Origin of the sequence: Haloquadratum walsbyi C23, assembly GCF_000237865.1 — an archaeon.
GTDB lineage: Archaea > Halobacteriota > Halobacteria > Halobacteriales > Haloferacaceae > Haloquadratum > Haloquadratum walsbyi.
In genome coordinates this window covers 2,992,870-3,049,725 of the sequence record NC_017459.1, presented here as the reverse complement: position 1 = coordinate 3,049,725, position 56,856 = coordinate 2,992,870, and the positions used below count along the sequence as shown (strand labels likewise).

The window sequence follows — 56,856 nt, the reverse complement described above, 5'->3', positions numbered from 1 at the left end:
ATTCGCATTCTTCCGTGTGGTCGATCACTCACCGGTGCACGGGCAGCGGATATCACCGCTCTTGAATCAGTACTTCAGCGTGTGGAGCATGCATATGGAGACATCGTTGTCGACTGCCCAGCGGGTCTTCGGGCTGATGCTGGTGTTCCACTCGCAGTCGCAGAGACATGTGTTATTATTGCATCACCTCGTGCGTATGCACTTGGAGACGCTGTCCGTGTCCGAGCACTTGCACGTGAGGTTAATACTGGAGTTATCAGTGTAATAATCAATCGAGCTGATGATAGTTCACCGACAGACGCTATTGCTGAAACGCTTGGTGCACCCACAGTGGGGGTCCCTGTTGATCCTCGAATCAAGCAGACGCTTGAGACGCTTCATCCACTCATCCAACGAGTTCCAACAGCACCTGCATCACGCGCTGTCCAGCGTGTTGTAAGCAAAATAAAACGTGTTGATATATAATAAAATATACTATCGTCGCAGCATAAATGTATCATTGTATGTGAGTGCCTATGATTGCTGATTCGGTAATATACGGTGTGTTACATTGCTGAGGGGACATCATATGACATAATCTAGTAATTTTAATTATCCACATCAGACGCTGATGAAAAGTCTACTTCATCAATGAATTGAAAGGGTACAACGACCGACACGTCAAAAAATATTGTCGTACCGCTAGTTACTATGAATAAAAGAGTTCTCGCCATGCGACATGGATAGCGACAGGATAGCGTCGATTCCGACTGAGGAATACACGCTGATCGTTTTTATGATCCGGGACTGACCGATCTTGGTCGATAGGCAGCATGGCGAGTTAATCGGCGATTCGCTGATATGCAGCCCAATATTGATTCCGTGTGCAGATTGTCAAGGCGACTGCCTCGGGGTTTGACCCCGAGTGAAGCCAACACCTCTAATTGACCCGTCATATGTAATCTGATTGGTGGTTAAATAATGACTGTGATGGTCAGCGCGTCTGACTGAGAGTCTCATCACACGGGCGGTCAGACACCACGCACCGTCCAACTCAGAGAGGAACGGAACGTTCCAAATCAATGTCGTCCGAGAAATGAATTCTCTCGTGATCACGAAAATCTTCGATTTTCGAACGATCTGTGGAGACCGGACCCGCTCTGAAACGGTCCTCTCAGTGAGAGTGGTTTTGTAAGTTCTGTCGACAAAGCAGGAAGCCTCGGAGCTTTGATGTTGATGTGACCCTGAGGCAGGTTTACAGCTTGCCATTTCTTCGTACTATTGAGACAGCTAGTGAAATTTGTGCAGAAATCTCAAAGTCGGTTGCGGTTGAGCCTGTGCTTGGTGGGCACAGAAACCTGAGTGGTTTGATGCTGAGCCAGAGACAATTGATATTGACCATCTCACACTACAATTTGAGAGGTGTCACCCAGAGTCATGATCCAGAGATCTTCCCACCATATCCTGAATCTCCTGCTGAAGTAATGAATCGGATTGGGAAGAAAACGCGTCAGCTCACCAAATCAATGTCTGACACAATTGTCCTCGTTGGACATGGTGTGATCAGCAGTGTCGTCGACGGGCTGATTGGCACGACTGCGGGTGCTAATGCACCGTTATGCGGGATAACACGAATCGATCGGGAGCAAAACAATGGGCTAGAAAGCACTGTGATAGTTGAAAAAGGCAATAATTGGCAGCTCAGATGCAGCGGTGATACAACACATCTTGATGCCTGAGTTATACAGAGTAAATAATTATTCTGTTGCCGGCAGCGTCACCTCACGGAGATCATGATATGTCGCACGTAGTGTGACCGGTGTGACATCCGCAATATCTGCTGCTGTCTGCTGTGTTAGTTCAAACCCAATGTCACGAGCAGCAGTATATAGACAAGCAGCGGCAACACCACTTGGATTTCGCCCAGCACCAATCCCTTGTGCTGTTATCATTGAGATGTATTCACAAGCGCGGCGCTCAATATCGGATGGAAGTTCTAATTCAGAGGCAAACCGGGGGAGATACTGTGCCGGATCAATCGGTCCAATTGGAAGTCCAAGTTCACGATTGAGTGCGGTGTACGCAGCACGTTGTTCGGCAGATGTCGCTTTTGCAATGTCAGTGATCTCTTCGATTGTCCGAGCAACCCCGGCAACTCGACAGGCAGCATACACACAAGCAGCAGCGAAGCCCTCAAGCGAACGACCTCTAAGTAAGTCCTCTGATTGTGCAGATCGAAACAGCGAACATGCATCATCTCGAATCTGCTTCGGGAGTGAAAGCGCGCCTGTGAGTCGTCGAATCTCAGTAAATGCATATACCTGGTTACGCTCACGTTTTGTTGAGATACGAGCGCGATTATGTTGACGACGGAGGCGAGCAAACTGCCGTCGTTTACGCCCAGTAAGACGAATTGAGCGACCAATTTCAGTTGAGAGCCCACGATCATGTCGGGACCGGGTCAGCGGTGCGCCAGTTCGCTTTGGATTTGTTGTGTCGTCCGCGAAGGACCGCCATTCAGGTCCATGGTCAATACGATATTCTGATAATACCAACCCACAGTCTCCACAAATAGTCTCCTCGCCCGTATTTTCAGGATGTCCGCCACACTCAGGACACGATACCGGTGTATCTGTTGTGAGAGAAATATCAGCAGTAGATTTACGCTTTGCTTCGGTCTTGATAACGGGTGCGTCACTCATTACATATACAACTCTGTCGGGAATCGATATTTAACAGTAGGGCAGATGACGCCGATTCGAGCCGGAATGCCGGTCTTAACTAACCGGTTACCGGTCAGTTCCAACTCTCAGAATTGATAATACGACGAACATATTATGTATCAGAGTGAGAACATCACAATCTATGGGATTGTCGGACATTGCCGCAGGGATTAAGTCAACAACAAAGCAGCAGACTCGCACGGTTGCAACAATCGATGATACCGATATCAGTTTGAGCGAGCGTCTTGGCGATCACGAATCAGAACTTCCCTGCACAGCAGTTGCCGCAACGACAGTTCTTGAGGCGTATGATGCTGGTGCTGGGATTGAAGCTGCTGCTACGACTGCAGGAATCGCACCTGTCACTGCTGCGAAGACACTTTATCGATGCGGTAAACCGGGTATTATGCCATTAGCTCCTACCGGACGACAGATACTCCACGATTGGCTTGCAGGGCAACTCTCTCGTGTTGACGCACTCGCGTTGACACAGACCGATGAACCGACGTTCGCACTCGCTACATATATTGAAACACATGAGATAATTGAACCAATTGCGGATGTCACTCGCCGCGATACAGCTAATTCCTTTTGTGATCATTCATCTGTCTCACAGCATGGAAAGTTCGCTGAAACAAGCAATGACGGCGGTAATCTGTGATAATCGACTAGTAGTGCTCATACACAAACACATACATATAATGCAAACATACACAGCTCAAAATTACCGTACTTATGAACTCACGCTAAGATTGTTGCTATCAAATCATAAAGAATATTATCTATTATTCACCAATTGCCCGACAGCACTGCCGGTAATCACAAAACAACCGACACTCACATTCACATGATATTCATTATATATTATTCTGATATTTTATTATATCCATCACATATTTTCCAATGTATTATCCTTGTTCTGTCATCGAACAGTGCTCATTCACAATCAGGTGTCGCCCTGCTACACGGGCTAAAATCAAGCGTCTTGTGTCAATTCAAAAAAAGATATGATACGCTTCTGCAGCTGATGAGACATATCGATAACCATCACACTCAGACAGGAACCGGACAGCAAAACCCAAGATTACTCCAGTCAGCTGATTATGCTCAAGTATATCATACAGCTCTGGTCCCTGAGACAAGACAAGTGCAGGCGCAACGATGACAGCAGCTCATCAACCAACTATCACTGCAGTTATTGGTGCGACCGGCGGGGCGGGAACGACACGCACAATCGTTGAGGTAGCAACAACACTCGCCCGGACTGGCGCAGATGTTGCTGTCTTCGATGCTGCAGTCGGGTCACAAGGGCTGTCAGACTATGTTAAGGGTCGTCTTGACCCAGATCTCACGACACTCCTTACAGATGCGGTCGATACTCCACTATCTGATGGACTTTACGCGCTTCCATGGAGTGATACAGTGCCAGGACGCCTTGCTGTCTGTCCTATTATGGCTCCATTTGAACGGCTTGCCCGCGCACAATCTGTCGCAGCTGCTAAGCAGTTTGAAACACGGACAAAAACCGCAGCAACACAGTTTGATACAGTTCTTGTTGATGTCCCACCAATTAGTGCAAACCTCGCGGTTGCAGCCGCGCATGTCGCTGACCATCGAATCGTGATGATGCCGGCAACAAACAGAGGGGTGACAGCACTCCAGCGAATGCATGACCGTCTTGCTGATCTGCAATTTGAGACCTCAATTACTGTCTCAACGTTTGGAAATAGCGATGAGGCTGAGATTGGTATTCCGACGCTTACCGGAAGTGACACCATGATACAGTCAGCGCCATATGATGCAAATAATGATACATACGCAACGTCAATTGCACATTTTGCTGCTGTAACCGCGGGAGAATCGATTGAGCAGATTGTGGATGACACGACTGATTTGCCAACCCGTCTCAAACAACGTTTCTTGGGATAGCTGTTGTTGACCCGATCTAGTGATCAGATTAAATTCGTTTCATCATATTTCATTGAATTGACGACGAATCCCAACAAAAGTTGGATATGACAACTCTCGTATTGTTAATATTCGCTTCTTGCTGTCAGATCTCTCATTTCATTACACCGCGTATATTAGTTATAAATCGGCTGTCGACTCGATATTCATCGCAATAGTGTCAAGCTCAGAATCACTCAACTCTGGACGTGCACCCGCAGTGGCATGGATTGGACCACCCCCGTCGTCATCGAATCGAGGAATAATATGAATGTGCACATGCGGGACTTCTTGACCTGCCGCAGATCCATTGTTAACACCAATAGTCGTTGCATCAGCGTCAACCGCAGTCTCAATAGTTGGTGTCAGCGATTGTACAGTTGCCCATAATTCGGTCGCAACGTCATCAGGAAGATCTCCGAGTTTGGTATATGCATCTCTTGGGATGACAAGCGTATGCCCGGGCGCGAGTGGATTCGCATCGAGAAACGCAACGATTGTTTCGGTTTCATGAACAATCCGAGCTGGAATGTCACCAGCAGCAATCTGTTCGAAAATTGTTGGATCCTCGCTCATATGTCATCATTTCACACGGCGATAGCAAGTAGGTTCGGGTTATCATATTGAGCTTGTCACATTGACATCCCTCTCGTCCTGAAGAGCGAGATTTTAGACGTGCAGCATGAGTAAGTATGTATTTGATGATCATACAACATGGGTCCCTTTAGGATTGAATCCTATCTCTTCTCAATATCAACTGCCTCAATAGCTGCTGCGACAGTTGGAGCGACTGATACGGCACTCACTTCGCGTTCGATTGTGTCGGTTCCAATAACCCGTTCAATACCGGCGCGTTCGAGTCTTGTTCGAGCACCTCGAGCCAGTAGGGGATGAATACATCCAATGTAAACCCGTGCTGCACCACCATCGTTAAGATGTCCAACAGCTGTGCTCATTGTCACTCCGGTAGCGATAATATCGTCAACAACAACGACATCCCGAGTTGATACATTCGTATCAGTTATATTCATATCAACATCGGTCCCAGAATGACGTGTCTTCTCAAAGTAATCAGTACTCCCAGTACCATATTCATCCCGGACAGCAGTGGCGAGTTCGATGGCACCAGCATCTGGAGCAATAAAGAGTGGTTCAGATAATCCAGATGGCAGTGATTCTGCAAGATGTGATGCTGCATCACAGATTGTCACATGTCCGTCAAAAAAATCAGCAACTGACCGCTCATGTGGGTTAATCAGAATAACCCGGTCAGTTGTTGGTGAAATCGCCCGAGCCATCGCGCGTGCGGAGACCGGATGCCCAGACTTGAACGCTCGATCCTGTCGTGTGTATCCCATGTACGGAATAACCGTAATAACCTCTGTAGCACCTGCTTCTATCACAGCATCCTGTAACTGCAACAGTTCTACCCATGTATCGTTTGTGTCAGTTGTCGCAACAATAATCGCTCTATCACCATCGAATTCAGGCACAGCAGCAAGTGTTTCGCCGTCGGGAAACTGGTCATACGTAACTGCAGCAAGAGGTTTATTCAGTTCTGTCGCGAGGGCTGAAGCGAGTGCTTGCGAAGAGCTTCCAGGAACAATCATATCCACTGTCTCTCAGTCCGTACTAAAACCCCTTTTCAAATGTTGGTTTCGGGTGATTCACCAATTATTATGCGACACAGCAATAGCACTAACACCTGTCACGCCAAGATTCCGATGCTGCCATTCAGCCTCTCTTCTGTGAGCTGGTTTTCTCTTAGTAGTCTCAGCAGTCTCAGTAGTGATATCAACGCATGCTGCAAGCGTTCCATCAGTCGTCACAGCATACGTTGTTGTGTGACTATGTGCAACAGCCATAATTGGCTCTGTGACCGGCAGATTCACTGACTTCCAGTGAGCACCCATATCAGGCACGAGTCCGGCTGTATTGCTTACATTACATGCATATAAACTGCCACCGCAGACAGCATGTGCCCGGACAATCCTATCAGAAGACCGCATGATATCGACGGATTCAGCCTGTTCGATTGATGGAATCTTTATCCATCCATTCGCAAGCACATAGAGTCCATCTGTCGTCGCCGCAACTGGCTCAGCGTCAATGTCATGCGCCGTGTCCAATCCAGCATATGAGATGATAGTGCCCGATGGCGCATCAGACGTTACCTGAAATACTCCCTCAGCGGTTGCGATGAGCGGCATATCGATTTCGTAAATAGTACTGCATGTATCAATAAATTTCCATGTAGAGAGTATCTCCGGTTGAGAGCCAAATATATCATCCGGTGACATTGTGAGGCGGTAGATATCCCCCGAGGTCTCTCCTGCAATGAGTGCAACCTTGTTTTGGGTGGTTGTTTCAAATCCAACAGCACTAACAGAGTCAATTCCATCACCAATATTATAAAATTGCAATTCATCCATACTAGCTTCGTCCCCAGCATCTTCGCGTCTCCGTCGATGATCGGCGAGAAGAACACCATCGTCGGTAGCCGCAGCAACATACGGTCCCGCGGTTGCAATGTCACGAACTGCTCCACGATACGCAAGACCGAATTCACCAACGACCGCGTCAGAAACAGTGACGCCGAGAACGCCTAATTCACTCCCGAGATAGACAGTTTCTGTGCCTACAGTGTTTGTATATACCCGTTTTTCATCAATTGTTGGCATGCAGCTATTTTCTTACAGCGTCAGTAAAAGCAGTTGGGAGGAATTGTAGCATTTACATGAACATGCCTTATTGCTGAATTATAGAGAACCAAGGAGAATACCTGCGACTTCAGGCCTGTCTTTTACCCATAAGTTCGTGGAGTCGTAACCGGACGTTTCAGACGCTTTCAGAGGTATTTTGAACACAAAAAATCGAAGCGAGAAGCGATTCAGGCAATGATATTGGCTGTAGGGGTTATAGAACGTCGGTAATCAACGCCACTACAATTGTTCCAAAGAGGTGTTGAAACTGTAGATACCGAGAATTTCAGTCGTGCTCGCCGATCCCGTTCCGCTAAAATACTGACTCGATTTGTGGGTAAGAGACAGGACTTCAGGCGCAGGATGAATCTGAGATAAGTTTTTAGAATCTACCGTTCGATTGCCAACCAGAAATCTCAGTCCATACGTTGAATTGGCAGGCAACCGTCCGATATGGTATGATTCAGGTCGGGGATAGAACGACTCCCAGTGAACTACCCCGCCCTGCTCGACCTGACGGCCTCGCTGAGGGTGGGGCTTCCTGCTTCTACGACGTTGTCAGACTGCGTCTGACAGCCCACCAGACGGAGTCTGGTGAACGCACTTTGCAGATACAGGTGTATCCACAGGGAGTGCAGTCTCCACAGGCGTTGACGAATCGCGGGGCGATTCGTTCGCACACCGGAACCAGAACTCGGAGATTTCTGGGGACGTTTCTGCGGAGTGTCCCACTCCTAGTTGCTCGACGGGGTGATTCCGTGGGACAACGCACGCTTTTTGTCGCGTTTGAACGCTATCCCTGTCCGTCAGCCTCGCACGGAGCAACTCGTTCCGAATGGAACGACGAGCGAATCGAAGCCGACAGGTCAGAACGCCCATCTTACTCTTTCCTCCGGCGTCCGACAACATAACTGCTTAGATAGGTCTGTGAGTCTGCCGACTCACAGTGTACAACCAGATGATGACGGCGCTGTATCTCCTCCCCTCCCTACTGCGCTCCTTGTCCGCTCGCGTGGACTGTGGTGCTCCTTGAGGGAGGGCTTAGCGCCTGTATTCAGCTAATCCGACAATGGCGGTCTGCCCGCCTCAAGCAATCAGATAATAGTCGGAACCAATTTGATGAACGGTCGGTTCAGATAAGTATAATGAACCGATGCAGATGCTGTGTCTGACTATGTGGAAACATCAGAAAAGTCACTCCGAGTCCGTCGAGGTCTACCGGATTCCCCGTGGCACAAACAATACTGGGAGTCCACATATGACCGAGGATACGAGTACCGGGGGCTGAGATGTGCCACCCCAGCAGTCTCACCCGCCTCAGACCGCGAGCATTCCGACGGATTCTCACCGATTAGATGCTTGGTGAGACTACAAACCTGAAATCTCCACCATTCACGCTCACGCTCAGGATTCCTCCGGGTGAACGCCGAAGAGTATGTCAAGTAGTGATATTGAGCGTAATAGCGTGGTCAATTCAATCTGTTAGTGTGAATCTGCGTCCAACAAATTACTTAATTTGGCGTGATTACGGCGCGCCCTTCAATTTCACCATGTTCAAGTTGTTCAGCAGCAGCATTGACAGAGCCAAGGTCATATCGACTCGTTCGCAGTTCAACATCGCCACGTTCAACCAATCGGACAAGTTCCTGCAGTTCAGTATACTGTCCGACAATCGTTCCACGATATGCAAATTCTGCGTCGACAAGTGCCTGCGATGGTTCATGAATATGTCCACCGTACCCGACAATATGATGATCGCCACCGGGAGCGATTACATCCGGAGCATAGCCTGTCGTTACATCAGCGCCAACAAAATCAATCACCTGTTCAGCACCATGACCATCAGTGAGATCGTCAATTGCTGCTGAAACATCTTCACTTGTGGGATCGACTGTATATCGTGCACCAAGATCAGCCGCAAGGTCACGAGCCGCTTCCTTTATATCAAGTGCAATGATATCTGCTGCACTCATTGCATCAAGACATTGTAGTCCGATATGCCCCAATCCGCCAACACCAATAACAATGGCTGGATCGCCTGGATTTAATTCATCGACAGCCTTCTTCACGGCGTGGTAAGCAGTAATTCCAGCATCGGCGTGTGGAGCAATATCAACAGGATCAACACCATCAGGAAGTGGTATAGCCGATCGCTCACTCGTGCGGAGATATTCTGCGAATCCCCCATCGGTCGTGAGACCAGGGAATGAGAGATTCTCACAGTACATGTCTTCGCCAAGACGACACTGTCGGCAGGTGCCACACGTCATTACGGGATGACAAATTATTGTATCGCCGACGCCGATAGTCTGCACTTCATCGCCAACAGCAATTACCTCACCCGTATTCTCATGTCCAAGTGTCATTGGGAGGTCTTGATCAACGTAGTCGGTCCACATCCCTTCGATAATATGATTATCTGTCTGACACCATCCAGCACCAGCAACTTCAACAATAATATCATCGGATCGTTCGACAGTTGGCCGATCAATACTATCGATGCTGAGCGCACTACCCATATCGTCTGTATAACTATGGAGTCTTGCTGCGTCCATCGTACCTATAGGTTGTGCGTATCTATAATAAATGTTCACGATAAAAAGTCATGAACATCTGCATACCACATATCATGATGATCGACGACACCGATACGTTCAGCAATCGCGGTTGCGAGGATATGCCAGCAACACTGTGTTGGATCTGTTGCATCAAGATTATACAAACTGTCTTTACACGTGCAGCCTCCGGCTTCAACGATATATTCATCATTATGTCCGACGACAACCGTGAAATCACGATATCGCTTCACACGCTCTTCTGATACCGCATCAATGGCACGAGCACCTCTATCTCCATGGTGTTTGATAATCGCATCAACGATTGTTGGTGTTAGTTGTTCTGTCGCGGCTAGTTCTCCTCGCCATGCAGCCTCGGTTTCATCACTGACACTACTTGAGACAACATGATGTGTACGAACATCTGAATTATCAGACACCTCACTTGACTCAGTATTCGTTGTCATTGTTGAACTCTTGGCTGTATCGCCTGATTCAGCATCCGTGGCTGTTGTATACTGTGTTGTGTCGTCCACGTCCTCATCTGACTCTATATTTTGATCACGCTCATTGCTATTGGCTTCGATCGCAACCCTATCTGCATCTGGATCCTTGTCCGCATCGACATTCACATCTGTATCGACACCAATTTCGACATCTCGATTGCACTGCGTGTGTGAAATGGTATCGTTATTGGCAGACACCGAGTCGGAATCGCAATCACCGTCGACCACGAGTGCACCACACTCTGCATAGTCAAAATCCCACCGATACATGAGTCTACAGGGTGAGTGGAGGGGGGGGGGAGAGGGGAGGGTGCCCTCACATTTAAATAAAGCTGATGATTCACATGGATTACATATCTGAAGTCTCATATGCAGTCTATCTGTGCTTACACATTGAAATAACTCAATTCACCCTCATGGAACATCGCGTTATTTTTTGATGATTGGTCATAATCCTACACAATGAATATTACTGAGGGCGTCGTCGAACTGACCGTCCCAGCAGCTCGTGATGGAGCTGACGCGGGAGTTGGTGATGACGTCTTCTATAACCCTACACAGGAACTCAATCGCGATATTACAGTTGCAGCACTCCGTGCATATCAAGAGCGCGAGCCACGCGCTGAGACGTATCTCGATGCAATGACCGCAAGTGGTGTTCGTGGTGTCCGAGCCGCAGCATCAGGGTACGATGTCACCTGTACGGATATTGACCCTGATGCAGTGGCTCTCGCACAGTCAAATCTCGAAAAAAATGATCTTGACGGACAAACACTACCCAGCGATGCAAACGCTGTGCTGCATCAATCTGGTCCGGAATCACCTCTTGGACCCGAAGCGATATTCGATGTTGTTGATTTGGATCCGTTCGGAACACCAATCCCATTCGCTGATGCAGCCTTCGCAAATGCCCGGAATCTTGTCTGTGTTACAGCGACAGATACTGCGCCATTGTGTGGCGCTCATCAGCAATCTGGCATTCGGACATACTCAACACTCCCACGAAATACTGAATATCACCCTGAAATGGGACTTCGAGTGTTATTATCCGCGCTTATCCGGACCGCAGCTCGCTATGATACAGCGGCTATTCCCATTCTTTCACATGTCACACGACATTATGTTCGAACGTATCTTGAACTTGATACTCGCGCAACGCGTGCAGATGAGTTGCTTTCAGACCTTGGGTATGTGTATCATTGCGAGGATTGTCTAACACGACAGCATGAGTTCGGTCATATCGCACACCCACCATCGATGTGTCATCACTGTGAGGGTAATCGAGTTATTACCGCTGGTCCATTATATCTGGGCTCAATTCGTGAACAGGGATTCACACGCCGCGTTCGAAATCACATTACAACAGAAATGGGAGAGATTAAACAAGCGGATTCAATCCTCAAAATGGTCGAAAATGAACTTGAGACACCAACGCATTATGACCAACATCGACTCTGTAAAAAATGGACTCGGTCAGCGATTGGCATGGATGAATTTATTGAGCAACTTCATACAGCAGGTTTTGACGCAACACGAACACATTACAGTGGAACGGCATTCAAGACAAATGCAACTATTGCAGAAATCCGTTCGGCGACGACTGACCCAGATGAACAGTAATCGACTATTGATAATTCAATTATGACGATGGCTTCCTCTCTGAGAGATAGTTGTGAACGGTATTTTTATTCGATAAATTTGAGGACAGACCGGCAAGTACAACATATGCCAGACCGACATGCAGACCAGACTAGATGATGAGTGCGGATGATGAGGAGTCACGTAATACAGACGAACCTGTTGGGGAACATGATAGAGACAACCACAGTGATGATGCAGATAACGCTGATCACACTGCTGAGGCTGCTGACACTCACTCAGACACGACAAGATCAAAAACGGATACACAAGCGCCAGATTCGACCATTTCGGATGATTCTATAATAAATCCAACAGCAAATCCCAACGAAACTGACACAACAGCCGACCCACAAAGTGCACCGGATATCGAGACGTTACAACGTGAAATTAAGACCCTTCGAGCCGATCTTGATGCATTTGAGGAGGAAGTCGAATCACGGACAGTTGACCGACCAACACTCAAAACAAATCTCGAACAATATATTCGAAAGCAACTTCGACGCGGCAAAGCCCGTGGATGGGGTCCATATCTTGTCTTATTGTATGGAACTGCAACGACGATTGCTGCATTTTATCTTTTAGATGATTTCTTTGCGCTAATTGCAATGATCATTATATATCTCTCGACACTTGGTCTCTATGTATTATTCGTCCTCTTTGGTGCTGGGCTTAATGCAGTCGATTCATCCCGGAATTTGCTTGATTGGATTCGATAATACAGAAATGATATCTTCTAGCGTGCTTAGCGTATTGGCTACGCGCGGAATCGGCGAGTTACGTGTTCTCAGCGATATTCCAGAGATAGTAGTGGCGGTCTTTCGGATATTGACGCACCTTGGGAGCCCATATACACTATTTGCTATGATATCAATATTATATCTCTTTGGTCGACGCGGACTTCTTGTTCGACGACGAGCAGCATTCATTCTTGCTATTGAGATTGCTGCAATCGCGATCACAGTTGGATTGAAGCATTTGTTCGCATTGCCCCGTCCACCAGTGTCATATCGCAGTGGGTTTGGCTTCCCAAGTGGACATGCAATCGGGACAACCGTATTTTGGGGCGCAGCAGCGTTGTTGACTGAACGCTGGCAGTGGTGGCGACGAGTTGCTCTTGCTGGTGGTGTGATTATTATTGTCGCTGCGTCTCGGGTTATTATTGGCGTGCACTATGTTGTCGATGTTTTTGCCGGGATCGCGGTTGGTGTTGCTCTATTAGCTCTTATTATTATGACCGTTGGGTCAGGACTTGAGATGGGTGGAAATATGAGCGCGCTTGTTCGACCAACGCATACGGATGTCACTGCAATGTTCGGAGTCGCCGCCATCCTCACAATCTCCTCTATCATGATTGCACCGAATGAGATTGCAGTTCTTCTTGGAACTGGTATGGCAGCAACAGGTGCTGCTATTTGGCACAAATATGGACGAACATTCGGTGCTATACGAGTTCCAATTACGTTACGAACTGTTATTATCGGCGGAATATGCATCACCATCGGATTCACTGCGTTGATAACCACCGTAATAATGAGCACTACGGTGTATGTAGCTCAATTTGGAACGATGATCAATCCCGTTTCTATTGCATCTTATGCCATCGCAACAGGCAGCCTTGCTGCGGTAATAATACTTGCTTCGCCGTCTATTACCGATCGAATCATATAATATAGTCTGAACCTCTCAGCGAAAGAATTTGATCGATTACCTATATGTGAACTATGGGTGGTTCTGACGTGAGAAAAGTTCGATTTATATAATCTGAATTAGTTTCTGAACGATGTGTTTGTGCTCCACCAGCTAATATGATAATTCAGTATGTCTCGAGGTATCTATCAAGTTCCCAATCAGAGACATCGACACGGAACTCATCGTATTCTTGTGTTTTTGCTTCAGCGAATTTATTATACACATGGTCCCCAAGAGCACCCTGAATAACTTCATCGGAGTCAAGTGCATCAATTGCCTCACCAAGGTTACCTGGGAGAGTATCAATTCCATATTCCATCCGAGTCTCTTCATCGAACTCATAAATATTCTCACGGATTGGATCAGGAGCCTCAAGCCCATCATCAATACCGTTCAATCCAGCAGTAATGATTGCTGCAAGTGCAAGGTACGGATTACATGATGGATCTGGTGAGCGAAGCTCAATCCGTGAGGCTGCTGGAACCCGCGCAGCCGGCTTTCGAATAAGGGCTGAACGATTGCGGTCAGACCACGCGACATACACTGGTGCCTCGTATCCAGGGACAAGACGTTTGTAGCTATTTACTGTTGGATTTGCAATAGCCGTGATAGCCGGTGCGTGCTCAAGAACTCCAGCAAGGAATGAATGAGCTGTCTCTGAGAGATTAAACTCATCACTCTCATCATGGAATGCGTTGTTTCCGTTCTCATCGAATAGTGAGATGTGCGTGTGCATTCCCGAGCCGTTGATCTTCGCGATTGGCTTTGGCATGAATGTCGCATGCAAGTCGTGTTGTGCTGCGATTGCGCGAACAACCGTCCGGAATGTCGCGATATTATCAGCGGTTGTGAGCGCACTCTCATATTCAAAGTTAATCTCGTACTGCCCTTCTGCAACCTCATGATGGCTTGCCTCAATATTGAAGTCCATCTCCTCAAGCCCATGAATAATCTCTCGACGAATATCTGATGCGAGATCTTTCGGTGCAAGATCAAAGTAACCACCTGCATCATTCGTCTTTGTCGTTGCCCGACCGTCCTCATCCTCTTCAAAGAGGAAGAATTCCGGCTCAGAAGATGTATTAATGGTGAACCCCATCTCATTCGCGCGCTCGATTGTTTCCTTCAAAACTGCACGTGGGTCACCTGCAAATGGCTCGCCCGTTGATGTATTAATCACATCACAAATCAGACGTGCTGATCGACCGCTGCGCCATGGAAGAACGGCGAATGTTGATGGGTCTGGTTTTAATCGCATATCGGATTCTTGAATCCGGACGAATCCTTCAATACTGGATCCATCAAAATAGATCCCATCTTTAAATGCTTTTTCTGCTCGCGAGACCGGGATTGCGACGTTTTTTACAGTCCCAAGTATGTCAGTAAATTGTAACCGAAGGAATTCAACATCTCCTTCTTCAATTTGATCGATGACACGCTGTGCTTCTGCTGAAAGTCCACCGTCAGTGGTTGCCGAATCAGACTTATTTTCGTCCGTCATATTTGTGTACAGTCAAAATCGAATACGCCCAGTATAAAGACGTTATCGCTTGGTGCAAATGCCCCAAGTTGGGCTAGTAACTGGATATTCGTAAAATTCTAATCCCCCCAAAGCGTCTATAGGTGTAATGACGTATGAAAATCTCGACGCAAAACTGATTAATGCATTACTTGGGGACGGTCGAGCTAGTCTTCGCAGTCTTGCTGAGGAACTTGATGTCTCTGTCACAACAGTCTCGAACCATCTTCGCGATCTTGAAAATGAAAGCGTCGTTGAAGGATACACCCCACGTGTGAATTATGATGCAATCGGCTATGATGTGACAGCAATCATTCAACTGAAAGTCGAAGGAAGTGCGCTTCCTAGTATCACAAATCGACTTGAAAAACAAAAACAAATGACAACTGTTTATGAAGTCACTGGTGATTATGATGTGATTGCTGTCGGGAAATTTCGTGATACCGATGGCATGAATGATCAAATCAAAGAGCTGCTCACGGATACCGACATTCGAGAGTCGAACACCAGTGTGGTACTCAACCCAGTTGCCGAAAATGAACAGTTTAATCTCACACTGACCGAGTGAATTGCCTCGGTAAAATTCTTCACCGTACTCTTCGAAATATAAGACTGTGCATCATATGATGAGCGTTTGAAACGCTCGATTTATTCTATATATATGTATATGAAATATCTGATAAAACACAGAATCACAGTTCTGCTGATTTCATGACAACTTATTCAACACCATGAGTACAGGCACGGTGCTTCGCTTAGTTTAAAACTCTTCTTCGAAAATAAACGTCCCATTGCGCTGGATAATCTCACCGTCGACTTCAATTGTTGAGTCTTCACTCATGTCGACGATCATATCAACGTGTTCGGCACTTTCATTTCGCTCATTATCTTCTCCGACTGTCTCTGCATACGCAGACCCGACAGCCATATGCACTGTGTCACCCATTTTTTCATCAAAAAGCATATTATAGCTAAATTGATCAATAGCACGATTCATTCCAATACCAAGTTCACCAAGATACCGCGCTCCCTCATCAGTCGCAAAGATTCCATCAAGAACCGTCTCATTCCGACCAGCACTGTAGGACTCAACATAACCTTCGTTGAATTGCACTCGAACATCTTCGATTTCACGACCTTGTCGATACAGTGGCATATCGAAATGAACTTCACCCTCAACAGAATGCTTGATTGGCGCAGTGAAGACTTCACCACCGGGAAGATTCTTTTCACCGTAGTCATTAAGCGCGGTATTTCCAGCGATACGCATCGTGACATCTGTGTTGGACCCTGATTGGATCCGAACCTCATCCGCATCAGCAAGAATATCAACTAATTGTGATTGATGCTCGCGTTGGGCGTTCCAGTCTAATCCAACTGCATCCCACACAAAGTTCTCATACGCCTCAGTGCTCATTCCAGCTAACTGTGCGTTGCCTGTGGTCGGATACTGTGTCAGACACCATGTCTTTGATAATCGTTCTTGAAGCACTGGCTGCATTGCTCGACGATATGCAGCGTTCGTCTCAGGATTGACATCAGCGGTCTCGGTCGCGTTTTCGTCACCGCGGATAGCAATATATGTATCCATTTCCTGATATAATGCAAGCAAGTGTGATGGCGTTTCGAAATCATCAGTATCGGTATAATTCTGCAAGAATGCGCGTGTTGCCCGAGAGTCATTTTGCAGTGACACTGGATGCGCACCTCGATTTGCACATTCCTCATAGAGTGCAATCACAAGGTCTGAGGCTGCTGCAGGTGCACCGATGACAACGCGGTCCCCACTGTCAATATCAGTTGAATGATCAATTACCGTCTGCGCGTGATCCCGAATACGCGGGTCCATATGAATATGTAGTACGTCAATGACAAACTCCTTTCGACACGAATACAATATACGCCAATATCTGCGTCTATCTAGTTGTGTTAACGGGTATATTTGCCTCAGCGTGCACATTGCATGTCATAGCATCTGATCTCAAATGATTCCAGTATAATTCTGTGGCATCCCAAAAGTACCTTATGTGTGATTTTGATACACATGATCAAACCGGTTGCTCTTATATTTATTTGAGTTAGATTGGGTATGCTTACCGTTATCTCCGATACGCACAGCACCGATGATCACCAACTATCAGGGCAAACGTATGAAGCGGTCCAAAACGCAGAGATGGTCGCGCACGCAGGTGACTTCATGTGTGAGTCCGTTTTAGATGCGCTCCAACGCGAGGCGACTCAGTTGGTTGGTGTCGCCGGTAATAATGATGATACTGGAATTCGTGAGCGATTACCAACAACACGACAGTTTACATTCGCAGGTGTGCAGTTTGTCATGACGCATACGAGACGCGGAGGACCAACGGCACTTTCATTACTCGGCCGTGAGCGAGATGCTGATGTCGTTATTTTCGGTCACAGTCACCGTCCGACGGTCATAGAATCTGAGGAATGTACACTCGTGAATCCTGGGAGCCATGCACAACCGCGTGGACACCGTGCAGCACACGCGGAATTCGACCCTCAGCCAACTGGAGAACTCAATGGTCGGCTCATCACAGTTGATGGAGATGTATTTGAATCATTCACAATCACGAACTGAACTCAACTCACAGCAATGCAACGCTGAGAGAAACCACTTGCTGACGCCCTCATTCATATGAACTGCGTAAACGAAAAACCGACTGTAAGCGTGAGCGAAAGAAATCATCTGCGTGCAACTTGGCTACCACCGGTCCATGAGACGATGAGGTGGTTCATATCAAATATCTCAAGCACCAAGAACAAAACCGATATTTTGTCTTCTTATTATTGAGCTCGTTATCATTGATACATCGATACCGTGACCGTCACTTCTACAGTCACTCACAGGTTCGCAATATTAAGCACGACAGCTGGAAGCCCAACGACCAGCAGACTTAGATGTCCAAGCAGCGCTACGTTGTCAGATAAATAACGACCCCGCAACGCCACCGAGATGTACAGATCACTCCCGAAGGATAGTTCCAATCGAATTTATCGGTTGAACAGGCGTAATCCCACGCTGTTTACAGTGTGTGCATACGCGCCGTCATATGGAGAATCTCCGAGCTTTTTCGATTCACACGGTGTGTTAGCTTGACAGTCTGTGAACCTGAAATTCCCGCGTCTTCAGACGTAGGAGGATGTCAAAGAACTATCTCGGAAACGAGCGTTGAGACACTCACCTTGCCCGTTGGTAGAAATATCATCTATGTCCTGCCTTCGACTTCGCTCAAAAGAGATAGAGAAGCGCACTCAGCGTGAGACCGCTCACTAGAAGCAAGCTAATTGAAACGACACCCACCGGCTTGATTCCTGATTCGCGGAGTTCACCGATATCGATACTCAGTCCTAACCCGGCGAATGCAACGAGAAATAACCAGTTCGACGCGTTATCGAGCGCAGTGATCTGTGTGTCCGAGAGAACTCCGGCACTCCCGAGGATCATGAGAACCACAAAGCCGATAATGAACTTCGGGAAACTCTCCCAGAGGTATCGCCACGTATGATCGACGGTTGCGTCTGTTGATCCGCGTCGACTGTAGTAAAGTACATAACCGATGACCACAACGCCGATAAACGCGTTCCGGGTGAGTTTGACTAGCACTGCCCATTCACCCGCGTTTCGCGAGTAAGCAAATCCGGCGGCGGTGACCGGTCCAGTGCTGAACATTGTTGTCCCTGCCCAGATGCCGAAGACAAAATCGGAAAGCCCGAGAAGATGACCGACGGTCGGATAGATAATAAGTGTAATAGCATCGAATAATAGGACTGTAGCAGCCGCGTACGCGATCTGTTGCTGATCAGGCTTGATGCTTCCAGCAACTGCAGCAACTGCTGAGACACCACAGATACCTGAGCCTGCTGCAAGCAGTGAGCCAATTTTCTCAGGGATATCAAAAAATTCACGTGCAAGCACTTCAACAACTAGCACGGTCGCACAGACAGCGACTCCAACGATTAAAAGCACCTGTAGTCCAGCATCGACAACCTGCTGAAAGGCAATCGTGACACCCATCAAAATAATTCCTACTTCCAACCAGAGGCTGTGTGTCTTGACTCCAGCAACTGCCCAATCGGGAATGCCGAGTGTGTTAGCCATGAATACACCCAGTCCGATAACAACGATGAGATGACTTCCTATCGGAATTATTGCAGTAATACCACGAGCAAGCAGACCGAGTGCAAAAAGAACCCCCAGTCCGGGAGCAAGGCGACGTAGTGCTTCCACCGTCACCACGGAATCAGGGCACCAGCGCTGACTGCAAGAACGAAAACTGTAGAGAGACACATAGCTTTCCAACCCTGTTCTAACGACATCCAATAGTCATAGAGTTGTTGCATCAAACCAACTGGATTTGCGATTGATTCACTGGATTCGGAACGTTCCTCAGCACTCATTATGATAGAAAGTCGTTGAAACCCATTTAATAATTCGTTTAGCATACGACAGGATTTCCAATATAAGAACTGGGTCAAAGGCGGAGTCTCGATATCGCTGTCCGCAAAAAATCGAATTGATATGGCGATAATTGAATGAATATACACTGTTCAGACCTCATATTTGACGACTTTACTCATCACTTCTAGAGAAACCCAAAGCTCAGCCGACGAACACATACCGCACCAGCGACTAAGCTCCCCATGGGACGCCGAATCTAGCGACAATCGAGCGGATGGACGATGATAACTGGGGGGATTGCTGTTGAACCTGCATCTGTCGGTGGTAACTTCGACTCACATCCAATGCGACTTCTGTCCATTCTGTCGGCGGTAGTAGATTGAAAATGCATATAGGTTGAATCAAACATGACTTGCTCGCGAAGACGTCGTTGAGGCATACTTGCTTGATAGAAATTCGAGGTGAGCTACTCCTGTTACTCGCCAGTTGACGCCGGATCCGTGATGACGAAGATTTAGCGCCTGCGAACTGCTAAGATATAGCGTCATTGCTTGATCAGTGAAACGCACCGCAGATCGACAGAAATCCGACTCAAAGCCAGCCGACCCTCTGAAACTGCATGAGTCTAATAAACTGAAATTTGATATAGCATTATACAGTTTATGAGTATGAATATAGGGAAGTTGAGGCTGGTCATCTCAATGCATGTGGGGTCCCGACGTAGTTCATAAATAGTAGAAAACGTAGTCTGGGATAGATAGATAGATGCCACGAATTACCGTCTCATATCCTGACGACCTCGACTTCCTGATCGAGGGTGTTGTCAAGGCTGGCGTGTTTGGAGGCAAGAGCGATGCGTTGCGCGAGTTCGTGCGCGAATATTTCGAGGACCACGAAAACGAGCGAATCGCAGCTGCGGTCACCCCTCCACGAACGCGAACGGATCTCACTCGGTGATGCTGCGAGACTTGCTGATGCCGATCGCTGGACGATGCGTGACATCCTCCATGAGCACGGCGTTGAAATTCGCCCGGGCTCGTTGACGAAGAAGACGCAGCCTACGAGGAAGAGGCAGCAAGCGAACTCGAATTCGATCATGAGGACTCGGACGACGAGGAGTCATCTGCGAAATGATAGGCGATGATGTTTTAGCGAGCCCGAACGCCCTGCGAGGAACGCGATTGATTGTGTCGACGAACTCAGACGGGAGTCTCACTGTCTGACCGCGGACGAGCCGACCGCACCGACTCCACAATGAGCACACACATCAAATCAGTGTTCGACCGTTCGCCCCTTCGACCCGCAGCCGCGCACTCGCGAAAATCATCCTGTGTCGGGGCTTGATGGTCGTAATTACTGTTCTCGCCGCTCTCCTCGTGACCGGAAGCGTCGGCGACGTTCATGAGTATGTAAATGTCCGTGATTGGGTAAGACCCCACCCAGGTGCGCGCGATCAGAACCGAAATCGAACAGCAGGTAATCGAACTCTTCGACGATCTGCCGACACAGGCGGAGCGTCGCGCGAACTACGTAATACATGACTGAGAGCACAGAATCCGAAACGCTGAGAATTGCCTTCGTCTGCGTGCAGAATGCAGGCCGGTCGCAGATGGTCTACTCGTTCGCACAGCGAGAAGTGGAACAGCGAGGACTCGAGGACGCAACCGAACTCATCACTGGCGGAACACGCCCTGCCGACCACGTCCACGACGAGGTCGTCCGAGCTATGCGCGTAGTCGGAATCGATCTCTCGGGGCGGACGCCACGGGAGATTACGTTCGAGGAAACCCAGGAGAGCGACTATGTCATCACGATGGGTTGTTCAGCCGATGACGTCTGTCCCGCAGGATGGGCTGGAGAAAGCCGCGATTGGAATCTCAACGACCCGGACGGGAAGTCGGCTGCTGAGGTCGGTCGCATCCGCAACGAGGTCGAACGACGCGTCACCGACCTCTTTGACGAAGTCGAACCCCAGCTCTGAGTACGTGAGCCGTCACGCAATCGAAGGAATTTATATCGTCACACACTCCCCTTTGTCGGTCGAGCCGGAACGCAGATAGCCGAACGACTATCTGCTGGAGTCATTGGAAAGCTCCTGAGTTTTAGGAATACGATTGGACGAAGAGAACGTTCAGCCCATAGCCGAGAATTGTCCCGGTGATAACGACAGTCGCGGCGTAGACAACGAAGAGTTTCCGACCGAAGAGTTTGTTGAGAAGAATCAGGTTCGGAATACCGACTCCTGCACCGACGACGAACGCGATGACGGTCCCAATCGGAACGCCTTGGTCGATGAGTGGGGCGGGATTTCGGACGAGGCGTGGTCGGGGTCGGGACTTGATGAATGAGCAACGATACCGAGATTCGGCGCAGTGATGTCGTTATCGTTCGACTCGATCCTGCCGAAGGGCACGAAATGCGGAAAACACGGTCTGCGGTAGTGGTCCAGAACAACATTGGGAACAGAAACTCTAATCCCACAACCGTCGCACTTGTGACGGGAACGTACCGGGACTATCCTTTTGAGGCACTCATGGAAGCGTCGGACTCACCGTTCGAGAAAGACTCCTCTGTGCGGCTTGATTAAATTCGAGTTGTCTCTGTTGAGAAGCGAATACATTCGGTGGCTAGCAATCTCGAAGACTCAACAATGGGTGAGATCGACGACGCGCTCAAATTGAGTCTCGGACTCGACTGATCGGGGAAACTCTTTGCGAGGAAATCAGCATCAGATTCGTACGCATTGAGACAGCCAGTTTCAACTACTGTGTTGATATTGAGTATAAACCATATGTCGATATATCTTTTCGATATAGGCGAAGCTGAGACTGTTATACACTTACAAAAGCACAAGAAGAAAGCTCCAATTTCATCAAAAATAAGATCATCCAGCGTCATCACATTGAGAGTGTATAAATATGAATTAATTCAGCCAGCAGAAACTATTTTATATTGTTTTTGAGAAGTCGCTCTCCGTACGCTGTTAGTCATACCGAGCATCTCGCAATACTTCCAGTAGCGTAGGTCAGTTAAATGATATGATAGTCCACATATATTATCATCGCAGACAGTATCGTAACATTTGATTATACTACCTCCACAGGTCATTGTCTGTCCTCAATACTGAGGTACACTTCGCCGTATTGACATGCTCATCACCCCTGTCGCATATATTTGATTATTTTGACGAACCAAGAATTAAAAGATATAATAATGACGAAGTGTCTTTAGAAACGGATTATTTATATCGTTGCGTCACACGAAAGCAGGCACGGATCAGAATCGTGAAATCAATTCAATATCAAGAAGCGTGAGTAATCCAAAATGTTTCAATTTATCAATAATTCTCAGTGTAGGGATTCACAAACAACTCATTTTGTGTTAGGTGACAACCACACGGGAGTGGCAATAGCCGAACGGCTACAGATGGACGGGCAGAGCGTTACAATGGTGAATGAGACTGATACCTCCGATACCGTCGCTGTAATTCAAGGCAGTCCAACGGATATTGAACTTCTCATCGAATCAGGACTAGGGACAGCAAAATCAGTAATCATTGGGACTCAATCAGATGCGCGGAACTTCCTCATTGCACAACTAGTCCGGGCTCACTTCGATGTCCCACAGATCACTGTGCTTGTGTACGACCCCGAGCGGCTCTCAGCAGTTGCTGAGGCTGGTCATGAACCACTTTGTGTGACGACTGTGGTATCCGAGACAGTCGTGGAGCATGTATGAAGAAGCTTGAACGTGATCTCGGGCTTTCATCAGTACTTGCAATAAGCGTCGGTGCGATGATTGGGAGTGGCGTTTTCATCTTGCCTGCCCTTGCTCTTGAAATCGCAGGTCCCGCAGTGATTGTTGCATACGCGCTTGCAGGTGTGCTTGTTGTACCGGCAGCCCTCTCAAAATCCGAGATGGCAACTGCAATGCCGGAGGCTGGAGGAACATACATATATATTGAGCGAGGAATGGGTCCGTTACTTGGTACTATTGCCGGTGTTGGTACATGGTTTTCGCTCTCATTCAAGGGAGCACTTGCCCTTGTCGGCGGTGTTCCATACTTACTCTTATTATTTGATCTTCCACTAAAGCCAGTTGCGCTGGGTCTCGCAGCAGTATTAATACTGATAAATATCGCTGGAGCAAAACAAACAGGGCGTTTACAGATTGTAATTGTCGTCATTATGCTTGCTGCCCTTGGTTGGTTCGCGGCCGGGAGCGCCTCTGAAGTTACCTCGGCTAACTATGCGAGTTTCTTTGCAGATGGAATTGGTGGGCTTCTGGCTGCAACTGGATTAGTCTTCGTCTCATATGCAGGTGTCACAAAAGTTGCTAGTGTTGCAGAGGAAGTTGAGAAGCCAGGTCGCAATATTCCTCTCGGTATTCTCGGTTCGCTCGCATTTACAACCGTTCTATACGTGGTAATCGTGACAGTATTGATTGGTGTAACAGATTTGACGAGTATCGCAGGATCGGTAACGCCGGTAGCGGTCGCCGCGGAGTCGACACTCGGGGAATTTGGTGTCATCATCGTCATTCTTGCAGCCATCCTCGCGCTAATTTCAACGGCTAATGCGGGAATTCTCTCTTCATCACGTTATCCATTCGCAATGAGCCGAGATAAACTCGCTCCGCCGTCTCTTTCGACGGTGAGTGAACGGTTTGGGACACCTGTATCCTCAATTACACTTACCGGGGCAGTATTACTGGTGCTGATCGCATTCGTTCCAATCCTTGATATCGCCAAACTCGCAAGCGCATTCCAAATCCTGGTGTTTGGGCTCATTAATCTAGCCGTTATTGCATTTCGTGAGGGCAGTACCGAATACAAGCCAGAGTTTACCTCACCACTCTATCCCTGGATGCAGATATTCGGTACCATCACTGGTTTGCTCCTGTTAACTCAGATGGGATCAGTTGCCATCGGAGGAGCGGTCGTGATCATTGTCGGGAGTATTGGCTGGTATCTACTTTATGTACGGTCACGGGTATCCCGGGAGGGAGCAGCGACAGATGCTGTCCGACGACGTGTCGGTGAAGACATACTCATAGAAACTGAATCGATGATAGACGATTCTCCACGCGAAGTGCTTGTTGCGCTCACGAAAAATCTCGATTCAGATCGGGAGCAGTCATTGATTAGTATTGCTGCCGACCTTGTTCGCCCTGACGATGGTCGTGTGGTCACTGTTCGGTTCGAGGAGGTGCCAGACCAGACCCCTCTGACCGAGAATATAGCAATGCAATCTTCATCAGATATCTCGTATGAGTCTCGGATTAACTCACTCTCAGCGAAATTTGATGTTGATATTGAAGCCGACGAAATCGTGAGCCATGACACAAAACACGCAGTCGTCAATTTTGCAGATAACCGTGGAGTGGACTCAATAGTAACTGAACATGAGCCACTACGGCTTCGCTCTCGAGTGCTTGACGACCCAATCGACTGGGTTGTTCGTCATTCACCATGTGATGTTCTTCTAGTAGATAATCTTGGATATAACCGTCCAGAGCAGGTCGTCCTCTCGGGAGGCGGTGGACCATATCCCCCGCCAGCGGTAAACGTCGCCGAAGCCATCGCTACTGCAAATAAAAGCGATATTTCGCTTTGGTATCCCGCTGATCCAAATGAGACGGATAAGTATAGACAGGCAATTAATGACTATCGGATTGCGCTCTCAGAGATGCTTCCTGTCTCAGTTCAGGTTGAATCTCCCAGAGCTGATGGCGGACGACCGTCCAATCCCGATGTAGTGGTGCGACGGGGCAATGTTGAGAGACTTCGATCTGTATTATCTAATGATACTCTAATTTTTCCGAGACCAGGATGTACAACAATAACCGTGTATCCACATAACGCGGGTCAGTCACGACTCATACGCTGGCTATTTGAGCGCCTTACATTTTAGACTCGTCTTTCAAGATCCTGTCAAGCGGAGCGATGTGGGAGGTTTATATCTTCATGCCCCAAAAGAATGTGCTGGTAGTAACATGCTTCCATTCTACCATTCACCGTTGATAGAGGACTCGCGGTTATGATCTGCTTATTGTACCCTGTTCGCCTGGTTGACAGGATGACTTGGATAAAAAAGATCCCGACACTGTCTTATTGAAGCAGGGAGGAGAGACTATCTCGGTCAGCACTCGATACGACGTAGAACTGATCAAAACGACGTTCGGAGCTATATCTGTGCTCTGAAGCCCGAAGTGTGAGCGCCCTAATCGCGTGATAAGCTCATATCATAACAGGGTAATCGCTGAGTAAATGATACAGAATTGCTATCCCTCATCAAGTCACAAGGTCTAAATGGATGGTATTCATATTTATTCATATTGTATATATGCATAAATAATATGTCATATATCAATAGCCTACCGATGATGCCCTGTGCTATCTCCAGTTGCAGGCGGGGTTGAGGTTTGATACTGCACTGGAGTGCCCTCAACAATTGGATCACTGAGGGTTATGATTGCATGACAGCATTTCCCCCTCCTTCTCATGATATCATGGGAAGGATTCTTTTCCCCTTTCATTTTGTTACATTGATTCGCTCAATATAACTTCATTGCCTCGTCGTATTGTAATTATGACCTCAAAACCAATTGCCTGGATGGTCATCGCTATTAGCTATAACTTATCCAAACAAAGCGAAAGTAACCAATGTTCAAATATACTTAATTACTGGTCACTATCAACTAATTATTAACTACTGAAAAGTCGCCGGTCAGCCCGTTCATGATTCATACCCATCACATCAACAAGTGGAGCGAATGAGTATATCGCATGAAGATCAACATCATGATATTCTGTACAGATAGTTTCGATAACCGGGAACAAATTAGAGAGCTGCGTTTGAATCGCTGTATGCCCAAACCGACCAAGTCGCTGCGCTGCCGCAAGTAATCCGGTGACTGTGCCATATGCACTCACTAATGCCGCTTCGCGGCATTCAAGACCGGATGCCTGACACACTACCCCAAGAACAACTGGGAGATATCCCGCAGTCCGACCGTCCTGATAATCTGCTATGTATTCAACTATTGACCCATCAGTCTCTGTATCCGTGTCGGCAAGCAAATTATCGTTGCTATCGTCAAGTAACTCAAGCAGCTTTCCACCAGCTTTTTTTGAACTCTCCCGAAACTCCACCGGCAGTGTTGCCGCTCCAAGCCGCTCATCAGCGGCTTGCATCTCGTTACAATCACCAGTCGTGGCTGCCCGATGAGCGTGTCCAAGTGCAACAATTTCTGCTGGACCGATTACACCATGGAGGTATCCTTCAATGAGATCACCGAGTTGTTCGGCGGTTTCAACACTACCTTCGTTGAGATACTGTTCGATACCATATGAGGCGGTGTATGTGCCGACCGGTAACATTGAATCTGCAAACCGCATTGCCGTGAGTAATGCTTTTGAATCAGTCATTATGTATCATCACCGAGTGAATCGGCTGATGTCGAGTCTGGGTCAGAGCTACTGTCCTGTGCATGGGTGTGAGTATGATTGTGATCTATGTTCGTATTGGTGCAGTCGGTCTGATTATGTTTATTATCGTGGTCATGATTATGTTCGTGATCGTGCCCGTCTTTATCGACGGTCATATTATGATCCGTTTGTTCGTGATTACCAGCGCTGTTGTGTGCGTTTGCACTTATGTTGTTGTCATCCTCAAGGAACCGTTTAGCGTCGACCGTCTCATAATACGTTGTTGCTTCATCGGGGATATACGATCCAAGTACCTCCTCAATAATCGCGTGATCAGCCTCAACTGGGATATAAATCGTTTTGTTATCGATAGCGATATTCCAGTGTTGATTTCCGATTCGATGTCCAAGTTTAAATGCCGTTGAGACTGCTACCTGCGAGCTTGAGAAGTCAATGACAAACGCGTCTCGAGGCTTAAACGCAACAATAACAGCACGACTAGTATTAAGTAGCAATATATCGCCAGCAGTGAGCTCTGGTTGGTCAACAAGAATACCCAAATCGGTTCCCGCGTCTGTTGTCACACGAATTCGTGAGCGTCTCCGTTCAGTATCATCAAGCACGACTGTCTCTAGTGTGTCAGCCTGCTCATGACCGGCGACTGCACTGGCAAGAGCAGGGTCGTCATTGACATTGCCGATAATGCCATCAATTCGCTTCATTAACGGTCTCCAAGTGGTGCGCCAACACCAAGCAATTCTCTGCGGGTTTCATCCCATGCAGCCTCAATTGCGGCTGTTACATCTGTACTCCGGTCACCAAGAACACGCACAGTAATACCGGCTTCATCCCGAAGGGTCGAGACACCAGCAGCACCCTCGTGATCGGTCAGTCGTTGATGAACCATTTCTGCGATTGCCTCAACATCAGCGCTCGGCGAGAAAACATATAAAGTGCCAATGACGGTATACTCGCCAATAGTTGCCAAATTACGAGGATCACGTTGAGCAGGTTGGAGATTGACAGCATCAGCACAGATAAGACGCTGTTCAACCCTCGCATCGGTGCGACTGTGATAATGATCGAAACTGAATGGCTCATGTGCGGAGAGCCCATCGGGGACAAACACATCGCCAACAATCACAGTTGCATCCGGAGCCATCTCAACAGTTGTTGTCTGCAGACATCGAGCATCCTCATTGAGAATCGTTGGTTCGGGCAGATATTCAAGATATGCTCCTGATTCAGCAATCAACGTTGCCTCGAGATGTGCATAACTGGCTTTCATTGTCTGTACTTTTGACGCACTTTGATTTGTTATGTGTGCGTGTGCATCTGGACGTGCTGTGACAGTGAGGCTATGACGGTCGCCTTGGGTAATTGCACCAGTTGGGTCCTGCAAACAGACTGTTATCAACTCGTCAACTGGATCGCTGTCAAGCGTCCCTGAAAGATGATACGGCACCCGGAGAAAATCTGATAGAAGTCGAGTTGGCTTATCATCTTCACGACCAACGACAAGGTCGGCAATTCCGTGTTTTCCATGACCGAATGCAGGCGATTGTCGTAGCTTCTGTGTATCATACTCTTGGAATGCCGGTGGGATTGGGTGCGTGTGATCGCTATCGGTACTCACGCGAACAGGACGCTCCGTTCAATTATATCCATTATATCGTCAATTCCTTCTCCGGTTTTACAATTCGTGAACGCTGTGGGGTTATCACCGCGAACTTCCATTGCATCTTCTTGAAGCACCTCAAGACTAACATCGACGTGCGGTGCAAGGTCTGTTTTATTGATGACCAGTAGATCAGCCTGTGTGATTCCAGGTCCACGTTTCCGCGGGATATCGTCACCTTCAGCCACTGAAATAACAAAAATGAAATAATCCGCAAGCTCGGGATTGAATGTTGCTGCAAGGTTATCACCGCCGGATTCAATCAGGACGACATCTAACTCAGGATGGCTTTCACTGAATTCATCAATCTTATCAAGATTCATCGATGGGTCCTCACGAATGCCAGTATGAGGGCATGCTCCGGTTTCGACACCGGCAATGAGATCCTTTTCAATCTGACCGGCAAACGATGATTGTAACCGTTGCGCGTCCTCCTGCGTCATAATATCATTTGCGATGACCCCCAAATCATAGCCAGCGTCATCAAGTCGTGGGACAAGTTGCTGTACAAGCGCAGTCTTTCCTGATCCGACAGGACCGCCAAGTCCGACTTTCGCGACATCTCTATACCCCATTATTCCACCTGTTCCCGTGTGTCTCCACGAATTGGGTCATGAACAGTCACAAGCTTTGTTCCGTCTGAGAATGTTGGCTCAACCTGCACCATATCAATCATCTCTGGGACTCCATCCATTACATCCTCACGAGTCAGCAAACTTGTCGCCTCTTGACGAATCTCCGCTACATCCATTCCGTCACGGGCGCGCTCACAGACCCAATTAGAGATATATGCGATTGTTTCTGGATGATTTAATTTCACCCCTCGATCTTTACGCTGTTTGGCGAGTTCTGCAGCCATGAAAATCTTAAGTCGTTCGTTATCTTTCGGTGAAAGTTTCATAATGAATATCTCTTTGCAAGTGGGAGTTCTTCAGCCGGTTCACAGGTCACGTGTTCACCATCAACCGCAACTTCGAACGTCTGTGGGTCAATATCGATATTCTCTGGTGCGTACTCATTATGTCGCATGTCGTTTTTCCCAACATCACGGGTTCCCTCAACGGGACGTACGCGTGATTCAAGCCCAATCTGATCGCCAATATCGTTCTCGTAGGCCGCTTTGCTGACAAATGTCGTGCTTATTGCATGTTTTGCCTTTCCGACTGCACCCATACGAGATCGCTGCATCACAGGCTCACAAGTCATTAATGACCCGTTTGCTTCACCCATTTCGCTGTGAACGGGAAAACCACCCTTAATCACGTATTTTGGCTTAATACCGTAGAATTCTGGCTCCCATAACACGATATCCGCCATCTTCCCCGGTTCCAACGAACCAACATACTCGTTGATCCCGGCGACCTTTGCGGGGTTGATTGTATACTTTGCAACGTATCGCTTGATACGAGCGTTATCCGCGTTTGTCCCTGTATCGACTGGGAGTGCCCCACGCTGTGACTTCATTTTGTGCGCTGTCTGCCATGTTCGTGTAATGACCTCAGCCATCCGTCCCATTGCTTGTGAGTCAGAAGTCATCATACTGATTGCACCCATGTCGTGGAGTACATCCTCTGCAGCAATGGTTTCTGATCGAATACGGGACTCGGCGAACGCAACATCCTCCGGCACGTCCGGATTGAGATGATGACAAACCATTACCATATCAAGATGTTCATCGAATGTATTGACCGTATATGGCATCGATGGATTCGTCGATGATGGCAGCATATGATCGTAGCCGATGAGTTCGAGCACATCCGGCGCATGACCGCCACCCGCTCCCTCAATGTGGAAGGTATGGATTGTTCGCCCATCGATTGCTTCGAAGGTATCTTCAAGAAACCCTGACTCATTGAGCGTATCAGTGTGGATACACACCTGGACGTCTTCTTCATCAGCAACGGTAAGGGCGGTATCGATAACATCAGGTGTTGACCCCCAATCTTCGTGAAGTTTCAATCCACATGCACCAGCCTCGATCTGCTCGATAATCGGATCAGGACCGCTTGAGTTACCTTTCGCGTAGAAGCCAACATTTACTGGATACTCTTCAGCAGCCTGCAGGAATCGTTTAATATTCTCTGGTCCAGTCGTACAGGTAGTTGCACCCCCACCATAGCCACCACCGAACATTGTTGTCACGCCACTTGCTAGCGCATGCTCGAACAACTCTTTACTATTAAAATGAATATGTATATCGAGCCCTCCTGGTGTTGCAATAAGCCCATCCGCTGGTGCAGTGTCTGTGCTTGGTCCAATAACAAGTTCATCATCGACGCCATCCATTGTATCGGGATTACCAGCCTTGCCAATACCGGCAATTTTGCCATCACGAACGCCGATATCACCCTTTTGAATTCCTAGAATGGGATCAATGATGACAGCATTGCTGAAAACCCAATCAAGTGCCCCCTCCGCTTGCGTCGTTCCCGACTGCATTCCCATGCCATCCCGCATCGTCTTGCCACCACCAAACACTGCTTCATCACCATATGTCCCGTGGTCCTTCTCAATCTTGGCGAGTAAATTAGTATCACCAAGTCGTAGTCGATCACCTTCAGTTGCGCCAAAAAGGTCAGTGTATGCCTCTCGAGAGAGTTTTCGACTCACTGTTCCTCCATGTAATCTGCATTTCTCGCCCGCTCAAACGCCTGCTCGCGTGTTTCATCAGCATCAAGTTCACCATTGACCAACCCACCCATTCCTTTGACGATTCGGTCACCTCCAATCGCAACAAGATCGACATCTTTCTCACAGCCAGGTTCAAATCGAATGGCAGTTCCCGCTGGGATATCGAGTCGCATTCCATATGCGCTTTTTCGATCGAATGAAAGTGCTGGATTCGTCTCAAAGAAATGAAAATGTGAGCCGACCTGCGATGGTCGGTCACCGGTGTTCTCAACAGTGACTGATGTCGTCTCACGGTCAGCATTAATCTCAACTGGCTTGTCTGCTGGGATCAACTCGCCGGGTGTAATGTCACTCATTGCTACAATCCCTTTGATTACTCAAATATCCAATAATCGGTGAACAAATTAACATACAGAGTCCATTTCGAACAACGATGATAAAAATATTTCTCTTAGAACAATACTGATATCGTAAAGTAACACCGATTAAATTCAATGATTAAAATAATCAACTGTATGATTCTGTGTCTTATTGCGTGTCATCAATTGAAGTTCTTCAATTATGCGCATAGTATGAGGATAAAAGAAGTCTCACGCCGAGACCTGATGATAATAAACAGTAAGTGGAATACCCGCGCGTTCACACGGGAGGATCTCAATCTTGGTCAATGATTGATGAAGCATAATAAGATGATATTTGAGCCGTATTGTGTATCAAGATTCTCGCTTCAAAAGGAATTCACGGGCTGCTTCCACGGTTAGTGGAATATCGGCGTCTGGCAGCACTGTTTCAAACATTTGTACTGTTTGTGGTGGTCGGAGCCCATGAGTTGAAAGTAGGTTACGATTTGTTAATATCTCACGAACGGATCCTCTCGCAGCGATTCCCCCATCTTGTCCGATAAGAATCACCTGATTAGCGATCTTCGGGACTAAATCAACCGATGGTGTAAAAATTAGCATAGATCCGGTATGATTGCTAAGAAGATGAAGAATTTGCTCTCGATATGTTGCATCAACCGCTCCAAATGGCTCATCTAAGAGCAGCACATCCGGGTCAAATGCAAGAACACTGGCAATTGCAGCCCGTTGTTTCTCACCACCTGAGAGACGAAACGGTGGTCGATCAAGCAAGTCAATTAGTCCAAGTGTGTCCGCAAGTGATTCTACACGACGCTCTGCAGTCGCGCGATTATAACCTAATTGTGCTGGACCATATTCGATATCTTCCCGAACTGTTGTATTGAACAGATAATCGTCGGGATTCTGTAACAACACTCCAAGTCGTTCTCGGACTGTCTCGGCGTCGGTTGTTTTCTCGAAGAACGTGATTGACCCAACAGTCGGCTCAACAAGCCCACCAAGAACAAGTTGTAACGTGCTTTTCCCTGACCCATTTGCACCAATGACTGCGATCTGCTCTTGTTGTTTAATCGTCACATCAATGTTCTTGATTGCGGTTGTACCATCAGGGTACTCATGTCGCACCCCGCAGGCGTCGATTACAGACCCCATCGAATCACTCCTGTCATAATGACTGCAAACCCCGAGATAGTGAGCAGTATGTAACCGTATATATCAATCTGCTTCAATCGACCGTATGGTGATGGTGCGCGTGCACCACCGCGGGCCCGCATCCCTCGACCAACTCGTTCGCCTCGGTCGAGCGTTCGTAAAAGAAAGCTCCCAACCATGCAACGCGCATCCCGCCATGCACCACGGAGTGATGTCCGACCGGTTGTCCGACTATTTCGAGCCAGAATCAGCCGTTGTAACTCATCAAAGAACAGGAATAGATATCGATATGTAATAGAAATAACCCATACAAGTGCAACTGGGACATGTAGTGAGCGCAGTGCTGCGATAACCGCTGAAAACGGTGTTGTGAGCACGATCAATGATAACAGTCCAATCCCAACGCCAACGCGAAGGGTAAATAAGATAACGTACTCGATACCAGTCACAGTAATCGTCACTCCAGTAAATGACAGGAGCACCTCACCGGGCATTATGATCGCCTGTGGGAGAACAATCAATGCTGATATGAGAGGTACGACCGCCGATCGCGCAGCCAACTGTCGGAGAGGAACAACTGATAGACGAGCTAGTATGATCGTCAATAGACCAAAACACATTGTTACTGACACCTGTCGGGAAATCATCACCGCCAGTGCAAATCCTGCAATGGAAATCAGTGTTACCCGTGGGTCTCGTCGCTGGAGAAAGCCATCGTTTTCGGCAATCTGCTCGGCAGTGAATACAGCCCGGAGTGCACCCGTAATCGACGCGACGGACCGACCAACAATGCCGGTCACGATTCAAGCAGGCGACCAGCGCCAAAAGCAACAATAAGTGTTAGCACTGTGCCAACTCCAGCCGAGATGAGTGTTCCAATCGGACCTGAGAACCCTCCAACAGTGTAGTCTGGGAGTATGCCAGGATTGAGATTTATGACTGCATCGGTTGCACCTGTCATTTTTGCGGCATTCTCGAGTGGCTCGGCATAGCCGACGATACTTGCGGTCCACCCGAAAAACGGAGCCACTATCACAAGTCCCAGCAGCATGAGAGCCGCCCGCTGTATCCAAGAGTCCATGTTCATGCTTATGATCTTCATAGTTTCACGTCCGGGGACAGATTGCTATTTTCGAATTGAGTAAAAACGAGATCGGGGCGGGCAGCAGCGATATAGGTATACACTCCAGCAGTAATTGCACCCTCGATAATTCCAAGAACTGCGTGACCGCCAGTCATAATCGTAACTGTTGTGGCTATCTCATAGGCGAACGCCGAGGAGAACCCGACGCCAAGAGCAACAATGAGTGCTGAAACTGTCACTGCTGCCCATCCAGCAATAAACGCCGCTCCTGACTCATGAATCTCTCTGAACATCTGAAATAGACCATATCCAATGAGAACATTAACCACAGCTATCGCAAAGAGATTGCCACCAAGCGCAATGATTCCACCATCACCGAAGACAAGTGCCTGAATCGTGACAACAGCCGTCATTGCAAGCACACCAAGCGACGGTCCCAATAGAATGCCAGCGAACGCTCCACCAACGAAATGTGCGCTGGTACCGCCGGGAATCGGCCAGTTCAACATTTGCGCAGCAAAAATACCTGCGGCGACTACACCAAGTAGTGGTGTGCGTTCATCACCAAGTTCACTGCGGGCATACCTTACTGCAAGTCCAATTGTAACTGCTGAGCCAAGCCAAAATAGCCCCGCAACCAGCGGGTCAAGAAAGCCGTCGGGGATATGCATTCTATTCGATATACTATGCACCTGGTTAATAATACTTTTTGAGGCTATCGTAATATTTCATGAATCGTATTCAAAAGAATAGTGAGTGTATCAAGAATTATACGGTCAGTCGAAAACCTGCAGTTATGAGTCAAGATGTTGACCGCATGAGTGTGACACTTCCGCCGGATCTCTTGTCTGAATTGAATCAGGTTGTTGAAACCGGTGAATATAATAGTCGTTCCGAGGCGACCCGAGACGCGCTTCGTGCGTTTGTAACCGAATTTAATCAACAAACCGGGTTATCAGGAACTCTCAGTGGGACTGTGGTTGTGCTTTATGAGCACGAACACAGCGGCGTCACCGATGAAATGAGTGAACTCCAACATGATTTTACAGAAACAATTGTTGCCGTTCATCATGTTCATCTGAGTGATCACCTCTGCTTGGAATCGATTGCCGTTGATGGAGCGGGTGGTCGGATTGAAACGTTATTATCCCGTATTCGACCACTCGAGGGTGTTCGCCAGGTCAAACTCGCAATGGTCCAAGCCGATGCCGATGCCGACGCCGAATCCAAAGTTAACGCCGCCAGAGAAAGAGACTGAACCACTCGTTGGGAGTGACATCCTCAATTTATGAAGCTTCTCGCAAATGAGGGCTCAATAGATTAGAGGGGTAATCTATATTCTCATCCTGTAAGAATGCTGCAGTATCACGCTATCGTTACATATCCCCTCCTGTTCCGCTTAGCACTATTCATCTTCACTGTCAACAAGGATTCAAAACCATCCTATGTCCTGCATCCTGTTCATTTGATGAGCGCCTTCCACGATGAAAAGGCGAATCCCGATATTATCCCAGTAGGGGAGTCCGCCTCGATGAGCGCCCGTGAGAGTGTCCGTCTCACTGATTAGCATATTCATAACCGTCTCCATGTCGACGATGAGTGGTGTCTCTATTCGATTTTATATCGGTGAGAGATACGTCGAAAGAATGTTCGCTTTTTTACATGATCATGTCGTTTTCGTCTACCATACCAAACAGAATCTTGCGCACCAACGCAAAGATACGTAAATATCAATAGTACTATATAAATTGAATTGAGGGAGATTAATAAGACATTGTTTAGAACAATAAGTAAACGAATGCATAATATTGGTCTGTACGATTGATGCCATACTCATTGAGATAATATTGGGCATGCGGTCAAAATATAATGATATACAAATAAATCAAGGAGTTAATGAATATATATCCACTTATTTTAGCCTGTCTAGAAGGATTTATGTATCATACGATTCTGCAAAAAATTATCGAAATGAGTAGACATTTGCGAATCAATACTGCCATATGTACTGCACATGCACATAATCACGCCCTTTCCATGGAGAAAGTCGAATGAGCGATAATCGTATGTCTCGAAGGGCCGTGCTGGCAACCGGCGCGGTGGGTTTTGGTGCATCACTCGCTGGCTGTTCCAGTAGTGGTGGCTCCGGTGGTGGTGGCGGTTCTGAGAGTGACACAATCAAAATCGGCGTTCTTGAAGATCGCTCAGGGAATTTTTCCCTCGTCGGGACGCCAAAATGGCGTGCCAGCAAACTGGCAATTGATGAGATCAATGCGGATGGTGGGATTATGGGTAAACAGATCGAACTGTTTGACCCAGACCCACAGTCAGATAATGAGCGATATCAACAACTCACCTCTCGATTAATCCGACAGGAAAACGTAGACGCATTGTGGGCTGGGTACTCCTCGGCAACAAGAGAGGCAATCCGACCGACAATTGACCGCAACGAGCAGCTATACTTCTATACGACGCAATATGAGGGCGGCGTTGCCGATGAGTATACATTTTGTATGGGACCAACAGCTCGTCAGCAACTGGGTAGTGTTGTCCCCTACATGATTGAGAACTTTGGATCAGATATCTATACTATTGCTGCTGATTACAACTTTGGTCAGTTATCAGCTGACTGGGTGAAGGTCATCGCGGATGAAAACGATGCAGAGGTTATTGGTGAAGAATTTATTCCATTGTCAGTGCAGAATTTTGGGTCAACTATCAGCAATATTCAGGATGCTGATCCGGACTTTGTGATGGCAATTCTAGTTGGTGCAAATCACTCATCATTCTGGAACCAGCGAACCTCCGCTGGGCTTGAGATTCCAATGGGTACCTCAACCGTAATGGCTCAGGGATATCAACATAAACGGCTCGAAGCGCCAGCACTCAAAGATGTCTATGGCGGATTTAATTATATGGAAGAAATCCCGACAAGTCGAAATGAGGATTATGTCAGTCGATATTATGATAAATTCCCCGACGCCGGGTATGCCAATGAGGAATCAATTAACAATTATTTCTCAATTTACATGTATAAACAAGCTGTCGAAGAGGCTGGCACAACCGATCAAGAAGCTGTCCGGGATGTTCTCGAGAGTGGGATGGAAATTACTGGTGATAGATCGCCAGAGGGAGATATTAGCTTCCAGGGACCGGTACATCATATGACTCACAATATGCGAGTGATGCGGTGCGATGCTGAACACAACATTACCGTTGAAGATCAGCGTAAGATTCCTGAACAGTTCCTCTCTGAGACAGTTGGGATTGACCTCTCCGGTGAGGATGATGGAATGACAAAACAATTCACACCGGTTGAGTACTTTGACGAAGCGGGTAGCTGATTGATGATACTAGGTCTGGTGAAGCCAACGGTATGATTCCACTGTTCATCGCTGACGTATTGAAAGCGCTCGATAGTATCGGTGTCCCGGTATCACAGCTTCTGCAAATGGCAGATAGCATCGCGTTTATTGCACTTGCAGCGATTGGTCTGACTGTTATTTTTGGGATGATGGGTGTGATCAATCTTGCTCATGGTGAATTCATTATGATGGGTGCGTACATTACAACCCTTTCTATCAATGTTGTATCATTGCCATTACCAGTAGCGATGATACTTGGGGCACTCGGAACCGCAGCCTTTGGAGCGATTGTTGAACGGACGATAATCAAACGACTGTATGGTCGGCTCTTGGATTCAATGATCGTCACATTCGGACTTGGGCTAATTCTGACGCAGGGCACCCGAATTATATTTGGGAATTCTCTCCGGTCTATTGGTACTCCGTTCGGTCAAGTTCCTGGATATACATATTCTGGATACCGTGTTCTGTTACTACTTGCGGCGATTGGGGTTCTTGGGTCTGTCTATCTTGCATTCACACGTACTGAATTCGGTGTTAGGGCGCGTGCAACAATTCAAGACCCTGAGACCGCTCGAGCAATGGGCGTCGATACAGACCGAATGTATACAATTACATTCGCCATTGGTTCCGGGCTTGCCGGATTGACTGGTGCACTGTATGCGCCTTCAGCAACAATTGTTCCGGGGATGGGACAGTCATTCCTTGTTGAATCATTTGTCACAGTCGTCACCGGTGGATCCTCGGTATTGCTTGGGACAGCATTAGCTGGCGGGATCCTTGGAACGATCAATGCCGTCTTCTCGAATCTATATGGGAATTTCTTTGGGCAAATCGCATTACTCATGACGGCAATCATCATTATTCGACTTCTGCCGGGGGGTTTGACAGGGCTTGCAAACACTGTCCGTGACAAATTGGGTGAACAACAATCATGAAACTGGGTTCAGATATACTTCCCTCACGACTCAAAAGTATCATCACTAAACTAAATGGTCCGAATACACTGGGCAATTCGCGTGTGTTTTGGGCAGCCTTTGGGGTTGGATTACTCCTTCTAGTAGTCCAACCGCTTATCCGTGGGTCATACGCAGCGGGTCAGTTTTCGCTGTTCCTTGCCTATGGACTGCTTGGATTGTCACTGTCGATTATTTGGGGATACACTGGTATTCTTAGCTTTGGACAGGTCGCCTTCTTTGGAATTGCTGGCTATACATACGCAATTGTCAGTCTCAATCTTGGTGGTGCACTCGGTCCGACTGTTGCGTTACCAATCGCGATTGCAGTTGCGACGATATCAGCATTCATCCTTGGATATTTCATGTTTTATGGGGGTGTTCGAAACGTCTATGTTGCTATCCTCACATTGGTCGTTACGCTTGTCCTCGAGACATTCATGGCACAAACCGCTGGTGCCAAATGGGCAATTGGAAGTGTGAAACTCGGTGGATTCAATGGAATCCCCGGAATTCGAAATTTCACTCTTGGTGTTGGCGAGAGTTCATTCAGTCTTTCAGGATCTGAATTTTATTGGTTTGTGCTTGCTGTGTTATTGCTCGCATATCTTGGCTCGCGAATCCTCGTCAATAGTAAATATGGATACTCGCTGGTAGCAATCCGCGAGGATGAGGAGCGGACAGCGATGCTTGGCTACAATGTAAAAAAGGTCAAACTTGCTGTATTCACTTTTTCAGGTGCGCTAGCCGGACTGAGTGGCATCTTCTATGCCAACTGGGGAAACTACATGGATCCGAGTGTATTTACAATTACGTTTGCTACAATCCCGATTGTCTGGGTGACGCTCGGGGGACGAGAATCGTTACTCGGCGCTATTGTTGGCACAGTGATTATTGAATGGCTTCGGAAGTGGTTCTCAATTAATGCTTCAGAGTTCGCAATTGTCTTTGTGGGGCTGATTTTGATGATCACAATTTTGTTTATCCCACGGGGTATCCTCCCAGGAATCAGGGATATGTACGTGTTCTTCAATGCTCACGGACTTCGTGAAGGCATCGAACATGGTCGTGACACAATACAATCTCGCGCTCAAACGCTACTTGGCTCAGTTGGTATTGATATCTCTGACTCAGAGACGCCGGGGAGTTCTGAGGTGATGCGCGAATGAGTGCTCCAAAAAATATGGGGGTTAATCAGCAACCGGCGGTTGCAGCAACCGGTAGCGATCGTGAAGCGATTCTCTCAACAAGACAACTGACAAAGAAATTTGGTGGGCTTACGGCTGTTGACAGTGTTGGATTCACCGTCGCAGCGGGCGAAATTCGGTGTCTGATTGGTCCAAATGGGGCTGGAAAAAGCACGTTACTCGAACTCATTACCGGACAGCTCTCACCGACACAGGGGGATATCTACTTTGATGGTCTGGATTTGACGGCGCTTGAACCGCACGAGCGGATGGACGCCGGTATCAGCGTCAAGTTTCAGTCACCACATATTTATGAAAGCCTCACCGTCGAGCAGAATCTTCGGGTGCCGCTTCAACGAACGGATAGAGAAACCGAGACTGTCTTAACGGACACGCTTGAGCGTATTTCGCTTGCACAGCAAGCCAATGTATCAGCGAGTGATCTGTCACATGGGGAAAAACAACGCTTAGAGATTGGAATGGCGGTCACGCTTGATCCAAAACTCATGTTACTTGATGAACCCGTTGCAGGAATGTCAATAGATGAAACGGCTGATATTGCCGAACTCATTCGATCACTTCATGATGATGGAATGACGTTTCTTGTGGTTGAACACGATATGGAGTTTGTCCGGAAGATTTCTGAACAGGTGACAGTACTGAATCAAGGCTCAATCCTTCGTCAGGGACCGATTGAAGATATTGAGAGTGATGACGAAGTTCGTCGAATATACCTTGGTGAGAATGCATGAGCCTTGATATTACCAGTCTCAATGCCGGTTATGATGGAACACCGGTCATTCGAGACATTTCATTTCAGGTTGACACTGGCGAGATCGTCGGTATCGTTGGTCGCAACGGTGTTGGCAAGACGACGCTCTTAAAAACTATTATGGGGCTTCTCAAAGCTGAATCAGGTCGTGTTATCTATAATGGCGAGGATATGACTGAAAAGTCCGCAGATGCTCATGCTAAACGAAGCATTGGATATGTCCCACAGGGACGTGATGTGTTCCCAGATTTGAGCGTCAAAGAGAATCTCTTGATCGGTGAATCAATCGGTGAGAGTAGTGAGACACGGTATGAGCAGGTATATGATTATTTTCCGATTCTTGCAGAGCGGAAAACGCAATCTGCCGGAACAATGAGTGGCGGGCAACAACAGATGTTAGCAATTGCTCGCGCTCTTGTCGGAAGTCCGGATTTATTATTGGTTGATGAACCGTCTGAGGGGGTCCAACCCTCAATCGTCCAATCAATTACAGAGGATCTTCGCCAGATCAATGAGGAATTCGACACGACGATTCTCTTTGTCGAGCAGAATCTCTCAGTAATCCAGGGATTAGCCGACCGGTGTTATGCAATCGATCATGGAACAATTGTCGATGAAATAACCGGTGAGGCCGTCAGCGAACGCGACCAACTTGAAGAATATCTCGTTGTGTGAGTGCCTCCTCGTGGTCGTCTTCGTAGAGAGCAAGACGGTAATGAGCTGGGTATCATAATTCGAGAGATATGATACTCCCGGAATGAGCATCGGGCGACGTTTGTCTGAGATCGGGTCACTCACTCAGACGATATCGGCATGTTCCAAGTCCTCGAACGCAGTCACTGTACCTCTTCCATCTTGTTGGTCTGGATTTCTTCGGGACGCTCCTCTCGTTTCTTGTCCTCGGCGAGCGTCTCAGCGTACGTCCCAACGTGTCGAAGCTGCTCCGGACCCGACTCATTGAGCGTGTTGACGATTTTCGTCGGAAGGTTCGCCGGTGGGGTCGGGAGTTCGTAGGACATCAACTACCCTCGTATTAACCAACACGTCCCATGAACCGATAGTTTTGTTACTTAACATGGTAAGAACTGTTTTCTCAATCGCCGGCTGTAACACCACTTGAAGCTTCCTTATATACAAGTTTCGTACTATGTTACGCCGTGCTCCGGCGTATCGAACTCGAGGTCCTCGCCACGGTCGACCGCGGCGACACGATCTCCGAACTCGCGACGAAGCTCGACCACAGCGAGAGTTACCTCTCTCGTGCCGTTGCCAACCTCGTCGAGAAGGGACTCGTCTACGCGGAACGCGATAGCCGGCAAAAACGAGTCGCCCCGTCAGATGCTCGTGCCGTCGAACTCTATCGGGACCTCGTCCGCCAGCACTCCCACATCGAGTTCCCCGAGCTGCTGACCGGCAAGGCACTCGAGGTGTGTACTACCTCGACCAGCCGCGAACCGTCTCCGAGATCGCCGACCGGAGCGACAACTACCGCAACACGGTCAACCGCGTCCTCAAGCGGTTTCGTGATCGTGGTCCTGTCGGGACGACCGACGACCACTACGAGTTCAACGCCGACTTCGACCGCCTCCACGAGTTCGCCTGTGAACTTGCACACTATCTACATCGGCAACGATTTGAAGCCGTCGCCCCGAAAGGGACGATTCTCTGGGGGGACTACGACGAATTCCTCGCCCAGGCCGAGACGGAGATCGACGCGGAGGCGTTCCACGAAACCGGCCTCGCTCAATTCGCGGCCTTCGACCTCTAGTTCCTACTCACCGGTACCGCTACTACTCCTACTCCGAGGAACTCGACGCAGTCTCGCCGGCGAAGCTCTGCTGTCACACGCTGCTGATCGACGACGGCAGCCGTCACCGCTCGTACTGTCTCCTCCTGCTCAGCCACGTCGACGTCGGCGAGGCGGACCTCCGAGAGCAGGCGGCGAAGTATGTCCTCGAAGACGAAATCGACGCCCTGCTCCGCTACCTCGAGACACACGGTGAGGTCGATGATGACCGGCTCCCGGAGTGGGATGAGTTCCAGGACCTGACGGCTGACTACGAGGTGCGACTATTCTGAGACCGAACATCGTCGCCAGCCGTGCCGTCTGCCAGCGTCAGTTTGGATCGGAGGGATTCGTTGCTGTATCGAGTCGATAGACATCCTCGACAGCGTCAAAATCGTCGTCAAACGCATACAGGTAGCCGAGCCTCTCGGTTTGCATATACGCCACCATGCATGCATCGACGAAGGCGAGGGGTTCGTGTTGGCGAAAGAGGGCCTTCCCGGTCGCGAGGCATCGGTGGTGAGTGAATCGATGTGGAAGCGGGGGTTTTCTTCGATTCGATCAAGGAGATCGACGGCTGCGTCGTGACCGGCGTGGGTCGTGAGGATATTGAGCGTTTCCGCGAGCACGTAGCCGAGGACGACTGCCTCCGGGAGCGCTCCATTGTCAATGCCTTGGAGCACGGGAAGCGCGGCATCGTGGGATCCATCCCGCCGGTATGCGGCGGCAAAGAGGACTGTCGTATCGATTAGTGCCCGAGGCATTTACCCGACGTCAACGCCCCAGGCGTTGTGATCGCTCGTGACATCGGTCGACTCCTCACCAGCGTAGCCGTCAAAATCGGCGAACGTGCCGGTTTGTTGTTGGATCACGTGGACCCGAATGCTCCCATCGTCCTCGAGATGCCAACGGAGCTGATCGCCATCGTCGATATCGAGTTCCCGGCGAATTCGGGCGGAGATGTTTGCCTGGTTTCCAGACACCTTGCTTTCGGCGTCGATTCTGTCGCTGCTCATACCTCACGGTAGGTGACCGGTCGTGAAAATCCTAGTGTGCCGCCACACTACCCAGTACCAGAAGAGTGATCCCGACGAAGAGGATTATGATCTACCCTGGGACCGTTGGGAGTCGACCGTCTGGTCGGGGAACGCGGCCCCGTTTGATCTCGTGATCGACGCAGCGCAGGTGCTTGCAGCCGTCTTCGGGTAAACGTTGCTGCCAGTCGGGACAGGTGCACGATTCGTCGATGATGTCGACTTCGTACCTGTTGTCGGACGCGGACTGCACCTCGTAGCGGCCACCCTTTGAGAGGAGCGAGACGTCCATCGCTTCGGCGACGGCACGCGCCGTGCGGGGCTCAAGATCGTCCTGTGACTTTGCGTTCTCGTCGACGACCAGTCGGTCGCGAACGTCGCCCGTTCGGTCACCGTCCGGAGCGACGGCTTCTGCAGGGCCACTGAGCCGCTCGTGGAGCACTTCCTCCACCGGATGACCTTCCGACCACAGGTAGTGGACCTCGCGGCGCTCGCAATGGTCGTAGGATCCGCACGCGGATGCGCTCCTAGTCCAGACTCGACAGCCCCCGAGCGCGGCCATCACGTCGACGATGTCACGGGAAACCGTCTGGTGACCGTCCGGGAAAACCGGAAGCGGGTACACGCCTCCTGCGGCGGGACGGTCTCCCACCAGTCTTCGCTGGAGCCCCAGCTGTCGAACATCGCGTTGTCGGTGTCGTAGCCGACCGTGACGCCGTCGATCGGCGTCCAGTTCGTCGGGAGGTGGTCTGCCTGCCCCTCGAGTATCCGGAGGACGGCGTATCGAAGCCACTCGCGGGCTTGGCTGTCCGCCGTTGCGACCTGGTCGTGCTGCTCGGCGACGTGCTCGGCTTCCTCAAGGATCGTGGTGAGATAGTCCTCAGCTATCATTTGACGGAGGTCGGAATGTGCCTCCGCTCCTCGGCGGGCACAAAAACATAATCAACAGATTCGTGATATCACCTCCCGCGTCGGTTAATCTGACTCACCTACTGTCGTCTTCTGGCAAACACGAATTCGCTACGTAGTCTCTCCACAGAGGCACTCGTGGCCCTGTCGAGACCGTCCAGTAATGTATGCATGAATCTCGGTGGCGAGCTCGTACATCGCGTCGGCACGCGCTGCAGAGGCCAGTCCGTCCTAATAGTACGTTTTGGCCCGGTGGTCGCGCCAGAGATCCGCGAGGTCCGCGGCTATCGATTCCCCGAAGACACCGGCCGCTGCAGCCTCCCGACAGACACCAGGATGTGTGCCGGGAAGACCATCCGGCTGCATCGTGCCGCGCTCGAGAAGCCGAAATTCGACGGTGCGTTCGATGGCGACAAACGACGCTTCGATAACAAGCGTATAATAGCTGGCATCCTGGAGGGACTCAGCGCCGGCGAGCAAGCGACAGGCCTTCCGCAGCTGGAGCAGGGCGGCGTCCTCGACATCGAGCCCGGCTTCGATGTCCGTTGGACGGCGATCAAATGCGGCTTGCACCTCGTCGATGAAGGTCTCGATGCGCGTACTACTCATCGGTGACGACCTCCTTGCGGAGCGCGTCGAGGCGGTCGCTCCCGGATACCGTAATCCCCTCGGCGAAGATCTCGCGGAGTTTCGATCCGGCTCTCCCAGCGCTCTCTGCGGACTCGACGTACGGTTCAAACACGAATCGGTCACCGCTGAACTGTTCGGACTGGAGATCGGCGACGACGTCGGTAATCTGCCGGCGGGCTGTCGTCCGGTCACCATCGACGACCACGAAGCAGTCGATATCGCTCTGCCGGTCTGCCTCCCCGCGGGCGACGCTTCCAAAGATGACGATACCGAGGAGATCGTTGATGTCGTCGGTGTCGTCGGTGTCGGTGGTCGTGGCTTGGACACGGTCGACGAACGCTCGGATCGGCGCGTGGAATTCCGACTGGGGGACCGCGAGGATCGGATCGTCCTTCTGGAGACGGTCTGGGTCGATCGCGACGTAGTTGCGCTGAGGTGTTTCTCGAATCTGGATGGCACCGATACTGTCGAGGAGGTCGACGGCCCGCCAGACCGTCGAGCGAGCCACACCTGTGGCGTCGACAAGTTCGGGAATCGAGAACTCCGTGTCGTGGGCGTCGGCGAGCAGGCGGAGGATGTCGTCCGCGGCGCCGATGCGAAAAACGTCGACGTCCGGGTCGGGATACGCATCGATACAGATGTTTATATCCTGTTTTGCCATTTCAGACACTATCTAATTCTGTGCAACGAGGTATAAATAAATAGAGGCATCAGGTAGCCAGGTGCTCTGCTTCGCGAGTGATCCGGTTAGGACTCCATCGCTTCCAGTTGGGCTGGCGCGATGTTGATTCGGAGGCGATACGTACTGTCGGTCGATCCGTTGTCGGGTCGCGTCGGGTCCAACAACGAGTAGCCACTCGTGAACGACGCGACGAGGTCCTCGCGGGCGGGGAGGTCGATGCCGAGCTGGTCGGCGAGGTAGACAATCCGCTCGGTTGCAGCGTCGTTATCGAGGCGTCCGAGATACTCGCCGACGATGTCCCAGTCACAACCCCGTTCGTCGGCGGTGCGCATCGCGGTCGCAAGTTCCCGAAGACCACCACAGAACTCGGGGTGGTCCGCACAGTCGACCAGCGTCTTCTCTAGGTCGCTGACGCACGGTCGTACCCTCGATCGAGGTCGGCTCACAGCCGAAGAATTTCTGCTCGGTGACTGTCGTGACGCGGTACGGGACACCGTGGATGTCTCGGCTTTGCGCTCTGGTCGGCGTGACGACGTACACCGTCCGGGGAATCTGTTCGGTCAGCCCGTGGTGGCTGAGGGCGCTGTAGTAGCCGATGTACATCGGCTCGGCGACGTGGGCGGCGATGAAGCACTCGTGGGTGGTGTACACGGTTTCCTCGCCGGCTGTGAGTGGAATGATGAGATACGTGTCCGGGAAGAGCCGGTCGAGCCAGCCCTTCTCGGTGAGTCGGGAGGCGATCTCGTTGAACAAGTCGCGTGCATCCTCAACGCGCTGGTTCTCCTTGCCGAAACCGAAGACGGACACCCCTTCGCCAATCGACTGGGAGAGGTCGGTCCGCTTCGGGATCTCGAACACTCGGAGGGAGTACGCCGACTTGATCTCCTCGATGGTGTCGCGGTGCTCGGCATTCTGCTCGACACGGTTACAGACGATTGCGAGCCGATTGATGTCTCCGTACGCCTGTTCGAGGGAACTCAGCTGCTTTGCGAAAATCTGGAGGCTGTTGGCGTTGAGCTTCTCGGGAATCACGGGGATGACGACGTTGCCGGTCGCGACCAGGGCGTTGTCGGTGAGGACGTTCAGGGATGGCGGCGTGTCGACAATGATGTAGTCGTAGTCCTTTTCGAGCTCGTCGAGAGTCATCTCCAACCGCTCGCGACTCTTTGGCGCCTCAAGCAGCGTCTGGATGTTCTTGTTATTCGCGAGTTTCTCGCTGGCGGGAAGGATGTCGAATTCCTCGTGTTCGACGATGATATCGTTCATCGACTTCATCTGGTCGAACTCGAGAACGTCGAACAGCGTTGTACGGTCGGTGTCGTAGTACAGATCATTATAGCCAAGCGAGCAGGTGAGCCCGCCGTGATAGTCGATATCGACCAGGAGGACGTCGTGGCCTCGGGCAGCGAGTGCGCCGCCAGTATGAATGACGTCGGTTGTCTTCCCCGCGCCTCCCTTCTGATTCGCCACCGTGATTCGTGTGGTATTGGTGTCGGTCATTATCTTCGTTTCTCTCGTTGTGTTCGTTTCCCCGTTTTGCTCATCGAGTAGAGGGTGCCAGTTCGTTCCTCAGAATGCTTTCAATACATTCGTTTTTCTCATTCAATTCGTTTTGTTCGTTGGATTCGGTATAGTCGTTCCACGTGTTTTCAGCGGGAATCAGGACTACCTTCGAGAGTATGGAGAGATAGTGGTTTTATGGACATTCGAGTAAGATTTTTAACTGTTACCAGATTATTGGTAACTACCAGATGTATGAGGTGCTCGACGACACCGCGGCGCAGGTCATCCTCGCTATCGAGAGTGGTGACTCCATCCGTCGTGTCGCCCAACACCTCTACACGCCGTACGAGACGGTTAGACAGGCCGTCAACCGACTCGAAGACGCAGGCTACGTCCACTATGACGACGGCCTCTCAGTCGTTGACGAGCGCGTGAGGGACGCAGCACGAGAGCTCGTCGCTGCCAGCGCCGGCGTCAGTCAACCATCCATCGAGGAGGCCTACGTTATCCCGCAGTTCGGTGACTGGCCGTTCGCATTCACACGGATCGACGCCGTCTACGTGTGGACCCAGGGCGGCTACCAGGTCGGTCGCGAGCCCAACGACTATCCACTGTTTCTGGCCGTCCGTGAGGAGGACGTCGACGCTTGGGAGGCGTTTTTCGAGTCGTTCGACCTCCCGACCGAATTCGAACGACAGCCCCGTCACGAGCTGGACGGAGCGCTACAGATCGTTCTTGAACCAGGGGCGTCCCTCGACATCGAGCACGTCGAGGGGTACCCGGTTATCCCGAGAGCAGAGACGATCGAGTATATGCGTGAGAACTACGCCCAGTTCCAGTCGGCGCTCGCGATGCTCGACCGGATGTACGAGGATATCGACCTCGGCGTCACGTACCGGGAAACGGAACGAGCGCAGCCATGAGCTTCAACAACCGGAGTGACGCGCTCATCGAACTGCTCGAGGAGCTCACCCAACAGGACCACAAGTACGTTCTTGTCGGCGGGTACGCTGTCTCAGCGTTCAATGCTCGCTTCTCCACGGACCTCGATATCGTCGTCGCGCCGGACTCCAAGGCTGACTTCGTCGGGTTCCTCGAACAGCAGGGATTCGAGGAAACGGACAGTCACGCCAAGAAATGGTTCTACGACACCGAAGTAATCGAGTACGAGAAGCGGCTCACGCCACAGCAGCCGATCGGCTTCGATCTCCTGGTCAACGGACTCGGGTGTCGCCAGACTGAGGCACAGTGGTCGTTCGACTATCTGTACGATCACAGCCACCAACAGGAGGTGAGCGGGGGCACAGTAACGACGACAGCCAGAGTCATCGATGGGGCAGTCCTTGTCGCGGCAAAGCTCCACAGTGGCCGAGAAACGGACCTCCGAGACGTCCTGGCAGTGGCTGAAGAGATCGACCTCAACGCTGTCACGCCCCATCTGCGGAGAGGGGACGACGATGCGCTACGGGAGCAACTTGAGCGTGGATCGGAAATCTTGGAGAGCGACGAACTCAAGCACGGATTTCGGAGTGACTTCGGGACCTCAGCTGTCTCAGAAGAAACGGTCACTGCTCTTCAAGAGTATCTGACTTCGCAAATTGACCACCTGAGCTGAAGCAGCTGTTTCGCCCACTTGGAGTTGGTGTCCTCGCCACCGAACGGCGACTCTGCCGAAATCCGGTGTTTGAGCTTCAGGTTCGCTGCGCCCCAGTGGCTGTAGTGGAGCGTGTACTGTCTGTCTGTCCGTTCGTACGCAACAAGTGCGCGGTGACCCATCGAGCAATCACCTCACGGGGCGACCGCGACTGGATCGCCCCGCACCCCTCCCGGGGGACGAACAACGCTACTCGTCGATCGGGTCGGGGGAACTGAGGTCCGCGTGGAGGACTTGACCGTCACGAGCGACGTACCGCTTCACCAGTACTGGGAAGCGACACTTCGTGAATCCCGCTGTCTGGATGTCGAGTTCCTCGTCGGCTTCGAGATGGTCGGCGAGTTCTCGCAAGAATTCGGGGGTCACGATGCCGCCCTCGTAGTCTGGGAGGCCGTTCTCCCGCGCCTCGTACACTTCGAAGTCATCGTACCCCCAGATGGTGAGTTCGCCCTCGTCGGTGACCTCCCAGTCGAGCGTCCCGAAGCAGTAGCTCTCACAGAGCTCGCGGACTGCCTGTGGATCCGATACGATCGCGCCGATTGACGTCGTCGCAGCTTGTGGTGTCGCCATGTCTGGACCCGCAGGAAGCCCCGTACCTCTCTTTGGGGGTGATAAACCGACACTGGAAGTGCCCCTGGCGTCGACGGCGATGAAATCAGTCGTCTGTTGGGGTGTCTGGTCTGCTCCCGTCCTCTGGTCGCGTGAGTATGCTCACTTCTTCCAGAAGGTCTCTTGCAGTCTCGACTCGCTCTCGATCCGCGTCGTCCAACTGGTCAACGTCGAGCCGGCTGAGATTGCTGAGCACACGATGCATCCGGTAGCCCTCGACTTGCTGATTCATCGGAAGCGCCTCACCACTCGCCGGCGCAGAGAGACTCCTTACGAGACTGTCGTCGCCACCAGTGCTCGTCGCACCGCGTTGGCGCCAGGAGGTCACTCTCACACCCGTCGTCCAGCATCGTGTCCGGGCTGTGGGATGCCTCGCCGGTCGGCCGTAGTTCTGCAAAGTCAGAATATCGGTCGTACATCGGTTGGTTCGTAGCTTCTATCGGTATTGCATTTCAACGTCCGGACGCCTTCGCTCGAATCTACTCTTGATTATGCGAGAGGGTACAAACATATATGAGAGCAGGGTGCGAACACTGTCCCAAGAGGTGCCAACCATGACCGAATCCCCGCGAGATGGGGTCCAATCGTGGACTGAGTCGATGAGCGCCCGCGACCGCATTCGGGCGGTCGCCGAGTCACTTCGCGAACCCCGCTCAGTTAATTGGATTAGCGAGCAGGCCGACGCCGCCTGGAGCACGACCAACGAGGAAGTTCAAGAACTCGTCGACCAGGGTCAGTTGCGTCGCGTCGAGGCCGGCGAGACCACGCGCTACCAGCCGGACTACACGCGACTGCTCTTCGAGGAGATCCGCACGCTCATCGAGAAAAACACCCGCGAGGAGCTGCGGAGCGAATTGACCGCGATTACTGAGGAAATCGAGGAGTGGCAGGCAACCTATAACGTCGAGACGTGGGAGGAGCTCGAACAGTCGCTCGCCGACGGCGACCTCACAAGTGCGGAGCTTCGGGACCGGCGCGACGTCATCGCGTTCTGGCGCGAGAACGAGGAGGATCGCCGCCTCATCAAGCACGCACTGGAACTCTACTCTGACGTTGAAGCCGCCCGCGAGCAGATGACCGACATGGCTGACCGCGCCACGAGCTAATCCTCCTCTTTCACAGAATGATCTTTCTTGCCGGTCGCGACCGCTATACACAGCGGACCCTCCTCCGCGATGTTCACGACCGATTGACGAACCAGCCAGGGTGTGAAGAGGTCCGCTATCGCCCGTCTCGACGCCGACCCCGGTACGTCATCACGGATGTCGATCCGACGACGTTCCTGAGTGACTCGTACGACGCGGCGACCGCATGGTTGGAGATTCGCTTCTGGTACCCCGCCAGCGTCGACCACGAATACTACCGCATCAACTGGGTCGAACCGGACCGAAATCTGATGCTCGGCTTCCACCAAGACGCCGACCATCCGGATCTTGGGCCCTGTCACATCCAACTCAATCACGAAGACAGGCCTGTCGACCGGCATAGCGAGACGTTTCTTGATGCGCATCCACTCGCCGTTCTCGATGACCGACTCCAGCAGTTCCCGCCCGCGCTAGATGCGATTCACTGGAAGAATGGAGCGCCCTCGCTCCCGACCCGGCCCGTCTAGACCGCGAGTTCATCGAGCGTCTGATGATACGTCCGTGCTGTGGTTGGCGTGACGTTTCCGGACTCGACGATGTCACGGAGCGTTACCCACTACCCCTGTTCCCGCCCCGATTTGTGGAGGCAAGCCGCTGCGAACCCTGCCGAATGAACGCCCGCTGTGACTGACGTCGGAGTTGAAGATACTTGCCGTATTAACCACCAGAAGTCATCTCTATCGGAGACTGTTAGTTAATCGGCGAGGTTCCTCCTGCCCTATTCGGGAGCAGGTCCGTAGCGACCTGTGCCACACACCTGGCACTCCCAGATTGGTTGGCCTGTCCAGGTCTCGTCAGGGAGCGACTCACGTGTCCTGAACCGATGTTCTGTTTCTCTCGTACAGTGCTGGCACTCGAGGGCTGTCACGGTCGGAATTTCGGCCCCGGTACTGGTGGATTCCGTTTCACGAGGAACTGTTTCAACAGCAACTGCTGGGACGATCCACAACTGGTCGCCGTCGTCGAGAGCGTGCTCGAGGGATGACCCATCACGAATTCCCTGCCCACGCTCGTCATAGACGCGCGGGAGCTCCGTCTGCGGGCGATTGTTCCTCCCATCTTCTTCCCCTGCCCGCTCACGGGACGCTGATAGCAACGCGTCGCCAGCCGCTGAGGTCACCTCGGCAGCAGCGGGGAGCGTAGGCCAGCGCTCGGTTAGCTGGGGTGCGGGCTCGTCGTCGAGATCGTAGATGAGCGTACAGTCGTCGATTGGCTGGTCGTGACTTGACGAGAGAAGCGTCGCTGCTGCTGCTCCCTTTGCCACGGCGCCGTAGAACGTCCCCGATTCGACGAGGAAGTGGATCACACCACGCAGTGTCTGCTCGGAACCCGCAGCACCCGACTCCGACGCGCCGTCGAGTTCGTGTTCGAGACAGAACCGGCATTTTCCTTGCGACGCCGGGATCGATGCGTCACAGGAGACACAGGCTCGGTCTGTGCCGGTAGTTCCGTCCGGATATCCGCCCGAATGCGAGGATTCACGCTGGCGAGTTGGCTAGCGGTCTGCTGGCTGATCCAGCGCTGGGTCCGGCACCAGAGCGCCTTCCCCGACAGGTTGGAACGCGTCTCGGTCTGAGTTGCGGTTCGTCATCGATTCGCTCCTCGTTTCCCCCGGTTTTGGTATTTAAACTCAAGCGTGAGGAAATGCGGGGGACGGATTCGGCGCCGACGAAATAAATCCGGGCCGAGACGGAGTCAGTTACGGAGCTCGGCGACCGCTCGCCTGCCATCGCTCACTCGCATCCTGTACGACTGTTCGTGGGTCGGTAGTCGGATTCATCTCCATCGGTTGAACGCGGGCATTCGGATTCCCCGCACCCTGCTGGGGTTCAAAAAACCCACCGGCTATTAGGCCCTCAGCGTCGCTTCAAAATTAGAACTCAGACTATTATAGTTCAGACTACAATATTTAGACGGATAACTAATCAATAGGGGCAGTCTATTCTTCGAAGAGACAGCGAGCGGCTGCATCGTCGCCAGTGAGGGTTTGCTGATTCTCGTCCGTATCAGCGAAGAGGGTTGACTGATCTCCCTCGGATGTTTGCTCCACTTCGGGTCGATCGTCGACGCCGAACTCACTCGCCTCGGGCTGGTCAAGACGCGAATCTCGGTCGCGACGATCCACGTCAGCGCCGAAATCCTCGAGTGAGGTCTCGACGCTCGTTTCGGTTACTTCGAGTTGGCCATCGTCACCGAACGCAGTCTGTCGGTGAATCTCGACTTCTGGTCGATCGCTCATCTGGATTGAGCCTCCACCCACCGAGGCTCCGACAGACACCTCCGAGTGCTGCGTCAATCGTCTTCTGCGCGAATTTCGCTGGCCCGATCTTTGAGCTGGCGAAGAATCGGGATTCGTTGCTGATTCGCGTTCTCGTAGGCGACGCAGGCTCGCAGCGTCTCCATATCGTTGATCGTCACGATACCAGCGTTGATCAGTCGCGTATTCTGGGGTTCGAGCCGTTATTCTGGTGAAAGCTCGCTCACGTCAGTCGATTGACCGTCAGGATTGCTCACTGATGATCGCCTCCGCTACTGCTGAGGCGACAAAAAACAGCCCCCGCCGTTACCCGTCTTCTTCCTCGGGTTGGATCTGGCGGGCGTCCTCAGCGAGATCGTGGATGTACTCCCGAAGAATCTCCATATCCTCGCGAGCGTCCTCGAGGGTCTTGCCCTTCGCTTTGACCACGATTTTGTTCCGATCGCGGGTGCCAGTCCCGCGAGTAAGCTTCACGGTAAGGGAAACGCCGACGTATTCCGTTCGTGTCGCCTGTTCACTGGTTTCGGCCGATTCGCCATCCGCACGAGATGGTTGGGTATGTTCTGACATGGATTCTTTCGGTGATTGGTATTTAGATGGACGGTGCGACCGGCTTGCCGGGTGTTTCGTGAAGGACTGCATCGATCTCGGCCCCGGTGAGTCGCCAGCTTCAAGCAGACCCAGCACAGTCCAGCTGGCTCACGACCTCGGTTTTGAACGCCTGGTAGTGGTCGAGGGCGAACGCTTCGTCACCTGTGTAGTCGAGGAGGAGTGCGAGCGCGAGTTGTGCCGGACCACTACTACCATATCCCCATTCGAATCCCGAGGGACTGCGATTCAACAGTGCGAGACTCCGCTCTGGCGTGAGCCGTTCTTGGCCGGGACGTTTCTCAACGATAGCCTGCCCGCTCTGCCGATACCCGACGTAGGCGATGTCGCAGCCGCTCGCTGGGTGTGTCTGTTCAATCGAGTGTGTGTCGCTAGGTCTACTCATCGGTCTGTTCGGGAGCGACTCGTTCGAGCACCCCCGCACCCCGGGGGAAAAACAGCCATAGGGACTGCTTGCCCCTACGCGAGATGGGAGATCTCGGCTGGTTCGTCGACCTCATCGAATTCACCACGCTTGACCGGCTGCCAGTCATCGCCGGGTGCTGGACTCCACCAGTCGACCTCGTAGGCACCCGGTGCGCCGAGGATCTTCACCCGCGCCGACCCATCGGGTAGGTCGCGACGGAGCTTCTCGTCGACGTGGAGGTTCCACGTTGAGTGGGTGTCGAAGCAGGCGAGCACAGTCTCTTCGTAGCCGTGTGTCTCTCGGGATTCTTGCTTCGTTCACGAACGTCGTAGAGAGCGTCGCTATCGGGCATTTCTGTTTACTTCGAAGTATCCCCCACGGTGTTAGGGCTTCTTGAGCAATGAGCGAGCTCGCTGCACGTAACTGCTCGCGCCCCAGCTACGGGCGTCACTGATCGCATCAAGGAGTAATCGCGCATTGGCAGCTGATAGGTGTCCAGTCCGAACGAAAATCGAGAGCAGCGTCGGTGTCGTGACGAGCCGGGTATCAGCGAGTGAGGCGTGGATCAAGCCAAGTTGGGTGAACTCGTCACAGAGGAAGAGCGCAGCATCGAGATCGTTCGCGAGGGTGACGGCCGTGTTCTCACCGTCATCGAGCGGAAACTCGGCATCGAGGTCCACCGACTGTGTCGTGAGTGCATCCACCCGATCGAGGACGGCGGACGCGGCGTGTCCATGGATGTCATCGTAGGAGGCGATCTCCCGGAGTTCATCCATAACCGCTGTTGGGACGACGACCTCGTACCGGGAGAGACAGAGTGTGAGTGGATCGGGATCGTCGTCAGTAACGATCCCGAGACTCACGAGAGCGGAGGCATCTGCGATGAGCCGCGACATCTACGCGTCGGCGACCTCGTCGATGAAGTCCTCGTCCAACTGCTGTTTCAACACTCGGATATTTGCCGCCTCTTCGGCGCCGACGAGCGCTTTGAGTTGCTCGAAGGTGATCTCATCGTCGTAATAGGCGGCGGCGATCTCTTGAGTGAGGGCGTCGTCGTGAGCGGCGTCTTGGAGGTACTCCCGAAGCGCGGTCACGAGGATATCTGTTCGGTCTTCCCCGAGGACTGCAGCCAGTGCGTCGGCGCGGTCGATGAGCCGATCGGGGGCCCGAAACTGCACGCGCTTCTTATCGGTGCTCATGATGTGTACATTGTGAGCCAATTCACTTAGCCGTTTTCGTGTGTACGATGTGAGCCTCACTCGACCAAGCGTTACCCGGTCACGAGATGCTCCTCAAGGACAAGCCTCAGTACGCCGTGATGGTCGGTTGACCACGAGGCGTCGTCGCTGGGTAGCAATGCAGTCGTGGATAGCTAAGGAGGCGCTGAGAACCTGTTGACTCACCCGCCTTCGAGTGCTGCATAGATCCTCGTGTGGCGGCGTCCGTCGAGCTTTCCCATCTTGAGGGCGACCTCGCGACGCTCGGCGTCGCTCTCGGCTGCCTGATACCGCTCGTAGAGCTGGCGGACCTCGTCGTCGACCGTCTTTGCGTCACCCTCGGAGACATCACCGGTGGCGGGGGCGACAATATCAAGTGGCTCGTCCTTGACATCCGCTTTGAGCAGACGCAGTCGCTGGGCAGTTTCAGCGCCAACCAGCTGCTTAACTGACTCGTACTTGAGTTGGTCGTCGTAGTATTTCGTAGCAACGAATTCCTGGAAGGTCTCGCTGTCGACAGCGATTTCATTATCGTAGTAAGCGGCCACGATCTCCTGCGAAAGCGAATCCTCGTCGGTCATCGGTCGCGCAGCCGATCGCGAGCGGTCGCGAACCGAACGGGATCCGTGTCGCCAGCCGCAGCCACCTCGTTCGCCGATTGAAGCTGCGAGTCGATGAGCCGATTCTGTTGGCGTGACCACTCACTATCGTCATGCGTCCGAACGTACTCGGCCCATCGCTTGATCATCTCACGCCGTTGCTCTGTGTTCCGACGATGGTCGTCCTCAAACTCCTGTGAGTTCAGCATAGTAGTCCTCCACTCCAAGCCCGTTGACGTAGATTTCAAGCTGCTCCGTGTTAAATCGTTCCTCGAAGGTCAAGTACAGGTGGAGTGCATCTTCGAAATCCTTCCCGCTGAGGCTGTCTGCAGCTTGTGCGAGTCGGAGTTTGTACGCAATTTGGAGTTCGAGCGGGCTGATCTCGATCTGCCCCTCATCGAATGTCACCGTGAGGGGATTGGAGAGGGCCTCACGCTCAACATCGTTTGAAACAAACCACGTCTCAAAGTTCGGGTGAATCTGCCTTGGGGTCTAGTAGTTCACAGAAGAACTGGGTGGTTAACTAGACATGCACCGGTCAGAGTAGTTCTCTCGTATCGAATTAGTGAATCAGCTCACCCAGAAGTTTGTTGAATCACTAAACCCCAAGGCTTCCTGCTTTTCCGACAGAACTTACAAAACCATTCTCACCGTGAGAATGGATTCACAGAGGTTCAATACATCTCATCGAGCGGCATTGCCATCCCCCAGTACCCCTGATTTTTGAGTTCGGTAACCAACTGCTCAGTCTCCGTTTCAGACAGCGACTCCAGAATGACGTCGATGTCCTTTGTCGACCGAGATCGCCCAGTGAGGATCGCGACGTACCCACTGACGATGACGTACTCCGCTTCGCAGGTGTCGAGAATTCGTGTAAACGTGCGCTTGAATCGCGGGACGTTGAAGATGAACGGCGAGTATTCGCCTGCCTGTGAAGGCTAGAACGGGAGTCCATGTGAAAGCCTTACGCTCAACGAGTAGGGTAGGGTAGTTTACACGCTTCGTCAGTCATAGCGAGTCGACAGGAAGATAGTTGAATCTGACTCGCTAGTTCATCGCCTGCTGGAATCGCTCGCAAGCGCCCGCTCGTCGACGCAGAGCAAAATGAGTTGGACAGAGATGAGAGCCTGAAACAATTCCGCTTTAGGATATAAGTAAACTGTATTACCGTAGACTAACCATGTTCATGAAGAGATTGTAACCATGAATTTATTATCTCCGGTTCATCGTCCCCACATCTGAACCCGAATCGGTTTGTAGCGTCAGTGGTGATATATCAGTAATGGCTGAGTTCGACCCAGAGCAGTTTGAGGATAAATACGCCAATTACTTTGCTGAACTTCAGCGCGCGTATAAAAACGCATTTGAGTCGATGAATAATCGATATGACTCTGAGTTGATTCACGCAATTGATCAGCAAATCCTCAATGAGTCTGAGCCATTTTATAACACAGAGACGGACTCATTCGAGATTCAACTTCCGGAGAATCCAACCGATCGTCTCACTGCAATCGTC

56 protein-coding genes and 15 pseudogenes (2 of these 71 cut by a window edge) are annotated in these 56,856 nt (G+C 50.7%); 27 read left to right on the top strand and 44 right to left on the bottom strand.

The annotated features are described in order from the left end of the window. A protein-coding gene (locus HQRW_RS13820) for a P-loop NTPase (RefSeq protein ID WP_014557073.1) crosses the window boundary here: on the top strand, positions 1-465 show its 3' portion. Its footprint begins 246 nt before the window's first position; 465 of the gene's 711 nt are visible here — the last part of the coding sequence; its start codon lies beyond the left edge, outside the window; it ends in the stop codon at positions 463-465. Between the two features lie 752 nt (positions 466-1,217). Next, positions 1,218-1,718: a histidine phosphatase family protein gene (locus tag HQRW_RS13815; protein WP_077260095.1), complete on the top strand. Its 501-nt coding sequence runs from the start codon at positions 1,218-1,220 to the stop codon at positions 1,716-1,718. A gap of 18 nt (positions 1,719-1,736) precedes the next feature. Here the strand turns inward: HQRW_RS13815 and HQRW_RS13810 are convergent, their stop codons facing one another. After that, entirely contained in the window at positions 1,737-2,681 is a 945-nt protein-coding gene (locus HQRW_RS13810) for a transcription initiation factor IIB (RefSeq protein ID WP_014557071.1), read from the bottom strand. A 163-nt stretch (positions 2,682-2,844) separates the two neighbouring features. Between HQRW_RS13810 and HQRW_RS13805 the strand changes: the two genes are divergently transcribed. Together HQRW_RS13805 and HQRW_RS13795 are read left to right on the top strand one after the other, a co-directional pair. Beyond that, positions 2,845-3,363, top strand: a complete 519-nt coding sequence (locus HQRW_RS13805; RefSeq protein WP_014557070.1) for a DUF7858 family protein — start codon at positions 2,845-2,847, stop codon at positions 3,361-3,363. 500 nt (positions 3,364-3,863) lie between these two features. Continuing rightward, on the top strand, positions 3,864-4,631 hold the full coding sequence (locus HQRW_RS13795; protein ID WP_011572821.1) for an AAA family ATPase: 768 nt from the start codon (positions 3,864-3,866) through the stop codon (positions 4,629-4,631). A 159-nt stretch (positions 4,632-4,790) separates the two neighbouring features. Here the strand turns inward: HQRW_RS13795 and HQRW_RS13790 are convergent, their stop codons facing one another. The 5 genes from HQRW_RS13790 to HQRW_RS17075 all read right to left on the bottom strand — a co-directional run bounded on the left by HQRW_RS13790 (position 4,791) and on the right by HQRW_RS17075 (position 10,346). After that, a complete protein-coding gene (locus HQRW_RS13790) occupies positions 4,791-5,225 on the bottom strand; it encodes an HIT family protein (RefSeq protein WP_011572820.1) in 435 nt (144 codons plus the stop codon). Positions 5,226-5,386: 161 nt separating this feature from the next. Next, entirely contained in the window at positions 5,387-6,259 is an 873-nt protein-coding gene (locus tag HQRW_RS13785; protein WP_014557069.1) for a ribose-phosphate diphosphokinase, read from the bottom strand. Between the two features lie 57 nt (positions 6,260-6,316). Next, positions 6,317-7,330 (bottom strand): HVO_0234 family beta-propeller protein, encoded by a 1,014-nt coding sequence (locus tag HQRW_RS13780; RefSeq protein WP_014557068.1) that lies wholly within the window; start codon positions 7,328-7,330, stop codon positions 6,317-6,319. 1,532 nt (positions 7,331-8,862) lie between these two features. Then, the gene (locus tag HQRW_RS13775; protein ID WP_014557067.1) at positions 8,863-9,906 is read right to left on the bottom strand and encodes an NAD(P)-dependent alcohol dehydrogenase; all 1,044 of its coding nucleotides are present in this window, start codon (positions 9,904-9,906) and stop codon (positions 8,863-8,865) included. Positions 9,907-9,941: 35 nt separating this feature from the next. Next, a complete protein-coding gene (locus tag HQRW_RS17075) occupies positions 9,942-10,346 on the bottom strand; it encodes a hypothetical protein (protein ID WP_014557066.1) in 405 nt (134 codons plus the stop codon). 528 nt (positions 10,347-10,874) lie between these two features. Between HQRW_RS17075 and HQRW_RS13765 the strand changes: the two genes are divergently transcribed. From HQRW_RS13765 to HQRW_RS13755, 3 genes are all read left to right on the top strand, one after another. Continuing rightward, complete coding sequence (locus HQRW_RS13765) at positions 10,875-12,032, top strand: tRNA (guanine(26)-N(2))-dimethyltransferase (protein ID WP_011572815.1); 1,158 nt, start codon at positions 10,875-10,877, stop codon at positions 12,030-12,032. A 134-nt stretch (positions 12,033-12,166) separates the two neighbouring features. Continuing rightward, on the top strand, positions 12,167-12,769 hold the full coding sequence (locus HQRW_RS13760) for a hypothetical protein (protein WP_014557065.1): 603 nt from the start codon (positions 12,167-12,169) through the stop codon (positions 12,767-12,769). Continuing rightward, positions 12,726-13,721 (top strand): phosphatase PAP2 family protein, encoded by a 996-nt coding sequence (locus tag HQRW_RS13755; RefSeq protein WP_231852365.1) that lies wholly within the window; start codon positions 12,726-12,728, stop codon positions 13,719-13,721. Before HQRW_RS13760 ends, HQRW_RS13755 begins: the two co-directional genes overlap by 44 nt. 145 nt (positions 13,722-13,866) lie before the next feature. Here the strand turns inward: HQRW_RS13755 and glnA are convergent, their stop codons facing one another. Next, a complete protein-coding gene (gene glnA / locus HQRW_RS13750; RefSeq protein WP_014557063.1) occupies positions 13,867-15,243 on the bottom strand; it encodes a type I glutamate--ammonia ligase in 1,377 nt (458 codons plus the stop codon). Between the two features lie 127 nt (positions 15,244-15,370). Between glnA and lrp the strand changes: the two genes are divergently transcribed. Further along, entirely contained in the window at positions 15,371-15,829 is a 459-nt protein-coding gene (gene lrp, locus HQRW_RS13745; RefSeq protein WP_011572811.1) for an HTH-type transcriptional regulator Lrp, read from the top strand. A gap of 192 nt (positions 15,830-16,021) precedes the next feature. Here the strand turns inward: lrp and HQRW_RS13740 are convergent, their stop codons facing one another. Next, entirely contained in the window at positions 16,022-17,110 is a 1,089-nt protein-coding gene (locus tag HQRW_RS13740; RefSeq protein WP_011572810.1) for an aminopeptidase, read from the bottom strand. A gap of 240 nt (positions 17,111-17,350) precedes the next feature. On the opposite strand from HQRW_RS13740, the gene HQRW_RS13735 reads away from it, so the two are divergent. Further along, positions 17,351-17,863 carry a metallophosphoesterase gene (locus tag HQRW_RS13735; protein ID WP_014557062.1) on the top strand — a complete coding sequence of 171 codons (513 nt, stop codon included), beginning with the start codon at positions 17,351-17,353 and terminating at the stop codon, positions 17,861-17,863. A gap of 651 nt (positions 17,864-18,514) precedes the next feature. Here HQRW_RS13735 and HQRW_RS13730 read toward each other — a convergent pair. Together HQRW_RS13730 and HQRW_RS15970 are read right to left on the bottom strand one after the other, a co-directional pair. Further along, complete coding sequence (locus tag HQRW_RS13730) at positions 18,515-19,522, bottom strand: YeiH family protein (RefSeq protein ID WP_014557061.1); 1,008 nt, start codon at positions 19,520-19,522, stop codon at positions 18,515-18,517. Further along, the gene (locus tag HQRW_RS15970; protein WP_158298149.1) at positions 19,516-19,683 is read right to left on the bottom strand and encodes a hypothetical protein; all 168 of its coding nucleotides are present in this window, start codon (positions 19,681-19,683) and stop codon (positions 19,516-19,518) included. Before HQRW_RS15970 ends, HQRW_RS13730 begins: the two co-directional genes overlap by 7 nt. A 766-nt stretch (positions 19,684-20,449) precedes the next feature. Between HQRW_RS15970 and HQRW_RS17070 the strand changes: the two are divergent. The 3 genes and pseudogenes from HQRW_RS17070 to HQRW_RS13710 all read left to right on the top strand — a co-directional run bounded on the left by HQRW_RS17070 (position 20,450) and on the right by HQRW_RS13710 (position 21,665). Further along, a pseudogene (locus HQRW_RS17070) lies at positions 20,450-20,818 on the top strand (UPF0175 family protein). A 209-nt stretch (positions 20,819-21,027) separates the two neighbouring features. Then, on the top strand, positions 21,028-21,225 hold the full coding sequence (locus HQRW_RS13715; protein WP_049892178.1) for a hypothetical protein: 198 nt from the start codon (positions 21,028-21,030) through the stop codon (positions 21,223-21,225). Then, a complete protein-coding gene (locus HQRW_RS13710) occupies positions 21,222-21,665 on the top strand; it encodes an arsenate-mycothiol transferase ArsC (protein WP_014557059.1) in 444 nt (147 codons plus the stop codon). Before HQRW_RS13715 ends, HQRW_RS13710 begins: the two co-directional genes overlap by 4 nt. Before the next feature lie 121 nt (positions 21,666-21,786). On the opposite strand, the pseudogene HQRW_RS15260 reads toward HQRW_RS13710, so the two are convergent. Continuing rightward, a pseudogene (locus HQRW_RS15260) lies at positions 21,787-21,981 on the bottom strand (permease); the annotation flags it as partial. Positions 21,982-22,028: 47 nt separating this feature from the next. Between HQRW_RS15260 and HQRW_RS13700 the strand changes: the two are divergent. The 3 genes and pseudogenes from HQRW_RS13700 (at position 22,029) to HQRW_RS13690 (ending at position 25,596) form a co-directional block, all read left to right on the top strand. Further along, positions 22,029-22,382: pseudogene (locus HQRW_RS13700) on the top strand (type II toxin-antitoxin system PemK/MazF family toxin). A 626-nt stretch (positions 22,383-23,008) separates the two neighbouring features. Then, on the top strand, positions 23,009-23,422 hold the full coding sequence (locus tag HQRW_RS13695) for an NAD-binding protein (protein WP_011572805.1): 414 nt from the start codon (positions 23,009-23,011) through the stop codon (positions 23,420-23,422). Continuing rightward, a complete protein-coding gene (locus HQRW_RS13690) occupies positions 23,419-25,596 on the top strand; it encodes an amino acid permease (RefSeq protein WP_014557057.1) in 2,178 nt (725 codons plus the stop codon). The genes HQRW_RS13695 and HQRW_RS13690 overlap by 4 nt, the downstream gene beginning before the upstream one ends. A gap of 794 nt (positions 25,597-26,390) precedes the next feature. Here HQRW_RS13690 and HQRW_RS13685 read toward each other — a convergent pair. The 11 genes from HQRW_RS13685 to HQRW_RS13635 form a co-directional block, all read right to left on the bottom strand. Next, a complete protein-coding gene (locus HQRW_RS13685) occupies positions 26,391-27,113 on the bottom strand; it encodes an urease accessory protein UreF (protein WP_014557056.1) in 723 nt (240 codons plus the stop codon). After that, on the bottom strand, positions 27,113-27,835 hold the full coding sequence (gene ureE, locus HQRW_RS13680) for an urease accessory protein UreE (RefSeq protein ID WP_014557055.1): 723 nt from the start codon (positions 27,833-27,835) through the stop codon (positions 27,113-27,115). Before ureE ends, HQRW_RS13685 begins: the two co-directional genes overlap by 1 nt. Then, positions 27,835-28,749, bottom strand: coding sequence for an urease accessory protein UreD (locus tag HQRW_RS13675; protein WP_014557054.1), 915 nt, complete (start codon positions 28,747-28,749; stop codon positions 27,835-27,837). The genes ureE and HQRW_RS13675 overlap by 1 nt, the downstream gene beginning before the upstream one ends. Further along, positions 28,746-29,366 carry an urease accessory protein UreG gene (ureG, locus tag HQRW_RS13670; RefSeq protein ID WP_011572798.1) on the bottom strand — a complete coding sequence of 207 codons (621 nt, stop codon included), beginning with the start codon at positions 29,364-29,366 and terminating at the stop codon, positions 28,746-28,748. The genes HQRW_RS13675 and ureG overlap by 4 nt, the downstream gene beginning before the upstream one ends. Further along, entirely contained in the window at positions 29,366-29,692 is a 327-nt protein-coding gene (locus HQRW_RS13665) for an urease subunit gamma (RefSeq protein ID WP_011572797.1), read from the bottom strand. The genes ureG and HQRW_RS13665 overlap by 1 nt, the downstream gene beginning before the upstream one ends. Continuing rightward, a complete protein-coding gene (gene ureC / locus HQRW_RS13660) occupies positions 29,689-31,401 on the bottom strand; it encodes an urease subunit alpha (RefSeq protein ID WP_014557053.1) in 1,713 nt (570 codons plus the stop codon). Before ureC ends, HQRW_RS13665 begins: the two co-directional genes overlap by 4 nt. Further along, on the bottom strand, positions 31,398-31,778 hold the full coding sequence (locus tag HQRW_RS13655) for an urease subunit beta (protein WP_014557052.1): 381 nt from the start codon (positions 31,776-31,778) through the stop codon (positions 31,398-31,400). The genes ureC and HQRW_RS13655 overlap by 4 nt, the downstream gene beginning before the upstream one ends. A 357-nt stretch (positions 31,779-32,135) precedes the next feature. Beyond that, positions 32,136-32,936 (bottom strand): energy-coupling factor ABC transporter ATP-binding protein, encoded by an 801-nt coding sequence (locus HQRW_RS13650; protein ID WP_014557051.1) that lies wholly within the window; start codon positions 32,934-32,936, stop codon positions 32,136-32,138. After that, positions 32,924-33,736, bottom strand: a complete 813-nt coding sequence (cbiQ, locus tag HQRW_RS13645; protein ID WP_014557050.1) for a cobalt ECF transporter T component CbiQ — start codon at positions 33,734-33,736, stop codon at positions 32,924-32,926. Before cbiQ ends, HQRW_RS13650 begins: the two co-directional genes overlap by 13 nt. Next, positions 33,733-34,038 (bottom strand): PDGLE domain-containing protein, encoded by a 306-nt coding sequence (locus tag HQRW_RS13640; RefSeq protein WP_014557049.1) that lies wholly within the window; start codon positions 34,036-34,038, stop codon positions 33,733-33,735. The genes cbiQ and HQRW_RS13640 overlap by 4 nt, the downstream gene beginning before the upstream one ends. Next, positions 34,035-34,691, bottom strand: coding sequence for an energy-coupling factor ABC transporter permease (locus HQRW_RS13635; RefSeq protein ID WP_014557048.1), 657 nt, complete (start codon positions 34,689-34,691; stop codon positions 34,035-34,037). Before HQRW_RS13635 ends, HQRW_RS13640 begins: the two co-directional genes overlap by 4 nt. A gap of 125 nt (positions 34,692-34,816) precedes the next feature. On the opposite strand from HQRW_RS13635, the gene HQRW_RS13630 reads away from it, so the two are divergent. The 6 genes from HQRW_RS13630 to HQRW_RS13605 all read left to right on the top strand — a co-directional run bounded on the left by HQRW_RS13630 (position 34,817) and on the right by HQRW_RS13605 (position 40,975). Continuing rightward, entirely contained in the window at positions 34,817-35,278 is a 462-nt protein-coding gene (locus HQRW_RS13630) for a CopG family ribbon-helix-helix protein (protein ID WP_014557047.1), read from the top strand. 793 nt (positions 35,279-36,071) lie between these two features. Continuing rightward, positions 36,072-37,364, top strand: a complete 1,293-nt coding sequence (locus tag HQRW_RS13625) for an urea ABC transporter substrate-binding protein (protein WP_014557046.1) — start codon at positions 36,072-36,074, stop codon at positions 37,362-37,364. A gap of 32 nt (positions 37,365-37,396) precedes the next feature. Beyond that, a complete protein-coding gene (urtB, locus tag HQRW_RS13620) occupies positions 37,397-38,323 on the top strand; it encodes an urea ABC transporter, permease protein UrtB (RefSeq protein WP_011572788.1) in 927 nt (308 codons plus the stop codon). Continuing rightward, positions 38,320-39,510, top strand: a complete 1,191-nt coding sequence (gene urtC / locus HQRW_RS13615) for an urea ABC transporter, permease protein UrtC (RefSeq protein ID WP_014557045.1) — start codon at positions 38,320-38,322, stop codon at positions 39,508-39,510. Before urtB ends, urtC begins: the two co-directional genes overlap by 4 nt. Further along, positions 39,507-40,280 carry an ABC transporter ATP-binding protein gene (locus tag HQRW_RS13610; protein WP_011572786.1) on the top strand — a complete coding sequence of 258 codons (774 nt, stop codon included), beginning with the start codon at positions 39,507-39,509 and terminating at the stop codon, positions 40,278-40,280. The genes urtC and HQRW_RS13610 overlap by 4 nt, the downstream gene beginning before the upstream one ends. Then, on the top strand, positions 40,277-40,975 hold the full coding sequence (locus HQRW_RS13605) for an ABC transporter ATP-binding protein (protein ID WP_014557044.1): 699 nt from the start codon (positions 40,277-40,279) through the stop codon (positions 40,973-40,975). Before HQRW_RS13610 ends, HQRW_RS13605 begins: the two co-directional genes overlap by 4 nt. Positions 40,976-41,139: 164 nt before the next feature. On the opposite strand, the pseudogene HQRW_RS13600 reads toward HQRW_RS13605, so the two are convergent. Continuing rightward, positions 41,140-41,319: pseudogene (locus HQRW_RS13600) on the bottom strand (hypothetical protein); the annotation flags it as partial. A gap of 138 nt (positions 41,320-41,457) precedes the next feature. Between HQRW_RS13600 and HQRW_RS13595 the strand changes: the two are divergent. After that, positions 41,458-42,379, top strand: a pseudogene (locus HQRW_RS13595) (MarR family transcriptional regulator). Positions 42,380-42,416: 37 nt separating this feature from the next. Here HQRW_RS13595 and HQRW_RS13590 read toward each other — a convergent pair. The 7 genes and pseudogenes from HQRW_RS13590 to HQRW_RS16835 all read right to left on the bottom strand — a co-directional run. Beyond that, a pseudogene (locus HQRW_RS13590) lies at positions 42,417-42,850 on the bottom strand (PIN domain-containing protein). Then, a complete protein-coding gene (locus HQRW_RS13585; protein WP_014557040.1) occupies positions 42,851-43,102 on the bottom strand; it encodes an AbrB/MazE/SpoVT family DNA-binding domain-containing protein in 252 nt (83 codons plus the stop codon). A gap of 91 nt (positions 43,103-43,193) precedes the next feature. Further along, positions 43,194-44,008: pseudogene (locus HQRW_RS13580) on the bottom strand (hypothetical protein). 132 nt (positions 44,009-44,140) lie between these two features. Continuing rightward, positions 44,141-44,638 (bottom strand): annotated as a pseudogene (locus tag HQRW_RS15250) (hypothetical protein). Continuing rightward, entirely contained in the window at positions 44,631-45,320 is a 690-nt protein-coding gene (locus tag HQRW_RS13570) for a nucleotidyltransferase domain-containing protein (RefSeq protein ID WP_049892172.1), read from the bottom strand. Before HQRW_RS13570 ends, HQRW_RS15250 begins: the two are co-directional and overlap by 8 nt. A gap of 86 nt (positions 45,321-45,406) precedes the next feature. Next, positions 45,407-46,088, bottom strand: a pseudogene (locus HQRW_RS16840) (type IV toxin-antitoxin system AbiEi family antitoxin domain-containing protein); the annotation flags it as partial. Continuing rightward, a pseudogene (locus HQRW_RS16835) lies at positions 46,062-46,841 on the bottom strand (ParA family protein); the annotation flags it as partial. The pseudogenes HQRW_RS16840 and HQRW_RS16835, both read right to left, overlap by 27 nt. 251 nt (positions 46,842-47,092) lie before the next feature. Between HQRW_RS16835 and HQRW_RS13555 the strand changes: the two are divergent. Beyond that, the gene (locus HQRW_RS13555) at positions 47,093-47,767 is read left to right on the top strand and encodes a MarR family transcriptional regulator (protein ID WP_014557034.1); all 675 of its coding nucleotides are present in this window, start codon (positions 47,093-47,095) and stop codon (positions 47,765-47,767) included. After that, positions 47,764-48,459, top strand: coding sequence for a nucleotidyltransferase family protein (locus HQRW_RS13550; RefSeq protein ID WP_014557033.1), 696 nt, complete (start codon positions 47,764-47,766; stop codon positions 48,457-48,459). The genes HQRW_RS13555 and HQRW_RS13550 overlap by 4 nt, the downstream gene beginning before the upstream one ends. On the opposite strand, the pseudogene HQRW_RS16830 reads toward HQRW_RS13550, so the two are convergent. From HQRW_RS16830 to HQRW_RS13540, 3 genes and pseudogenes are all read right to left on the bottom strand, one after another. Continuing rightward, positions 48,459-48,620, bottom strand: a pseudogene (locus HQRW_RS16830) (DUF6735 family protein); the annotation flags it as partial. The gene HQRW_RS13550 and the pseudogene HQRW_RS16830 sit on opposite strands and share 1 nt — an antisense overlap. A 67-nt stretch (positions 48,621-48,687) precedes the next feature. Further along, the gene (locus tag HQRW_RS13545) at positions 48,688-49,068 is read right to left on the bottom strand and encodes a hypothetical protein (protein WP_014557032.1); all 381 of its coding nucleotides are present in this window, start codon (positions 49,066-49,068) and stop codon (positions 48,688-48,690) included. An 85-nt stretch (positions 49,069-49,153) separates the two neighbouring features. Next, positions 49,154-49,339 carry a hypothetical protein gene (locus HQRW_RS13540; RefSeq protein ID WP_014557031.1) on the bottom strand — a complete coding sequence of 62 codons (186 nt, stop codon included), beginning with the start codon at positions 49,337-49,339 and terminating at the stop codon, positions 49,154-49,156. A gap of 322 nt (positions 49,340-49,661) precedes the next feature. Here HQRW_RS13540 and HQRW_RS13535 point away from each other — a divergent pair, with 322 nt between their 5' ends. Both HQRW_RS13535 and HQRW_RS17065 read left to right on the top strand, forming a co-directional pair. After that, complete coding sequence (locus HQRW_RS13535) at positions 49,662-50,213, top strand: DUF7342 family protein (RefSeq protein WP_014557030.1); 552 nt, start codon at positions 49,662-49,664, stop codon at positions 50,211-50,213. A gap of 17 nt (positions 50,214-50,230) precedes the next feature. Further along, the gene (locus tag HQRW_RS17065; protein WP_014557029.1) at positions 50,231-50,719 is read left to right on the top strand and encodes a hypothetical protein; all 489 of its coding nucleotides are present in this window, start codon (positions 50,231-50,233) and stop codon (positions 50,717-50,719) included. Between the two features lie 251 nt (positions 50,720-50,970). On the opposite strand, the pseudogene HQRW_RS13525 reads toward HQRW_RS17065, so the two are convergent. From HQRW_RS13525 to HQRW_RS13475, 11 genes and pseudogenes are all read right to left on the bottom strand, one after another. Beyond that, positions 50,971-51,843 (bottom strand): annotated as a pseudogene (locus HQRW_RS13525) (biosurfactant protein 1). A 348-nt stretch (positions 51,844-52,191) separates the two neighbouring features. Then, complete coding sequence (locus HQRW_RS13520) at positions 52,192-52,491, bottom strand: hypothetical protein (protein ID WP_049892358.1); 300 nt, start codon at positions 52,489-52,491, stop codon at positions 52,192-52,194. A 53-nt stretch (positions 52,492-52,544) separates the two neighbouring features. Continuing rightward, positions 52,545-52,766 (bottom strand): annotated as a pseudogene (locus HQRW_RS16625) (hypothetical protein). A 49-nt stretch (positions 52,767-52,815) separates the two neighbouring features. Beyond that, positions 52,816-53,079 carry a DUF7389 domain-containing protein gene (locus tag HQRW_RS13510; protein ID WP_014557025.1) on the bottom strand — a complete coding sequence of 88 codons (264 nt, stop codon included), beginning with the start codon at positions 53,077-53,079 and terminating at the stop codon, positions 52,816-52,818. A 22-nt stretch (positions 53,080-53,101) separates the two neighbouring features. Next, positions 53,102-53,503, bottom strand: a pseudogene (locus HQRW_RS13505) (DUF6166 domain-containing protein). Between the two features lie 74 nt (positions 53,504-53,577). Beyond that, positions 53,578-53,835, bottom strand: a pseudogene (locus tag HQRW_RS13500) (DUF7567 family protein); the annotation flags it as partial. A gap of 72 nt (positions 53,836-53,907) precedes the next feature. Beyond that, entirely contained in the window at positions 53,908-54,420 is a 513-nt protein-coding gene (locus HQRW_RS13495; RefSeq protein WP_014557023.1) for a hypothetical protein, read from the bottom strand. Beyond that, the gene (locus HQRW_RS13490) at positions 54,421-54,723 is read right to left on the bottom strand and encodes a hypothetical protein (RefSeq protein WP_014557022.1); all 303 of its coding nucleotides are present in this window, start codon (positions 54,721-54,723) and stop codon (positions 54,421-54,423) included. A 200-nt stretch (positions 54,724-54,923) separates the two neighbouring features. Further along, the gene (locus tag HQRW_RS15725) at positions 54,924-55,112 is read right to left on the bottom strand and encodes a hypothetical protein (RefSeq protein ID WP_149031583.1); all 189 of its coding nucleotides are present in this window, start codon (positions 55,110-55,112) and stop codon (positions 54,924-54,926) included. A gap of 206 nt (positions 55,113-55,318) precedes the next feature. After that, on the bottom strand, positions 55,319-55,549 hold the full coding sequence (locus tag HQRW_RS13480; protein ID WP_014557020.1) for a hypothetical protein: 231 nt from the start codon (positions 55,547-55,549) through the stop codon (positions 55,319-55,321). Then, complete coding sequence (locus HQRW_RS13475) at positions 55,527-55,748, bottom strand: hypothetical protein (protein WP_231852356.1); 222 nt, start codon at positions 55,746-55,748, stop codon at positions 55,527-55,529. Before HQRW_RS13475 ends, HQRW_RS13480 begins: the two co-directional genes overlap by 23 nt. An 874-nt stretch (positions 55,749-56,622) precedes the next feature. On the opposite strand from HQRW_RS13475, the gene HQRW_RS13470 reads away from it, so the two are divergent. Further along, on the top strand, positions 56,623-56,856 hold the 5' portion of the coding sequence (locus HQRW_RS13470; RefSeq protein ID WP_014557019.1) for a DUF5783 family protein. It continues 108 nt past the right edge of the window; only the first 234 of its 342 coding nucleotides appear in the window; its start codon is at positions 56,623-56,625; its stop codon lies beyond the right edge, outside the window.

Bases quoted from the DNA above. Each gene is read 5' to 3' on its own strand.
- HQRW_RS13810 (WP_014557071.1), bottom strand. From the start codon at position 2,681: ATGAGTGACGCACCCGTTATCAAGACCGAAGCAAAGCGTAAATCTACT.
- HQRW_RS13805 (WP_014557070.1), top strand. From the start codon at position 2,845: ATGGGATTGTCGGACATTGCCGCAGGGATTAAGTCAACAACAAAGCAG.
- HQRW_RS13795 (WP_011572821.1), top strand. From the start codon at position 3,864: ATGACAGCAGCTCATCAACCAACTATCACTGCAGTTATTGGTGCGACC.
- HQRW_RS13790 (WP_011572820.1), bottom strand. From the start codon at position 5,225: ATGAGCGAGGATCCAACAATTTTCGAACAGATTGCTGCTGGTGACATT.
- HQRW_RS13785 (WP_014557069.1), bottom strand. From the start codon at position 6,259: ATGATTGTTCCTGGAAGCTCTTCGCAAGCACTCGCTTCAGCCCTCGCG.
- HQRW_RS13780 (WP_014557068.1), bottom strand. From the start codon at position 7,330: ATGCCAACAATTGATGAAAAACGGGTATATACAAACACTGTAGGCACA.
- HQRW_RS13775 (WP_014557067.1), bottom strand. From the start codon at position 9,906: ATGGACGCAGCAAGACTCCATAGTTATACAGACGATATGGGTAGTGCG.
- HQRW_RS13765 (WP_011572815.1), top strand. From the start codon at position 10,875: ATGAATATTACTGAGGGCGTCGTCGAACTGACCGTCCCAGCAGCTCGT.
- HQRW_RS13760 (WP_014557065.1), top strand. From the start codon at position 12,167: ATGATGAGTGCGGATGATGAGGAGTCACGTAATACAGACGAACCTGTT.
- HQRW_RS13755 (WP_231852365.1), top strand. From the start codon at position 12,726: ATGCAGTCGATTCATCCCGGAATTTGCTTGATTGGATTCGATAATACA.
- glnA (WP_014557063.1), bottom strand. From the start codon at position 15,243: ATGACGGACGAAAATAAGTCTGATTCGGCAACCACTGACGGTGGACTT.
- lrp (WP_011572811.1), top strand. From the start codon at position 15,371: ATGACGTATGAAAATCTCGACGCAAAACTGATTAATGCATTACTTGGG.
- HQRW_RS13740 (WP_011572810.1), bottom strand. From the start codon at position 17,110: ATGGACCCGCGTATTCGGGATCACGCGCAGACGGTAATTGATCATTCA.
- HQRW_RS13735 (WP_014557062.1), top strand. From the start codon at position 17,351: ATGCTTACCGTTATCTCCGATACGCACAGCACCGATGATCACCAACTA.
- HQRW_RS15970 (WP_158298149.1), bottom strand. From the start codon at position 19,683: ATGAGTGCTGAGGAACGTTCCGAATCCAGTGAATCAATCGCAAATCCA.
- HQRW_RS13715 (WP_049892178.1), top strand. From the start codon at position 21,028: ATGGTCGTAATTACTGTTCTCGCCGCTCTCCTCGTGACCGGAAGCGTC.
- HQRW_RS13710 (WP_014557059.1), top strand. From the start codon at position 21,222: ATGACTGAGAGCACAGAATCCGAAACGCTGAGAATTGCCTTCGTCTGC.
- HQRW_RS13695 (WP_011572805.1), top strand. From the start codon at position 23,009: ATGTTTCAATTTATCAATAATTCTCAGTGTAGGGATTCACAAACAACT.
- HQRW_RS13690 (WP_014557057.1), top strand. From the start codon at position 23,419: ATGAAGAAGCTTGAACGTGATCTCGGGCTTTCATCAGTACTTGCAATA.
- HQRW_RS13685 (WP_014557056.1), bottom strand. From the start codon at position 27,113: ATGACTGATTCAAAAGCATTACTCACGGCAATGCGGTTTGCAGATTCA.
- ureE (WP_014557055.1), bottom strand. From the start codon at position 27,835: ATGAAGCGAATTGATGGCATTATCGGCAATGTCAATGACGACCCTGCT.
- ureG (WP_011572798.1), bottom strand. From the start codon at position 29,366: ATGGGGTATAGAGATGTCGCGAAAGTCGGACTTGGCGGTCCTGTCGGA.
- HQRW_RS13665 (WP_011572797.1), bottom strand. From the start codon at position 29,692: ATGAAACTTTCACCGAAAGATAACGAACGACTTAAGATTTTCATGGCT.
- HQRW_RS13655 (WP_014557052.1), bottom strand. From the start codon at position 31,778: ATGAGTGACATTACACCCGGCGAGTTGATCCCAGCAGACAAGCCAGTT.
- HQRW_RS13650 (WP_014557051.1), bottom strand. From the start codon at position 32,936: ATGGGGTCTGTAATCGACGCCTGCGGGGTGCGACATGAGTACCCTGAT.
- HQRW_RS13640 (WP_014557049.1), bottom strand. From the start codon at position 34,038: ATGAAGATCATAAGCATGAACATGGACTCTTGGATACAGCGGGCGGCT.
- HQRW_RS13635 (WP_014557048.1), bottom strand. From the start codon at position 34,691: ATGCATATCCCCGACGGCTTTCTTGACCCGCTGGTTGCGGGGCTATTT.
- HQRW_RS13630 (WP_014557047.1), top strand. From the start codon at position 34,817: ATGAGTCAAGATGTTGACCGCATGAGTGTGACACTTCCGCCGGATCTC.
- HQRW_RS13625 (WP_014557046.1), top strand. From the start codon at position 36,072: ATGAGCGATAATCGTATGTCTCGAAGGGCCGTGCTGGCAACCGGCGCG.
- urtB (WP_011572788.1), top strand. From the start codon at position 37,397: ATGATTCCACTGTTCATCGCTGACGTATTGAAAGCGCTCGATAGTATC.
- urtC (WP_014557045.1), top strand. From the start codon at position 38,320: ATGAAACTGGGTTCAGATATACTTCCCTCACGACTCAAAAGTATCATC.
- HQRW_RS13610 (WP_011572786.1), top strand. From the start codon at position 39,507: ATGAGTGCTCCAAAAAATATGGGGGTTAATCAGCAACCGGCGGTTGCA.
- HQRW_RS13605 (WP_014557044.1), top strand. From the start codon at position 40,277: ATGAGCCTTGATATTACCAGTCTCAATGCCGGTTATGATGGAACACCG.
- HQRW_RS13585 (WP_014557040.1), bottom strand. From the start codon at position 43,102: ATGAGCAGCGACAGAATCGACGCCGAAAGCAAGGTGTCTGGAAACCAG.
- HQRW_RS13570 (WP_049892172.1), bottom strand. From the start codon at position 45,320: ATGGCAAAACAGGATATAAACATCTGTATCGATGCGTATCCCGACCCG.
- HQRW_RS13555 (WP_014557034.1), top strand. From the start codon at position 47,093: ATGTATGAGGTGCTCGACGACACCGCGGCGCAGGTCATCCTCGCTATC.
- HQRW_RS13550 (WP_014557033.1), top strand. From the start codon at position 47,764: ATGAGCTTCAACAACCGGAGTGACGCGCTCATCGAACTGCTCGAGGAG.
- HQRW_RS13545 (WP_014557032.1), bottom strand. From the start codon at position 49,068: ATGGCGACACCACAAGCTGCGACGACGTCAATCGGCGCGATCGTATCG.
- HQRW_RS13540 (WP_014557031.1), bottom strand. From the start codon at position 49,339: ATGAATCAGCAAGTCGAGGGCTACCGGATGCATCGTGTGCTCAGCAAT.
- HQRW_RS13535 (WP_014557030.1), top strand. From the start codon at position 49,662: ATGACCGAATCCCCGCGAGATGGGGTCCAATCGTGGACTGAGTCGATG.
- HQRW_RS17065 (WP_014557029.1), top strand. From the start codon at position 50,231: ATGATCTTTCTTGCCGGTCGCGACCGCTATACACAGCGGACCCTCCTC.
- HQRW_RS13520 (WP_049892358.1), bottom strand. From the start codon at position 52,491: ATGAGCGATCGACCAGAAGTCGAGATTCACCGACAGACTGCGTTCGGT.
- HQRW_RS13510 (WP_014557025.1), bottom strand. From the start codon at position 53,079: ATGTCAGAACATACCCAACCATCTCGTGCGGATGGCGAATCGGCCGAA.
- HQRW_RS13495 (WP_014557023.1), bottom strand. From the start codon at position 54,420: ATGTCGCGGCTCATCGCAGATGCCTCCGCTCTCGTGAGTCTCGGGATC.
- HQRW_RS13490 (WP_014557022.1), bottom strand. From the start codon at position 54,723: ATGAGCACCGATAAGAAGCGCGTGCAGTTTCGGGCCCCCGATCGGCTC.
- HQRW_RS13480 (WP_014557020.1), bottom strand. From the start codon at position 55,549: ATGCTGAACTCACAGGAGTTTGAGGACGACCATCGTCGGAACACAGAG.